Genomic DNA, 55,973 nt, shown 5'->3' on the forward strand with positions numbered 1-55,973 from the left:
CACCGATGCCATAAATGATGGAAAAGAGTTTTCTGCCATTCAACCGAGTGTCTTGTTTTTAAAAGACGGACGTTTACAAATTCTTTGTCGGAGTAAGAATGGATTTATTTTAGAGGCATTTTCTTCGGATCAAGGTAAAACCTGGACAGCTTTAAAGGCCATTTCGCTTCCAAATCCCAATTCTGGAACTGATGCAGTAACCTTAAAGGATGGCCGTCAAGTATTGGTTTATAACCATGTGACTAAAGAATCTCAAGAATGGGGAGGTAAACGTTCTCCTCTAAACGTAGCAATTTCTTCGGATAGTAAAACTTGGAAAGAATTGGCTGTATTAGAAACAGAGCCTAAGGCTGAATTCTCCTACCCAGCAGTGATCCAAACGAAAGATGGTAAGATACATATTACCTATACATGGAAGCGAGAGAAGATTAAGCACGTTGTGATCACTTTGTAATATGACACTACCTATTCTTGATCTTAGCATCATTGTAGTTTATTTGCTCTGCATGGTGGCCATAGGTATTTATTTTTCAAGGAAAAATAATAGTTCCGAGCAATTTACAACGGCTTCAGGCCAAATTCCTGGCTGGGCTTTAGGTTTAAGTTTTTACGCTACTTTTTTAAGTGCCATCACTTTTTTGGGTGACCCTGGGAAATCATTTGGGTCAAACTGGAATCCTTTTGTCTTTAGTTTATCCATTCCATTTGCGGCCTGGGTTTCCACCAAGTATTTTGTTCCTTTCTACCGTAACTCGGGAGAAGTTAGTGCCTATACGCACTTAGAAAAACGTTTTGGAGCCTGGGCAAGGACCTACGCCATGGTCTGTTTCATCATGACGCAATTGGCCAGGATGGGTACTATTTTTTATGGAATTGCCTTGACTATCAATGCCCTTACGGGTGTAGATATGCGCTTGATTATCATCGTTTCTGGTTTATGCATCATTTTTTACACCGTTCTAGGTGGCATGGAGGCAGTTATCTGGACGGAAGTAATTCAGGCCATTTTAAAAACCATGGGTGCACTGATGATCGTTGGTATTATTATTTACCAAACAGGTTTTTCCAAGGTTATCGAAGTTGGGATTCGCGATGATAAATTTAGTTTAGGAAGTTTTGATCCAGATTTTAGCACCAGTTCCGTATGGGTGGTTTTGTTGTATGGTTTCTTTATCAATTTGACCAATTTCGGAATTGATCAAAACTACATTCAGCGATACCATACAGCAAAAGATGCCAAAGAAGCGGCTAAAAGCATTTGGTTATGTGTATTTTACTTTGTTCCAGTTTCTTGTTTGTTCTTTTTTATTGGAACAGCGCTCTATACTTTTTACATGGAAAATCCAGCCTTGATTTTGGAATTAAAGCAGCAGGTTTCCGCTGAAAAAAGTATTGCCCTAGATGCCCTAAAACCGGCTGATTATGGGGATCGTGTTTTGCCATTTTTCATGAAGACACAGATTCCAAAAGGTTTGTTGGGTTTATTGATGGCGGCTCTGCTATCAGCAGCTATGAGTACCATGAGTAGCGGTATGAATAGCTCGGCTACCGTATTTTTAAAGGATATTTATTTACGGTATGTTCAAAAGGATTTACCAGCAGCTAAGCAATTGAAAGTATTGCATATCGCTACGGTGATTATGGGCTTATTGGGTATCACCTTTGGCATTAGCATGATAGGCGTCAAAAGTCTCTTAGATGTTTGGTGGAAATTATCAGGGATATTTGCAGGGGGTATGTTAGGGATTTTCTTACTAGGTTTTTTATCAAAACATGTGGAAAATTTGGCGGCCAAAATTGGGGCCATTGCCGGCGTGGCCATCATTGCTTGGATATCTTTTAAAGATAGTTTCCCAGAAGCGTATAGAAGCCCCTTTGATTCTAAAATGACCGTCGTATTGGGGACCATTTCCATCATATTAATCGGTCGCCTTGTTCAAAAATTTGTTAGTAAAAAGTAAAAATGATGCAGCAGAAATTACCGAAGGGTTTCGTACCCGTGATGATAAGTAGCTTCAAAGAAGACCATTCTTTGGATTTGGAAGGAATAGCCCGTTTAACGGAAATGTATATTCAAACAGGTTCAGTTGGCCTATTTGCTAATTGTTTGTCGAGCGAAATGTATGAATTAACTCGTGCAGAGCGCTTAAGTTTAGTCGAAACTGTTGTGAAAACGGCAGCAGGAAGAGTGCCAGTAGTGGCTACGGGAACGCTAGGAGATAGTATCGAGGAAATGGCAGATTTTTCTAAAGCTATTTATGCTTTGGGAGTGGATGCTGTGATTGTATTAAATAACTTGATGGTGAAGGAAGATGAGTCAGATGCGGAGTTTTTAAAGCATATGCACCATTTCATGGATTTGACACCAGGAATTCCCTTTGGCATATATGAGTGCCCTGTACCTTACAAGCGCTTGATTAGTCAAGAGGTATTAGAAGATTTATTACCGTCAGGACGTTTGGTATATCATAAAGACACCTCCTTGGATTTAGCTAAGGTTGCCTTACGTATTCGTACTGCTCAGGGTTATAATTTTGGTTTATACGATGCCTACATGGGTCATGCTGTCTCTGTATTAAAGGCAGGTGCCATGGGATTGTCTTGTATTCAAGGGAATTATTTTCCAGAGCTGATCGCTTGGCTATGTGCCAACTTTAATACACCTGGAAAAGAAGATCAAGTGGCCACTGTACAAAAGTTCTTTATCGACAATATGGACGTGATGCATACGGTTTATCCAACCAGTGCTAAATATGTATTACAAAAAAGAGGCTTCCCCATTCGTTTAGCTACCCGCCGTGATGTAGGTAAATTAACGCCGAAGGAAACCTCTGCTTTGGATAAACTAATCCAGGATTATTTGGCTTTGCCTATGGTAAAAAGTCTGGATTTTGGGCCATTAGTTTAGCGTGATTGAATGAATTTGGCTACCGTTCCCATGGGGGCAATCCAAATACCATTAGCTGGATTATTGGCATATTCCATGAGTTTTTTGAGCATACTGAGTCGGGTAGTTTGATTACCCGACTCATTCATTTCATGACCAGCCAATACCAACCATTTTCCTGAATTTCTAGCCTCTTCAATCAAAGGTAAGATTTGTTCAAAATCTTGTCCATCCATTTCTATACCCGTCAGTTGAGCAAAATTATGGTAAGTAGGGTCGTTGGGCGCTTCGCTTTTCCATAACCTGCCTAATAAAAAATGCTTGGCTATGAGTGGCACATAGCTTTGCGTTTGAGCGGCATTCCCAATAAAGGTTTGTCCGCATGGATAGGCAAAAACTTCGGCTTTTACCCCGAGGTTCTTTTCGATGGAAACATTGCAATCTAATATGTCCTTCTCCATTTTTTCTAGGGTATAGTTTTCTAGTGCATTGCTTCTAGACCAAGTAAATATTCCTGTGCAAGGGTGGGAAGTACTGTGGTTCCCTATTTCGTGTCCTGCAGCAACCGCTTTCTTCCAAGCTGCTAAGTTTTTTTCCATGGCACCAGGGTTAAGGAAAAAAGTAGCTTTTACGCCGTATTGGTTGAGCAGCTGTGTACCATGAATTACCTGACTAGCACGGGCATCATCAAAACTGAGGCTCAATGCCATCTTTTTACCTTGGGGCCAGGTAAAATTTTGAGCAAAAGAAGGAATAGCCACTAAGAGGGCTATTCCCAAAAGAAGGTGAGGGATTTGTTTCATGTTATGGTTTAGGTGTTTCAAGTGGAATTTCTTGTCCAAATCGTTTATGAGAACTTTTGATTTCATCGTGCGAATTGGAAGCGATAAATGCCAATACGGCGATGAATGCCAAGACGATACCTAGGTTTTTCGCATAGCTTTTCCATGAAATAGAGTAATTTTCAAAGCTAAGGTCTACGCGATTAAGTAAATATAAAATGATACCAAAATTGACAAGGTATAAATATTGCTCAATACGGTAGGTACTTAAGAATGCCCCGGTGATCATGATGCTTAATAACATGTAAAGACCAAAATGACCGATGAAGAATTTTCTGATATCCTCATAGGTTAAGGACTTGGATTTGGCATGCACATTGATCCAATATATTCCAGCAAATAGGATTAATAATAGGGAATCCCATCGAACCGATAGTTCCATGGCCTGATCGGAGGATTGGAGTAAAGGGGTAATGGTTTTCTCCAAACGGTCCATACGGAAATTTTGTTGCCACATGGTAAAGGGAATAATCAGCACTAACATCAGTATAGGAAACCATTGTTTAGTATACTTTTCCTCGCTTGTATCTTCCCAATGGGAAGTAAACGTACCATAAGCCATACCTATTCCACCAAAGAAACCGAGCGAATACTCCATCACATTCCAGAAATTGAATTTTATTTCGGAAACATGTCCTAATACTTGTAAGAAATTACCAAAAGCAAAACCAAAGCCTCCGCCTAGTCCGGCAAATAGCGCTACCCGTAGGGCGGAATATTGTTTGGTGCGAAACATAAACCAGGTAAGTGCGGCAGCCATTCCTAAAACACCTGCCCAAGATTCATCTCTTGGTGGAGTCATTAGCCATTCATATTGTTGGATGATGAAAAAGTAAAATAAGATAGCTCCAACAACCATTTCAACTAAAAGCTGAGGCCAGGCAACTGGGCTTTTACTTGAGTTGGATAGGCTAAGTCCAAATAAACCTCCACCAATAAAACCATAAAGCCCTCCGATAACAAAAAGGGAAATTAAGCCATAATAGACATTGATAAATTCTGTATCTCGGCCGTAACCTACCACCAGGCCATAGCTCATCACGCCACCAATTCCCCAACCCATAGCTCCCGAAACGATAATTTGAAAAGCCTTAGAAAACCAGTCTTGTCGTTTGGCTACTAGTAAAATTGCGATGGACCCAATGGAACCAGCCCAGGCAGCACCATGTTCATGTCCAAACTGGCCACGTATAGCCCATGCCGTTCCTAAAGACATCCCTACTGTCAGTAGAGATAATAATAATTTTTTGTTGTTCATTGTTTGATAGGTTTAGAAAATGTTAACAGAATATTCAGGTATTAATTGAATTCCTTCGCATACTGAAAAGGAGTTTTACCAGTGGTTTTTTTAAAGGCTTTATTGAAGTTGGTGAAATTATTGAAGCCCGATTCATAACATATTTGGGTTACCAGAAATTGATTTTCCTTAATCAATTTACAAGCGTATTCAACCCGTATTTCATTTAGGAAGCTGGCGTAGTTTTTCCTGGTTTTGGTCTTAAAATACCGACAAAATGACAAGGGACTTAAATGGGCAATGCTGGCAATTTCATCAATACTAATCTTTCTTTTGAAATGCTTAACGGAGTAATTATAGATTAAATTTAGGCGTTCTGTTTCTTTTTCGCTGGTAGAATTTTCTAGGATACCCATGGAAAGAATTTCCCTTTCTTTACTCATGGAAAGTAGATCTAAAATTTGATACAAGTGTAAAACTAGGTTATCATTTTCATTGTCTAGGATAGAATTCATCCGACAAATAATTTGTTTTTTGGTTTCACCTTGTATGCGGATTCCTTTTCTAGCTTCTTCTAATAATTGAAAAATAAAGCGATTTTCGTGTAGTTTAAGGAATGAATTTCCAAATAAATCAGGGTTAAAATGGATAACCAGAGCGCTAGCTTTTAGGTCTTCGTCGCCTTGGAAATACACGTTATCACTTCGTAAATAGTGTGGACAATTGGAGCCAATTAAGAGTAAATCGCCATCTTGAAATCGTTGAATACTATCACCCACAAACTGGGTTCCAGTTCCTTTTTCAATTAATAACAATTCGATTTCCGGATGGTAATGATACTTGTTAAAAAAGTAATTAACTATGTCCCGACGAACACTAAATGAACGCAGTGGTTGGTTCGAAACTTTAAGTAAATGAGCCTTCATTGAATTATTAAAGTTGTTAATTTAGAGGTATTGGAGCTATTATGCTAGAATAGTTGTGCTATTTGACAAATTTATTTAATTATTCATCCATTTTAATGCATTTTTTTGTTAAAAATTTAAACCTGTTTACCGATTAATATCTTTTGTTAACCAAATCAATTCAATTATGAGATTAAATTTTACAGTAAAAATGCTGCGGCATTTTCTATTTGTAGCGGTCATGATAGCCGGGTGCTATTCAGCTGCTGTCGCTCAGTCCAGACTGATTACTGGTAAGGTTACTTCCAGTCAGGATGGTACGGAAGTTCCAGGTGTAAATATTTCACTGAAAGGAACTACGAAAGGAACAACCACTAATTCATCTGGAGCTTACTCCATAGAAGTGAATGGAACGAATCCTGTTTTGGTATTTTCATTTGTAGGTTTTGATACGCAAGAGATTCGTATCGGAAGTCGTAGTGTATTAGACGTTTCATTATCTTCTAGCACTGCATTACTAAATGAAGTGGTAGTTACAGCCTTGGGTATCAAGCGTGAAGAAAAGTCGCTAGGCTACTCGGTAGGTAAAGTGGCAGGAAAAGATATCAGCCGCGTTGTAAACGAAAACGTTTTGAACTCTTTATCTGGTAAGGTTGCGGGTGTGAGTATCAACTCTACAGGAGGTACAGGTTCTTCTGTTAGTATGATCATTCGTGGTGCGAAATCATTGAGTAATGACAACCAGCCATTGTTTGTGATTGATGGTGTGCCAGTAATTAACTCCTTGAATAACGTAGGTCAAATTGGTAATGATAACCGAGTGGATTATGGAAATGCAATTTCTGACTTAAATCCGGAGAACGTAGAAAGTGTATCTGTATTGAAAGGACCAAGTGCGGCGGCCTTATATGGCTCACGTGCAGGAAATGGTGTGGTGTTAATCACCACTAAAAATGGAGCAAAGGCAAAGAAAATGACGGTAAATATTACTTCAAATACCGTATTTGATCAACCTTTCAAATTTTTGAAAATGCACTCGAAGTTTGCAACGGGTGTACTTCCATTTACTCCAGACAATAACCCATATCCAGGAGGAATTTTAAAGATAGAAGAAGGATCTGCTGGAGGTATTGGACCTGAGTTAGATAAAGGTTACACAGCTATTCAATGGAATAGTCCTAAGGGAGCCGATGGAAAACAAATTCCTACCGAATTGAAATCGTATGCCGACAATATTAAAAATTTCGTTCAAACAGGTATCACCACTACAAACGGTGTTTCTGTGACCAATGGAAATGATGTAGCCAACTATCGTTTGACTTACTCTAACATGTCTAGCCGTGGAATTATTCCAGGTTCTGATTTATTCAAGAACTCTTTATCGGCCGCTTCATCTTTCAAATTGTCAGACAAATTGAGATTGAGCGCTAACATTGATTTGAGCAGAAATAACTCCAATAACCGTCCAGCTAGTGAAAGAGGAGCTAACCCATTGCAATGGGCTTATGCCGTTTCTCCGCACATCAACATCATGGATTTGAAAGATTACTGGGTTCCAGGTCAAGAGGGATTACAACAGAAATCTCAGGCTATTGGAAATTATAATAATCCATGGTTCTTAGCTTATGAAGTGAAAAATGGATTTGAACGTAATCGTGCTTTTGGTAATGTTAAATTAGACTACCAGATCACGAAAGAATTAAGTTTCATGGCTCGTTATGCTTTGGATACTTATGGTGAAACACGCGAGACAAAAATTTCTAAATCCTATACTGGTGAAAAAAATGGTGCCTATGGTATCATGAATCTAGACCGCTATGAGCGTAACGTAGACTTCTTAGCTACTTGGACTAAGCCAGTGGAAGATTTCCAATTATCTTTCTCCGTGGGAGCCAATGCTAGAACATCTAAAACGATGGACGTAAACACATCTTCTAGAGGAGGTACAGGCTTGATTATTCCAGGTTTATTTACTCTACAGAACATTGCTAACACGAATATCAACTATTCTAGTTTCCAGACTAAGAAAGTGGTGTACAGTGCTTATGGTATGGCGAACATTGGCTATAAGGACATGGTTTATTTGGATTTGACTGCTCGTAACGACTGGTCAAGTACATTGCCAGTAGAAAATAGATCTTATTTCTATCCATCAGCTTCTTTGAGTGTCTTGTTGAATGAAGCATTTGCTATTCCAAATGACAAGATTGATTTATTGAAAGTAAGAGCAGGTGTGGCGCAAGTGGGTAATGATACCAATCCTTATGCCTTGATCAATACACTTCAAAATGCTGAGGCATGGGGTTCTTTAACTCGTTTAGGAAAATCAGGTTCTATCTTATTACCAGATTTGAAGCCAGAAATTTCTACTTCGTATGATTTAGGAGCTGATTTGACGATGTACAAAAATCGTTTGAGATTCTCAGGAACATATTATACCGTAGAAAATCGTAACCAAATTATCCCGACTACATTACCTTCTTCTTCAGGTTTTACTTCGAAGAACATCAACGCAGGTTTGTTAGTATCTAAGGGTATAGAAATAACAGCGGGTGGAACGCCAATCGACAAGAATGGCTGGAGATTAGATTTAACAGCTAACTTCTACAAGAACGAAACTACGATTAAAGAGCTTTCACAAGGTTTGAATTTCTATACACTTTGGACAGATGCTAAAGGTGGTGCATGGACTTACGTAGGAGATAAGATTGGAGATATTTACGATGCGGAAATTGTGACGGTAAAAGATCAATCATCTAAGTATTATGGATATCCAATCTTGGATTCAGATGGTTCTTGGCAGTCGGTGAACGCTAGTAATACACGTACTAAGATTGGAAACTTTAACCCAGATTTCATTTTAGGTTTACAGACTTCTTTATCTTATAAGAACTTTAGTTTAAATATGACTTTCGACTGGAGAAGTGGTGGGGACTTTGTTTCTCAAACTTATCGTTATGGAGAGTCTGATTTGAAATCTCAACGTTTCTTAGACAACTTGATTAATCCAAATGGATTAACGGGAGATGCATTACGTAATTTTTTAGTAGCTAACCAAGATAAATATATCCGCATCAACCAAAATGGTTATTTCCCAATCGTTGGTGGACCTACTAAGGAATATGGTGGATACCCATTTGAATATGGAGGAAAAACCTATCCTAATGGTGTGTTTAACCCAGGTGTAATTGCCATTTATGATGGTAAAGGAAACATTACAGGTTATGAGGAAAATTTAGGTGGTCCTAATACCCGTATTTTACCATACGGAGATAATTATCCATGGAGCTTTACTCGTGCAGCTACTTTCGATGCTTCTTTCGTGAAGTTGAGAGAGATCTCTTTAGGATATGAGCTACCAAGTAATTTTGTTAAGAGCTTAGGTTTGCAAAGTGCTAACTTCTCTGTTTATAGCCGTAATATCATTTTATGGACGGCTTCTAAAATTGGTATAGATCCTGAAACAGCTTTCCAGCCACAAGCAGGAGCACAAGCGGGAACCCAATTTAAGCAAGGAATTGAGCGCTATAATGTTACTCCTTGGGTTATCCCAGTAGGATTTAAACTTGGTTTGACATTTTAATCAAAGCACCTTAAAACATTAAAATCATGAAAATAAGATTAATAAAAGCTGTCGCCTTCACCCTATTAACCGGAGTATTTTTCTCTTGTGAAGACTTGACAAAAGTGAATATAAATCCAAATGGAGTTCAGCCAGAGGTTGTAAATCCTAATTTGGTTATGCCAACTGTTTTAACAGAAATGTCCAAGGCTTATGTAAACCTAGGATATCAAGATATTGCAGGTGTGGTTCAACATACGCAAAAAGATGCTTGGTCATCAGGTCATAATGATTATGACTGGGGTGGAAACCAAAGTTGGTCTGGTTACTATGATATTTTACGTAATAACGACTTATTGTATAACCGTGCCCTAGCCTTGAATTGGGAATTCCAACAAGGAGTGGCTTTAGTCAATAAAGCATTTATGTTTGGTTTGATTACAGACCTTTGGGGAGATGCTCCTTATACGAATGCTTTGAAAGGAGAAACGGGTGGAGCTGATAATATCCTACCTGCATATGATTCTCAAGAGGTTATTTACACGGGTATTTTAGCGGATTTGGAGAAAGCAAATACCTTGTTATCTAAGCAAAAAAGCGAGTATTCGAACATCGTGGATAACGTGGATGTGATTTATTCAGGTGATCCTACTAAATGGCGTAAATTAGCCAACTCTTTGGCTTTACGTTATTACATGCGTATTTCTGCAAAGAAACCTGATGTAGCTAAAGCGGGTATTGAGAAGATTGCAAAAAATCCAGCGAACTATCCTGTGATTTTGACTAACTCTGACGATGCAACCATGGGTTTTCCAGGAACATCAGATGGTACATCTTGGCCAGCTAATGCAGTATATGATGTGAGTGGTAGTAATTACCGTCGTATCAAAATGGCGAATACATTTGTGGAATATTTACAAACAGTTAAAGATCCTCGTTTAGGAATTTGGGCTGCTAAAGTGGAAATTCCATTGGTAGTTGATGCAAGTCTTCCAGCCAAAACAGATAAGATCATTGACGGAAAGCGTTATTTGTCTCCTGATGTAGTAGGTAATTCTAAAGTAGATACGGATCAAGAATATGTAGGTTTACCTACCTCTTTTTCTCAGTTACCATCTGCTTATAACATGAACCCTACACCAGGTCAAACCTCGTTTAACCCTCACGTTTCATTCTTAGCTCCTATGTACAAAAATGCCTCTGGACCTTTGTTGAGAGCTCGTTTAGTATCAGCAGCGGAAGTAAACTTTATCTTAGCGGAGGCGGCATTAAAAGGCTATTCAGTAGGTGATGCCAAAACTTTCTATGAAAATGGAGTAAAAGCTTCATTGACTACTTGGGGAGTAGGTTCTACTGCTTCAGCTTATTTGGCTAATGCTGGCGTGGCGTATGCAGGAACAGTAAAGCAAGTGATTGAGCAAAAATGGATTGCTAGCTGGACTGCCGCTACGGAGGCATGGTTCGACTTCCGTCGTACAGGTTTCCCAGAATTAAAGGCGGGTCCTGTGGCAAAGCGTCAAGCAATTCCTGTTCGTTTCTATTACATGCAGGATGAGTTACGTATCAATGCAAAAAATACATCTGCTGCTTTGGATAAATTAGAAGTGACTAATTATTCACAGGCTGATGGTAAAAACAGTGCTTGGTCTAAGCCTTGGGTAATCCAAGGAACGGGTAAGCCATATTAAGAATTTTAAGGGGCCTCTCTCGGGAGGCCCTTCAAAAAATTAGATGCTCTAATCTTCTGTTAACCAATGAAACTATATACACCTCTAAACCTTTTAATACTTTTATTTTTAAGTTTATTTACTCCAGCGACTGCTCAAACCTTACGGGTGGGGGCAGCCGTTCGAGTTATTACTCCAAACCCTTTACTTCCCGTGTCGGGGGGTATAGGCACTCCAAAACCTAGCTTAGAAAAGAAGGGTGATTTATTTGCCCGTGCTATGGTTTTTGAACAAGGAAATACCCGTTTTGCGATTGTCAATGTTGATAATTTAGGCTGGACCTCTGTTCTTGGAAATAAATCCAGAGCCCTTATCAAGGGAATTGCCCCAGAAAATATATTAATTGGAGCTACGCATACTCACTCCGCCCCAGATGCTTATGGTTTTCCAGATGCTACTGGAAAAAATTATGCCGATTTAAAATACCTAGATTTTTGCGTTCAGCAAATTGCTGATGCAGTAAATGAAGCCATATCAAAATTAGAACCTGCTGCTTTAAAAGTGAATGTGGAGGAAGCAAAAGGAAAGATTGCCTATAATTATTATGCTCCTGCTTTATATGATCCACGCTGTGGGGTTATTCAGGCCATTGCTACTTCGGGTGCCCGCCAAGGGAAGGCCATTGCTACCTTAGTTAATTATGCCGTTCACCCAGAAGTACTCGGAAGTGGTCGAGGCATTTTAAGTCCGGATTTATGCGGACCTTTATACGATAGAATTGAAGCCCAAGCAGGAGGTGTGGCTCTGTTTATGAATGGAGCCCAAGGAGGTATGGTCACAGCAGATACCCGTTTGGAATATGGGAAAGAAGGTCAAAGTAATCAAAAAGAAGCCAATACCTGGGAGGAATGCATTCGGATAGGGGAGTTGTTGGCTGCTGAGGCATTACGAATTATAAACAAAGCCCCTGTTTTAGATTCTCCTTCCATTTATTGTACATCAAAAATGATTGAACTTCCTGTGGATTCGGAAATTATGCGCTATATTTTGACAAATTCACCTTTGAAATACGAATACAAAAAACCTAATACGGTTAGTACACAATTGAATCTATTGAACATTGGGCCCGCACAGATTTTAACGGTTCCAGGTGAGGCTTTGCCCAATGTAGGTTATTATGTAAAACGTCACATGGCTACTAAAATGCCCTTTTTGTTTGGACTTACCAATGACGCTTTTGGATATATGTTGGCCAAGGTGGACTATAATAGCTTCAAACGCTATGATTATGTCACCCGTACTAGTTTAGGTGAAATGACCGCAGAAATTTATATGGACCAGGCCTTACAACTAATTCAAGCTAGTCCAAAACCTAGTACGAAGTAAAATTTAAAACGTTTTGATTTATCTTAGCCAAGTTATTTTTGGCTATTTCCCTTTTCTAAACCTTGTGTTTTATCATATGAAAAATTTAGGACTACTTTTATGGGCTTTCGTGGCATCCAGCATGGTATTTACTACTGTAGGTGCTCAGCAGTTAGAACCTACTTACGCAGAAAAATTAGGCTATCCAAAGGGTAAAAAAGTAGTCATTTTTCACGTGGATGACTGCGGGATGTCCTATTCCTCCAATCAAGGGGCTTATAAATCCATAGAACAGGGAGTCGCTACATCTTGCAGTATCATGATGCCTTGTCCATGGGCCGCTAGTTTTATTCATTACATCCAAAAAAACCACCCCAATTTAGACGCAGGTTTACACTTGACCTTAACTTCGGAGTGGAAGGATTACCGTTGGCCGGCATTATCTGGTTTTCAACAAGTACCTACCTTAAGTGATGGGGATGGTTGCCTTTGGCATAGTGTGGAACAAGTGATTAAAAATGGTAGCCCAGATGAAGTAGAAAGGGAAATTAGAGCGCAAATAGAACGTGCCACTCGCTTGGGTTGGAAACCGACCCACCTAGATTCACATATGGGTACCTTATTTGCCTATCCTCCTTTCTTGGAGCGGTATTTAAAAGTGGGAATGGAATTAGGGATTCCTGTTATGTTCCCTGGAGGTAATAATAAAATGTTGATTGAATCTGTGAATAAGCCTTATATCAAAAAAATGAAGGCAGAAGGCAAGTGGAAAGAAGGAATGCCTTTACCTATGGCCAAATTTGGTTTAACGGACTTAGTGACTGAATCCAAGAAGATTGGTGAAATGCTTTGGAAAGCAGGATTACCCGTATTGGATGATTTACACTCAGATAGTGGAGATTGGAAACCAGAAGGTAATCCTAGCCCGGCGGAGTGGGGAAAATACAAAGCAGATCAGTGGATTTACCAATTGGAACACATGAAGCCTGGCGTAGCCATGTTGATCGTACACAGTAGTGATATCACTGAAGAATTTAAATTTATCAGTGGTTCAGGAGGTTCTCGATTAGCTGATATGAACTCCATAATGCATCCAGATTTAAAGGCCTATATAGAGAAAGAAGGTATCATTTTAAGTACTTTCCGGGAGTTAATGGAGCGCCGTAAAAAAGTAAAATAATCACATGAAATTTATTAAAATACTATTGGTTTTGTTAGTGATTTCTCTTCAATCACTAGCTCAAAGTTCGGCTATTGTCAAGTCCATGCTTATTTTCCCAGGACAAGACAAGCATGTCCATGGAAGTAGCTTGGTTCGTTTGCCTAATGGCGACTACCTGTCGGTTTGGTTTTATGGAAGTGGAGAAAGAACTGCCGACGATGTTAAATTAATGGGTTCTCGACTAAAAAATGGGGATTCTAAGTGGAGTGAACCCTTTTTAATGGCCGATACACCCCATATTCCAGATTGCAATCCGGTTCTATTTTTAAACAGGGAAAATAAACTGTTCTTAGTATGGATAGCAGTTCAAGCTAACCAATGGGAACAATCAGTTTTGCGCGTGCGGACATCCACGAATTATTCCAAAGATGGCGCACCAGTCTGGGAGTGGCAAGACAATATTTTGTTAAAACCAGGCAATGATTTTGCTAGTGAAGTGAGTAAAAAATTGAAACAATTACCCGAGCATCATATTGGTTGGGCAGGCTATGCTCCGAAATATGATGAAATGATTTCCAAGGCGAGTGCAGATCCAGCGAAAAGAAGTTTTGGATGGATGACGCGTATCAAACCGCTCATATTGGACAATGGACGTATCATATTGCCTTTGTATTCCGATGGTTTCAATTTCTCTTTGATGGCTATTTCAGATGATCAAGGACTAACTTGGCGGCCAAGCTTGCCATTGGTCGGTCGTGGACCCATTCAGCCGGCTATTGTGAAAAAAAAGAATGGCAACCTTTTGGCATATTTACGTGATAGCGGGGATAATCCTCCGCGAGTACATATGAGTGAGTCCACAGATCAAGGGGAAAGTTGGTCTCCCTCGGTGAAAACAGATATCCCTAATACCGCCAGTGTAGAGCTTCTAGTGCTGAAAGACGGTCGCTTGGCATTTTTAGGAAATGATATTATTGATGGGCGGTACCGCCTAGGCTTGTTTTTATCTGATGATGAAGGGAAAACTTGGAATTGGAAGACCTACTTAGAAAATGTAGCTCCGGGAAAAGGTAGTTTTTCTTATCCTTGTATGACTCAAAGTCCTGATGGTCTTTTACATATTTCATATTCTTCTCACCTAGAGAAAGATCAAAAATCCATCAAATACGTGGTCGTGGATCCACAGAAAATCAAATCCGAGTAGTGAATTTAAACCTAAACCTATAAAATGAAAATCAGTAAATTAAATGGATTAATGTATGTGTGTCTATTATTGGCCACACATTTGACATGGGCTCAAAATAAAGCCAAGCAGCCTGTATATCAAGACACCCCTTTTTGGCAGGATTATAGTGTCAAATATTATCTCGCTAAAGATCAGTCAATTGATTTAAATGCGAGCTATTTCGATAGAAATGGTAATATTATTTTGTTTGGATCTACAGGAACTCTTTTGCCACACGATGGGCAGTTTTTGTATCCTGGGACTTTGATAAAAGATACTAAATACCGGACCAGCGCACCTAAACGAATGGCAGCATTGACATCGTATCAGAAGCAATTTGTTTTGATAGATGATAAGGCCATTTTAAGTCACGCTTTTGCAGGTAGTATTTATTCAAAACATGAATTAGCTAAGGCGAATCAAGTGGTTGGAGGTAAAGACTTTGCCTTTTTAATTTCGGATGGAACTAGTATTCATTGGGTGAAAGATTCTAAAACCTTGTTCAAAGGAGATTTATCAGGAGAACAGGTCTTGGATATGAAATATCAGGCATCTAGCCAGACGTATTTTATATTGGGAAAACAAGGCTTGTATCAATTTACTCCAGCTTCAAGAAGTATTTCTAAACTTATCGCTGGTGGACCATTCACGGCTTTTGATATAGCAGAAAATTCGACCAAGGCTTATGTTGGGACTAATTCGGGCTATCAGGTGCTTGATATTTCCTTGAAACAAGTGGGCGAAACGCAACAAAAATTACCTTGGACGGAAATTACGGCCATTAAAGTGATTGGAGATAAAGTTTGGTTTGGTTCTTCCAAAGGCGCTTTTGCTTTGAAGAAAGATGGTAAGTTTGATTATTATAATGGAGAAAGGTGGTTGCCAAGCAATGTTGTTAAGCACATAGCTGAAGGGCCTAAAAATTCCGTGTTAATCACTACTTCGGGAGGTTTAGGACAAATTTGTTTTAAGAAAATGACCTTGCATGAAAAGGCTGTTTTTTATGATGAGCAAGTGAGAAAACGACATATTAGAAATGGATTTAATGCTTCCTTAGATGGTATGCAAAAAGGAAATTTAAGTACTGGATATTTGGCTGATTCAGATAATGATGGACTTTGGACATCCATGTATTTGGGAGGAGAAATTTTCCGTTATGCGGTAACGAAAGATCCAGAAGCCTTGCAAAATTGTCGGGAGTCATTAGACGCCATGGAGCGTTTATATAAATTAACTCCAGTTCCAGGATTCCCCGCACGTTCCTTTGAGCGTCGTGGTTTTATCTCAAGTTTATCCGATCCAGAGCGCTGGCAGCCATCACCTGATCCTGAGTGGGATTTTAAATCTACCACGAGTAGTGATGAGGTGATTGGGCATATTTTTGCCTTTGGTGCTATGGCCGAATTAGTGGATGATCCCGATTTAAAGAAACGATCTATCGTCCTGATTGATACATTAATGTCGCATATCTTGAAAAATGATATGTATTTAATTGACTTCGACGGAAAGCCAACTTTATGGGGAAAATGGAATCCCAAATATGTTAATGCTTTCCCGACCAACGTAGGGGATAGGAAATTAAATTCATCTAATATTACAGCCATGCTGCAAACTGCCTATCATTTCACGAAGAAAGAAAAGTATAAACAAAAGGCGTTTGAACTATTAACAAAACATGGATATTATGAGAATTTAATGCGTCCATTTAGTGTGTTAGGCCGTGCTGGAAAGGATGCGGATGCCCATGCTCAAAACATGTCGGATGGTTGGAATCACTCCGATGATGAAATGTATTATGTAGGTTATTGGGGGCTATACCGATATGCTTTCAATGATACCTTAAAAGCTAGTTTCAAGAAATCCATCCTGGATCACTGGCAAATAGAGCGCCCAGAGAAAGAGGGAGCATGGAATATTTTCACGGCATTAACTGGGACTAAACAATTTGATTTAAATGAGGCCGCCTGGTATTTGCGGGAACACCCTTTGGATATGATTGATTGGGCAATTCAAAATAGCCACCGTAAGGATATAGTAAAAGTGGCGGATAATTTCCGTCGTCAAACAACCCAAGAAGTTTTACCACCAGACGAAAAACCCATCATGCGCCATAACGCAAATCAGTTCAATATGGATCGTAATGGGGGGAATGGTTTATCTGAGCACAGTGCAGGAGATATTTGGCTTTTGCCTTATTGGATGGGTCGTTATTTAGGGGTGATTTCAGCGCCTAAAAAGTAAAAATTTCCTAACGTTGTCAAGGTTTCAAACCTTGACAACGTTGAATTTTGCAGATTAGTTTCCCAAAAAATATCTATAAACTGATTTTACATGATCGGTTTGAATTAGATCTACTCCCAGTTCTTTCGCTTTTTGATAATTAACAGCTTGGTCTAGCGGTCCTAATACATCAGAATAAACGCGGATATTTTTTTCATGAAGTGCTTTCACCAATTGTTCATTGATCCGAAGCCAATTGACATCAAAAGCATAAGGTGCTAAACGTTTTATTTTAGCGTCCATTTCATCGAACTTATTTAAGCTGGGCATTCTTTTGCTTTTAGGGTCTTCCATTCTTAATTTTTCTAAGAAATCATCATCGCCATAATAAACAGACTCTTTATCCAGCTGATATTTTTTCATTAAATTCAATAAAGGTTTGGGTGCCACCTGCTTGCAATCCACATAAATAAACGTTTTTGTTTTTTTCTGTTTATTCCATTTCTGGACTAATTGAAGTGTTTCCTCCAGTGTAGGAATTCGCTCCTCGGGGAATTTTGCTTCCCAGCCTTTGTTTGCTTTTAATTGTTTGATTTCTTTTAAAGTCAATTGGGCAATAGGTCCTGTACCATTGGTAGTTCGGTTCAAAGTTCCATCATGTAAAATAACCAATTGATTGTCTTTGGAGGTTCTGACATCAATCTCAATGAAATCCACTCCCATATCTAAAGCTTTTTGAAAGGTAGCCAAAGTGTTTTCTGGAGCTAATCCTGAGTTTCCACGATGGGCCGAAATTCGAAGCTTTTGTTGTGACTTATAGGTCCATGCTTCAATTTGGTTAGGGCTGTTGGACCTCTGGCAAGACATGATGCTAGCCATGGATAATGCTATTATCCAAATGTTTTTTTTCATATTAAATAGGTTTCATAATTTGAAAAAGACTATCATTTTTCAAATTCAAAATTAAGCATCTATTGGCATTTATTTGGAGAAAATTGGGCTATTGAAGATTAAATTTATGAGTAATGATTTTTCTTGAAATATCGAATTTTAAAGGTAAAAAAACAGGCTTCCAAGATTATCAATATTTTGGACAATATGGGTGAAATGTAATTCGTTATCGACAACGCTGTCAAGGTTTCGAACCTTGCCAGCGTTAAGATTTTTAATTAACTTGAAAGCTATTTACAAGCCCTCAAAACCTATGAAAGTTCATTATTTATTAGTCCTTGCAGGAATGATGGCTTGTCAACCTACTAAGCCTTCCCATACCATGATTAACCCAGAAAATAGTTTTGCTTACGATTATGATTTATTGAAAAACGAGCCTACTACCGTATTATTAAGTCAAGGATATCAACAAGTGCTTATAGTAGGAAAATACCAAGCACGGGTTATGACTAGTAGCTCTCAGGGGGCGGCAGGATTTAGCTATGGTTGGATTAATCATGAACTTATTAAATCGGGGAAATTGGGTCCACATATGAATGCATTCGGAGGCGAGGAACGCTTCTGGTTGGGACCTGAGGGTGGCCAATTTTCAGTGTATTTTAAACCAGGAGATCCTTTTACTTTTGAACATTGGCAGACTCCAGCCATCATTGATACAGAGACTTATCCATTAGTGAAATCCGACGGGAAAAAGGCCCTTTTTCATAAGGATTTTGAGATAGAGAATTATTCAGGAACTCAATTTATCGTTTCTCTTGATCGAGAAATCAAATTATTAAATCAGGAAGAAGCCTCGAAACATTTACAGGTCTCCTTGGATGGGATTTCTTGGGTAGGCTATCAGACAGATAATGTATTAAAGAATACGGGGAAAGATTGGAATAAAGAAAGCGGGGTATTATCGATTTGGTTATTGGGTATGATGAAGGCTTCGGATCAAAACACCATTTTAATTCCTTATCAAAAAGGTCAAGAGGCAGCCATTAATGATGCCTATTTTGGTCAGATTCCTGCGGATAGACTCATCAAAAAAGAGGGTATGCTCTACTTTAAAGCCGATGCCAATTCAAGGGGTAAATTGGGAATTCCTCCCAAAGCCCTGGTACCTTTAGCTGCTAGTTATGATGCTGCCAATCGTATTTTGACCATTCTTCAATTTGATTATCATGGTGATCAGGAATATGTCAATTCCATGTGGGAAATTCAGGAAAAGCCCTACCAAGGAGATGCCTTAAATGCCTATAATGATGGCAAAAATGATACGGGGACTCAGATGGGTAAATTTTATGAATTGGAAAGCTCTTCTCCGGCCATAGCGCTGCATCACGGTCAGTCGCTGAGGCATGTTCAAAGAACCTTTCATTTAGAAGCCTCTGAAGAAAAATTGAATCAGGTTTGTCAAAAATTACTGGGAATCGAACTGAAGAATTTGCCTTGGAAATAATAAAAGCTCAAGATTTATCCTGAGCTTTTAACCTGTATTAGGTAAATCTATCTACTCCTCATCCATCATACTTCTACGCTGCTTAGCTGCTTGTTTGGTAGTTTTGATTCGGTAATTGAAGGTTAAATTGAACTGCGTCAAACGACCTTGAAACTCGGATTTGGTATAAAATCCAGTACCTCTGGTTTCTGAACGCATGATTCTTGAACTAAAAACATCTAAGATATTTAAGGTCAATGTTCCATTTCCTTTCATGATATCTTTACTCGCTGATAAATCCATCCAAGCTATATACCCTCTTGTTCCTTGTGCGGTATTTTGAGGGGCTTCGTAGTTTGCTCTCACTTGGGCATCTACGCCACCTCCTAATTTAATTCGGGAAGTATGACGCGCAAACCAAGAATATGTGTCACTTACATAAGTAGGGTCAATATTGCTGGCATCAGCTTTGGCACGAAAAATATTGATACTCAAATCAGCTTTCCAGGCTTTACTTAAGTTAGAAGAACCTGTAAACTCTGCTCCCATGGAAACTTCATTTTTGAAGTTTTGGGGTAATGTAACAGAAAAACCATTGGCATCAACCTGACGAATACGGTCAATTTTTCCATCTGTATTTCGATAATAAATGGACGAGCTGATGCTTCCATTTTCATAATATTTTACGTGCCCTAAATCAAAAGCATCCGTGAATTGTGGATTTAAATTAGGGTTACCGGAGAAAAAGTTTCGGTTGTCAGAAAATGTAACAAAAGGGCTTAATTCATTGTAAGTAGGTCTACGCACCCTTCTAGAATAACCTAGCTGAAAGGAATTATCTGCCGACAAAGAATAGGTAAAATGGGCACTAGGAAAGAGATTGGCGTAGTTTCTTGGATTCTTTTCTTGGGTTTGCAATAACTCCGTACGGATATCTGTCATCTCCCCACGAATACCTACTTGATAAGAAAACTTCTTGATTTTGGTACCCCAAATGGCATAGGCAGCTGTAATATTTTCGTTATAAACAAAGTTATTTTGTAAACCAGGAACCACGGTATATTCTCCGGTTTCTTGTCTTTGGGTGACAATGTAATCGTTCGTCATATCCCGGAAACTCGTACGTAAACCTGTTTCTATTTTACCATCTTTCCCAACCGGATTTACATAATCCGCTTGTAAAATCCATTGATGTTCTGCTTCATCATTCAGGGATTTTTGAATTCTTGAATTTTCTGGAAATGCACTTCCATCAGGTCTTTTTCCTACCTGAGTGAACAATTGATCTGAGCTCTCCCAATAATCCAAATAGCGCAAATCAGCGGTAAATTCTTTTCCCTTTCGGGCATAGGATTTCTTGAAGGTTAAGGCATATTCACTATTAGGCTCCGCCTCTTTCTCGTCCTGTTGACGGTCAGTAATACTATATAAATTGCTTAAGCTTTTTTGGTAATCCAAATAATGGAAATCGGAAATACGACGAACGTCGGTTCTTCGGAAAATATACGAACCGGTCAATACCGTTTTTTCATTGAAAAAGTAATCAGCCCCACCACGAATATTATTAACCATTCCCCTGACGTTATTTTGAGAGGTTTGTTGTAAATAATTGGTCTGACCTGGGGTATACACCTCCTGATAAATATTACCTCTTCCTGGGGTTCTACGGTAAAACAATCCGTAGTTTAAAAAGAAATTCAGTTTGTCTTTGCGGTAATTGACAATGGCTGTCGCACCGAAATTCTCAGGATATCCTGTAGTCGTTTCAATGGCACCGTTAAAGCCCTGATTCTGATTTTTTTTCAAAACAATGTTGATGATTCCTGCCATACCTTCTGCCTCATACCGGGCCGAAGGATTGGTGATCACTTCCACTTTTTCGATTAAATTTCCTTGCAAAGACTGTAAGCCGCCTGATCCACTAATGCCCACTAAAGTAGATGGTTTGCCATCAATTAAAATACGGACATTGTCACTTCCTCTTAGTTTGACAGCACCTTCACCATCTACTTGAATAGAAGGTAGATTTCCTAAAATTTCAGAGGCTGTCGCACCACGATTGGCTAAATCGGTGCCAACATTAAAAATTCGCTTATCTAAGGCCAATTCCATGGATGCCTTTTGACCTTTCACAGTCACCTCTTCCAAGGTTTTGGATGAGGCCTTTGCTTCCAATACGCCCAATTGAATGGTTTGATTGTCTTTATTGATATTGATTCCTTTTTGAGTAATGGTTTCATAGCCAACGCTTTCAATGACTACATCATAAGTCCCATAAACCACATCCGTTGAAAAATGACCTTTATCATCACCTATTCCCCCTGTAATAAGTTTTTGGGCACCTGCTTGAAATATTCGAATGCTAGAAAATGGTACAGGAGCTTTAGAATCTTTTTCAATAATTTGACCTTTGATCTTGCCTTTGGGGCCTATTTGAGCTACAATTTGAAAACTTAGGACAAAAAGAAGGTACGTAATGCTTACTAGGGATTTAACTTTCATAGTTTTTTTGATAACAGCCCGAATATGGGACTTAGAGGTAATTTTTTTCGTAAAAATCGACAAAATGGGGATTAATTACAACGTAAATACAGATAGCCGTCTAATAATCAGGGCAGAGCCGCGTTTATAAAAAGGAATTATTTTTGCTTTGGGTAGACACAAAAGAGGACTTTATCTATATTTTGAAGAGCTAACAAATGAATAAAATTAAATTTCGACATCAAAAAACCCTAATGAAATAGCTTATGTTAAAATCCCTTGGCCTTGCGGCCCTTTCTGTTGCTACGCCTCAACTTACATCTACCCAATCTTCTGGTATCTATGTTTCTCAAATGGATCATTTATTGGGAACATCTTTAGACCTTAAAATAGCTGCTTCACATTATGGAGCTGCTAAAAAAGCAGAAGCCAGCCTGCTTGCTGAAGTACAGCGCCTGAGTCAAATTTTGGGTACTTATCATTCCAACACCGAGTTTAATCAGTGGATGGCAAGTCAAGGAGAATTTAAACCTGTATCAATCGATTTACTACAAGTACTAAAACAATTTGATGCCTGGAATGAAAAAACAGGAGGCATCATCAATGCTTCCTCGGAAGAAATTACTCAGGTGTGGAAAGCAGCCAGTGCAGCAAATCAATTACCCTCTCAAGAGAATATTCAAGCGGCTGTCCGCTTAGCCCAACAGAAACATTGGGAAATCAATGAATTGGAACAAAGCATTGCTAAAACTAGCCAAGCTACCTTGCGCTTGCATTCGTTTGCAAAATCTTATGTCATGCAAAAAGCAGCAGAGAAGGCTTTAGCGACAGAAGGAATCCATGGAATTGTTTTAAATGTAGGAGGAGATATCCTCATTAAAGGAAATGGAGTAGATCAAATTTCAATAAAAGATCCCCGTAATTTTGCTGAAAATGCGGCTCCACATTCCCAAATTATTGTGGAAAATAAAGCGGTAGCTACTTCAGGAGATTATCAAAGAGGATTTGAAATCAATAAACAATGGTTTTCACATGTGATCAATCCCTTGACTGGTCAACCGGCCTCAGATATTATCAGTGCCACAGTCGTACATCCTGATGCAGTAACAGCAGGTGCTTTGTCTACTGCTTTTCAAGTGATGACTCCCCAACAAAGTGAGCGCCTAGCCGCTGCCATTCCTGATACAGATTATTTAATTCTTACGAAATCAGGAGAGGAATATAGTAGCCCCAACTGGAAAAATTTACTTGCTTCTAGCGCTCCGAGTGTTAGTCCATCTAGTTTTAGTACCAACATCCTAATGGTCAATCAAAAGGAGAAAATGTGGACGGAAAAACAAGAATTACAAATCAAATTTGAGTTAGCCAGTTTTGAAGGTAGATTTCGTCGGCCATTTGTAGCCGTTTGGGTAGAAGATGAAAATCATAAGCCAATTAGACGTATCGCATTATGGTTCAATAAGCCAAGATGGTTGCCTGATTTACGTTCTTGGTATGCCGCCCAGAGAGAAAGTGCAATTGATATCGCCTCTTTAGCCAGTGCTACTCGTTCACCTGGGGAATATACCTTAGTTTGGGATGGAAAGAATGACGCAGGTCAGTATGTCAAACAAGGAAAATATACGGTGTATATTGAAGCCGCTCGTGAGCATGGGACTTACCAATTGATGAAACAAGAAATGAATTTCAATGGTAAAGATCAAAAACAAACACTTTCGGGAAATGAAGAAGTAACCGGTGCTTCTTTAAATTACGTAGCCAAATAAGTAGATTAAAATTTTTCTTTGGAGCTCATGTGCCATCATGGGCTCCTTTATACCAAACGTATGAGTACTCCTAATTCTAAATTAAAGCCTAAATCAAATAAACTTCGTCGTTCTACCGCTGAAATCTCTCGATGGTTGCACATTTATTTATCCATGTTCAGCTTTGCTATCGTTTTGTTTTTTTCAGTGACAGGTTTAACCTTGAACCATCAAGAGTGGTTACCTGAAAAGTCAGATGTTCAGGAACAAAAAGCAAAACTAAATGTCACCTGGGTACATCAGGCAGATACCGCAAAAATAGCCAAATTGGAGGTAGTTGAACACCTAAGAAACACCCATGGAATTAAAGGTCAGTTAAATGATTTTAGAATTGATGATTCTGAAATTTCGGTTTCATTTCAAGGTCCTGGATATACTGCGGATGTATTTATTGACCGTGAAACAGGTACTTATGATCTCACAGAAACGCGCATGGGTTGGATGGCTGTAATCAATGATTTACACAAAGGAAGAGATACCGGAAAATCATGGGCTTGGGTGATTGATATTTCAGCGATTTTCATGATTTTCATTTCTGCCACGGGTTTAATCTTGTTGTTATTTTTGAAGAAAAGAAAAATTACGGGTTTGCTTTGGGCATTCATAGGCCTAATTCTTTCCTATGGGATATATTACTTTTTAACCTAAACAATTCTTATTCTACGGATGTTTATCTTTTGGAATTGAAGTAGGTTTTGACCTACTTTGTTAAGATTTAGGCAAAACCATATCCCTATGTTAGAGCAACTTATCTCTTATTTTGATCATATCCCTAGTAGCCACCGCGCACTTATTTTAGCTGGTGGAATTACCTTTTTTTGGTTGGTAGAAAATGCCATTCCATTGGTGTCTTTCCGTTATAATAAGTGGAAACATGCGGGGATTAATTTCCTATTTACCATCACCACTATCCTAGTCAATTTTGGTTTCGCGGTTTGGATTGTTCAATTAAGCGACTGGGCGGTAGCCAATCAAATAGGTTTTTTACAATGGTTTCCAATTGGAAATTGGGGGCAATTAATTCTAGGATTGTTGTTGTTGGATTTGGTGGGGGCCTATTTTGTCCACTGGGTAGAACATAAAGTTAAAGTGATGTGGAAATTTCACATGGTTCATCATGCAGATACCAAGGTAGATACCACTACCGCCAATCGTCATCATCCAGGGGAGAGTGTTTTTAGGGCATTATTTACTTTGCTAGGAGTATTAGTTTGTGGAGCCCCTATGTGGTTAGTCATGATATATCAAAGTATTTCAGTAGTACTTTCTCAATTCAACCATGCCAATATTCGTTTACCCCAATGGCTTGATACCACAATAAGCTATGTGATTGTTTCACCTAACATGCATAAGGTGCATCATCATGTAAGTCGCCCGCAGACGGATTCCAATTACGGAAATATATTTTCTATTTGGGATAGAATATTAGGTACTTACAATAGCACGGCAGTCCATGAAGTTGTATACGGTTTGGACGTCTTGGATAATCAACGAGATGGCGAACTGGGCTACCAGTTAAAAGCTCCTTTTGATTCAAGCATCAAAACAGATTATTAGTAAAGCTCTACCACCATTTCTACTTCTACGGCAGCATTATTGGGTAAGACATTTACCCCTACTGCTGAACGCGCATGCTTTCCTTTATCGCCAAAAACAGCCACCATTAAATCAGAAAAGCCATTCATGACCATGGGTTGTTGGGTAAAGCTAGGATCAGAGTTAACAAATCCTGTCACTTTCAAAATGCGTTTAACTCTGCGCAAATCGCCCAATTGAGCTTTTAAGGTAGAGATCAATGCTATCCCAGCCAATTTGGCTGCCGCTTGGCCTTCTTCCACACTGAGCTTGTTTCCTAGTTTTCCCAGTACAAATCCTCCTTCAGCCTTCTCGGGTAAATGCCCAGACAAATAGGCAATATTTCCAGCACGAGTAAATTTGACATAATTCGCCAATGGGGTACTAGGTTTAAGTAAATTGATTCCTAATGCTTGTAAACGCTCCTCAGGACTATCAGGTTTTTTGGTAAATAAAAGGCAAACGGGAGCTACGACTTGAATATCCTGCTTGCTATCCGTTAAAAGACCTGTCTGCTGGTTGACAGAAAAGACTTGAATTTTATTTTCAGTTTGACTAGCCACAAATAACCATTTCCCACTTGGATCGTAACTGAAATTTCTAGGCATTTTTGCCACTGCCTGATAAGCTAGTGTTTTCAATGTCCCATCAGCCTGAATAGCAAATATGGCCAGGTTATCGCTCGTAATACGGTTCGAACTGATGAGCCATTTTCCATTGGGAGAAATATGGATATCGGCGCTGGCTTTGACGGCCACTTTGGTACTGGTATCAGAAACGATGTTTTGAATTTTGTCCAAACCTTGAGCACTGATTTTAAAGACATCAACGCTGCCATTTAATTCATTAATAACGTATGCCAAATTCCCATTGGGGTGAAAAATCATATGGCGAGGACCGCTACCAGGATTGACCGAAATGGACTGATAATTTTCGGCCAAAGTCCCATCAGGTAAAATCGGATGCCAATGTATTTTGTCAGAACCCAAATCGGGAACATATAAGCTTTTCTGATCAGGAGCAATGGCCACCATGTGGGCATGCGGGGCATCTTGTCGGCCCGTAATGACACTAGCACCTTTGTAAAAAAAGGATTGAGAAGCCGGGAGTAGTCGACCGTTTTCTTCAGTTTTAAAAACATTCAGGGAACCACTGCCATAGTTAGCAACATATACGGTTTTGCTCGCTTCATGGTATTTCACAAAGCAGGGGCCGTCACCCAGGGTTGGGCTAGTGTTTAATTTGGTAAAAGTTCCGTTGGCATTTCGGGCGTAGGCACTTATGGCAGATTTACCACCCCCTTCTTCAGAAACAGAATACAATAAATTCCCATCAGCAGAGATGGCTTGGTAGGAGGCATTGGGGTTTTCTCTTACATAGTTGGCCTTTGTTTTGGCAGTTGCTATATCCAGATCAAATACCTCTATACCGGGGTTTTTAGCTTTGGTATACGAACCTACAATCAATTGATATTGTGTCGAATCCGAAGGGAATATCGAGAAGAGGGAACTGACAAATAAGAAAATGGAGCTTAACATGGAAAATAGGTTTTTGTGCAACAAGATACGAATGTCCGTAAAATTTGGGTATTTTTCCCAGAACAATTTTCCTTATCCTCATTTAAACAAGATGAAAAAGATTTTACTATTGCTTTTTTGTGCGTTTCAGGCTTGGGCTCAAAACTCCCCAGCTCCTCGCCTCGTGGTTCGAGGGGATGATATGGGTTATAGCCATTCAGGAAATTTGGCATTGATCCAATCTTCTGTAAAAGGAATCCAGTCGTCCATCGAGGTTATTGTCCCTTCACCTTGGTTTCCTGAGGCCGTTCAGATGCTTCAACAGCACCCTACTATCGATGTGGGGATACACTTGGCATTAACGAGTGAGTGGGATAAACTTAAGTGGAGACCTTTAACTGAGGCGAAAAGTTTACGAGATCCAGACGGGTATTTTTTTCCCATGGTTTATGCCAATAAGAATTATCCAGGCTTAGCTATCGTGGATAATAAATTTACCTTGGCTGATATTGAAGCAGAATTCAGGGCTCAAATAGAATTGGCCATCAAAAAAATCCCATGGATAAGTCATATTTCTTCTCACATGGGTTGTTCCAGAATCACCAATGAGGTACATGAATTAACTAAGAACTTAGCCAAGGAGTATCACTTGATTTATGAAAACACCCAATACCCTTTTGATCGGGCTACTTATGAAGGCCCCCATCAGACATCTGAGCAGAAAATAGATAGTTTTATCAACATGCTTGGCTCTTTACAAGCAGGGAAAACCTATGTGTTTGTGGACCATCCTGGACTTGATAATGCGGAACTGAAGGCCATTTCACATATTGGTTATGAGGCAGTGGCAGTAGACAGACAAGGCGTAACAGATTTATTTACAAGTCAAAAAGTAATGAATGCCATTAAAACTTTGGGAATTAAAATCATTGCTTACCGAGATTTAGGACCTAAGCCCTGAATGAGCTTAAGCATTGACCGATTAATAATTTATTCATACAAGCAAGAAAAGTCAGTTCACAAATTTTTGTACCTTTGAAATTGGAATAATTGAATTGTTCTGATTGTAGCAAATTTGAAATATCTACGTATGAAATTCTTTAAGAAAATTAATTTTACGACCGAACAAGAAACCATTGCTGAGTTGACAGAGGCGGTCAAACAATACAAGGTAATCCATTTGGCTGGGTATAATTTACCAATTCCTTTGGAGCAGTTTTACATCAATTTTGCGGATTCAATCGGGACCCCTTTCAATGAGGATGAAGATTTAATTACGGGAGAAAGAAAGGACAATCGTTGGATAGATATCAGCTATGACCCTGCTATTCCAGATCGTTATAGAAGTAGTAATACCCGTCAGCCCTTACATACTGATGATTCCTATGTGGAATTAGGGGATGAGAAATCATTGCAGTTTTTTTATTGTACATCGCGTGCCGCTCGCGGAGGCGCTACCACTTTTTTTGATTTGCCAGATTTGGTTGATTGCTTGAAAATTGACGGTCAAGATGGACTATTGGAGCGTTTGATGACCATTACGGTGAATTTTGAAAAGGCGGGCCATAAGAAAGTACGTAAGATTTTAGACCAGGATGAATTGGGTTGGCTGGCCAACTGGAACTATTTCTGTGTGGATAAAGACAATACACCTGAAGCTTTGCAATTGGTAGAAGATTTTCACCAATTTTTAGAAACTCGAGTGATAAATGCTGGTTTGGTTTTACCTGTTCAATTAGAACGTGGAGAGGCGGCATTTTTTCATGATGATCGTATTTTACATGGCAGAAATGCCTATTTCGCTACTCAAAAAGGCGAACGGTGCTTGATTAAAGGGAAGATTATTTTAGAGCCAGATTTTCAATTGTCTTAGGACATGAAGAAAGCTGGTATTCCTCGTTTTTCGACTCGCTTACAACAGAAATTAGGCCTTGGTACTTGGCAATTGGGAGGACCCAATATGGTTCAGGGAAAGGCCATGGGCTGGGGTGAAATCAGCGAACAAGAATCTTTATCTATCTTGGCTACGGCTTTAGAATCGGGTATTCAATTCATTGATACAGCGGATTCTTATGGCAAAGGCCTTTCTGAAATTATCGTAGGAAAAGCGCTTCAAGCGGCTACTTACCCGCAGGATATTATTGTTTGTACCAAGTTTGGGAATGTGTATTTACCCGATGGAAGTACAGGTCAGGATTTTTCTGCTGAACACCTTCATGCCAGTGTTAACGCTAGTTTACAACGCTTAGGCAGAGGCCATATTGACGTATTGTTGATGCATAGCCCGCCAGATAATTTTGATTGGGAACAATATGATCCTGAGCCGTTTGAGGAATTGGTTCGAAGGGGACTTGTTCGACAATATGGTGTAAGTTCTAAAAGTGTTTATGGCGCCAAGCGGGTGATGGATGCCGGTTTTGGATCAGTGATTGAAGTGATATATAATGCTTTGGATCGTCGGGCTGAGGAGATTTTATTCAATCATCCTGATTATCTAGATTACGATATGATTGGAAGGGTTCCTTTAGGTTCGGGATTCTTAAGTGACCGCTTATTGTTGGAAGATCCACAATTTGGAGAGGATGATTACCGATCTCATATGGCGGATCGGGATAAAAATTGGATGCTTGAAAATGCCAGAAAACTTGCCTTTTTAGCCGAATTACCAGGAGGACTCTCGTCGAATGCCTTACGTTTTACGCTACAAAATTCTCAAATCGCGGTGGTGATTCCGGGGGCTAGATCAGTGGCTCAGGTTCAATCCAATGTACAAGCTGCGAATTTACCGGCACTTAGCCAGGGGTATATTCAACGTATACAACAAACGGTTCCATCAGTTCCCGATTGGTGGAAGCCGACAAGCTAGTTCTGATTACATCTAGGTATTGAACCTACTTTCGCCGCTTGATTTGCCCCTGAATTTGATTCTGCATTCCCCCCCCCAAGGTTTGTCCCAAGGTTTACCCCAAGGTTTGCCCATAGATTTGTCAACTTTTCAAAAGTTGACAAATCTAAGTTGACAAATCTAAGCGGGGGGGCTATTCAATTCCAAGCCTTTTCTAATCAGCATCCTGATATTTTTTTAATTAGAAATTACTATTTCGCTTATTTTGATTTATTTCATGGTAACTAATGACTACCCCATGGCGAAATATATACTTTGGATCCATTTCTGTTTTCTTGTTACCTCGGGCTTGGCTCAGTCCTCTAAAATTCAAAAGAAAGATGTAGAAGGGGCAGCCAAGATTTTTGACCTCAATTTTACTAGCAAGGAAATAGATACCCTATTGTCGGATGTGCAAGATAATTTAGCTATTTACCAAGAACAACATCGTGTTCATCTACCCAATTCCGTTCCCTTAAGTCTTTGGCAAACCGTACTTCTTCCCGGTGTAACTGTCAATAAAACCCAACAGCCCATCCTTTGGTCCAAAGCTCCAGGTACCGATTTACCTAATAGAAAATCATCGCTGGCTTTTTATAGCATTCCCCATTTGGCCGAATTAATCAAAACCAAAAAGATTAGCTCAGTTCAGCTGACCCAATTTTATATTGATCGAATAAAGAAATATGGGGATACGCTACAGTGCCTTATTTCTTTGACAGAATCCATTGCCATGGAACAGGCTAAGCAAGCTGATGAAGAGATAGCCCAAGGGAAATATCGTGGGCTTTTACATGGAATACCCTATGGCCTAAAAGACCTTTTTGCAGTCAAAGGAACAAAAACTACTTGGGGGGCAGCGCCTTACAAAGAGCAAGTGATTGAAGAAGATGCATTTGTCTATCAGCAATTGCGTCAGGCAGGAGCCGTTTTAGTCGCCAAATTTACTTTAGGAGCCCTAGCCATGGGTGATTATTGGTATGGAGGTAGAACAAAAAACCCGTGGAATCTGGCTTTAGGTTCCTCAGGTTCGTCAGCAGGTTCTGCTTCAGCCACAGTGGCAGGACTAGTCCCATTTGCCATTGGTACCGAAACCTGGGGAAGTATCGTTTCTCCATCTACCGTATGCGGTGCTTTGGGACTTCGACCTACTTTTGGAAGGGTGAGCCGCACTGGGGCTATGGCTTTGAGTTATAGCTTGGATAAAATAGGACCGATCTGCAGGAATGCGGAAGATGCCGCAATTGTTTTTAATGCGATTAGGGGTACAGATGGACTAGATTTATCGGCTACGGAAGCGGCGTTTAATTATACCAATCAATTGGATATCAAAAAGTTAAGAATCGCTTATGCCAAAAACTATTTTGAAAAATTAAAAGATAGTAGTGCTAATGAATGGAAAGTGCTCCAAATTCTCAAACAGGCAGGAGCAAACATTGTTCCGGTAGAATTTCCAGATAATCAGTTTTATCCTTTCCAAATGATGGATATCATCATCGGGGCTGAATGCGCTGCCCAATTTGATGAATTGACTCGTTTTAACGTGGATGATGAATTAACCATGCAAAGAAAAGGAGATTGGCCAAATCAGTTTAGAACCGCCAGATTTATCCCGGCTGTGGAGTATATTAATGCCCAACGTCATCGTTACCTATTGATGCAGCAAGTCAATTACCTTTTCAAAGATTATGATGTGATTATCAGCCCTAGCCTTTTTTCAGGAAATCAATTGGCCATTACCAATCTGACTGGCCACCCAGTAGTTTGTATTCCCAATGGTTTTGACAAAAAAACGAATAAACCTACTAGCATTAGTTTTTTGGGGAACTTGTTCGACGAGGCTACGCTTTTGGCATTGGCCAAAATATATCAGGATGCGACACCTTGGGACGAAATGCATCCCGAGCTTTTTAAATAAAGAAATCCACTCTTTTTTGTTTGAAGCCGTCAAATAAATTTCCTTTTGTTTCTAGTAATCAGGGTAGATAAAATAAGATTTTTTTAAGAAATACTTATATTAGCTTTATCTAATCTAAACTATGATAAATCAAACACAAAAGGAGGCATACCATCGAGACGGTTACTTGATTATGCCAAATCTCTTCTCCAAAGAAGAAATTGACTTATTATACGCTGTGGCCACCGACCAATCTGTGGTTAATCAAGCTTTTGATTTAAATGATCAATCTGGGAAAAAAACGAAACTGACACTTTGGTTTACAGCGGGGGACGATTCCTTTGGGCTTATGTCGCGGAGTAAGCGCTTAGTAGAAGGCGTTCAAACCTTATTAGGAGAAGGCGAGGTTTGTCATTTTCATTCTAAAGTAATGCAAAAAGAACCTCGCGTAGGTGGTTCTTGGGAATGGCATCAAGACTATGGTTATTGGTATAAAAATGGCTTTCTTTTTCCTGAAGCCATGATATCTGTCATGGTGGCCTTAACTGATGCCACTATAGCCAATGGCTGTTTACAAGTGTTGAAAGGAACCCATAAAATGCAGCGATTTGAGCATTTATTTGCAGGAGAACAACAAGGGGCCGACATGGATTTTGTGACAGAAGCGGAAAAGATTTCAGAGCTCGTTTATTGTGAATTGAAAGCGGGAGACGTGCTATTTTTCCACAGTAATATTTTACATCGTTCCGAAGCTAATTTATCTGATCAGGCTCGCTGGTCTGTGATTTCGGCTTATAATCTTTCTTATAACAAACCCTTTAGAGAGAAGCATACCTCTTGTATTGAGCCCGTTCAAGTAGTGGATGATGAGGCTCTTTTGGCCAGAGGACAAAGGGTCGTGGACCACGCAGATTTTTTAAGTAAAGACAAAGAAATAACCTTACAAGATTTAAAATAAGATGGCACAAGTTTGTATTCTAGGTGGAGGATTTATTGGTAGATTTTATGCGGATTCATTGACGGGTCGACGAGGAAAAGACCAGGTGAGTGTTGTTTATGCTCGAAAAGAAGAAACAGCAATTCGTTTTGCCAAAGATTACCAAGTAGCTCATTACACAACGAATATGGAGGAGGCCATCGCCCATCCAGCTACGGAGTTTGTGGTAATTGCTCTCCCGAATTACCTGCATGAAGAAGCCGTTAATTTATGTGTGCAACACAAAAAGGCGGTGCTTTGTACGAAACCGCTAGGCAGAACAGCCGAGGAGGCGCTGCGCATGACCCAAGCCTGTGAAAAGGCGGGGATATTCGCTGGTTATTTGGAAGACCTTTGTTATACGCCTAAATTTTTGAAGTCCTTAAAATCAGTTCAATCAGGCGCACTAGGTCGAATTTTATGGGCAAAATCCAGAGAAACCCATCCTGGTCCACATTCAGATTGGTTTTGGGATATTCAAAAAGCTGGAGGAGGTGCCGTGTTGGATTTAGGTTGCCATTGCATAGAAATTGCCCGCAATTTCATTGGCAAAGATGTAAAGCCTGTGGAAGTGATGTGCTGGGCAGATACTCAAGTAAAACCCATTGATGCCGAAGATCATGCAATTGGATTAGTAAAATATGAAAACGGAGCCATAGGGCAGTTTGAAGTGTCTTGGACTTTTCGTGGAGGAATGGACCTACGAGATGAAGTAATGGGAACCGAAGGGACTATTTGGATCAATTCATTTTTGAGAACAGGTTTTGAAATGTTTACTTCGGGCGCTGGTAAATCCTATGTGGCCGAAAAGGCAGAGAGCGATTCAGGCTGGCAGTTTCCTGTTGGAGACGAAGCCCATGAACTGGGTTATACCAATATGTTTACCGATATGTTTGATGCTTATGAGAAAGGGGGAAGTCCCATGGAAACTTTCTATGATGGTTATGTAGTGAACGCCATAATAGATGCGGCCTATCGATCAGCGAAAACAAAATTGTGGGAACCGGTGCAATTACCCGAATGGCGTGGTCAAGTTGGCCTATCAAAACCATCCGTTTACCAAGAATTTGATGGGGATCACTGGTTTATCAAGGAAGAGATTTTGCCTAATGGCGACAAGAAAGTTATCCTGAAAGTCAAAGCCACAGGGGAAATTATTGAAAAAGAAACTTGGGTATAATGGCAAAAATCATCGTTATAGGCAGTTCAAATACCGACATGGTTATCCAGTCGGACAGGCTTCCAGCCCCAGGGGAAACGGTCTTGGGGGGAACTTTTTTTATGAATCCAGGGGGAAAAGGGGCCAACCAGGCTGTTGCTGCCGCCCGACTAGGGGGAACGACCTATTTTATTGCCAAAGTAGGAAAAGATGTGTTTGGAGAAAGTGCCCTCAAACAATTTGCCCTAGAAGGAATTCATAGCGAATTTATTTGCCAAGACGATAAACAACCTTCGGGTGTTGCTTTAATCAATGTAGATGCCCATGGAGAAAACTGCATTACGGTGGCCTCAGGAGCCAATGCTCGCCTTTTACCTCAAGATATTGAAGCGGCGAATTCCCTCTTTCAAGCAGGGAATTGGCTTTTAATTCAACTCGAAATACCTTTAGAAACTGTCGTTTATTCGCTAGAAAAAGCCCATCATGCGGGTATTTCAGTTGTTTTAAATCCCGCACCTGCCTGTTCCTTACCTGAATCTATTTATGCTTACATTGATATTATTTCTCCCAATGAAACTGAAACAGAGTTTTTAACAGGAATCCGGCCTATGGATGAAGCTAGTTTATCTCAGGCTTGCGACTATTTTTTAACCCGTGGAGTGAGAAGGGTAGTCATAACCCGAGGGTCCAAAGGGGCCTATTGGAAAACATCCAAGGGTTTTGGTCATGTGCCAGCCCAGCAGGTTAAAGCGGTAGATAGCACCGCCGCTGGAGATTGTTTCAATGGAGCATTGGTAGTTGCCCTGTCTGAAGGAATGACCTTTGAATCAGCGATTGCTTTTGCTTGTAAAGCCGCTGCATTATCTGTTACTCAATTAGGAGCACAAGCCTCCATGCCCAATCGAAAGCAATTATGAAAAAACTTATCTTACTTCTTTTATTAGTTCCTTTTTTTCTGAACGCCCAAAGCAAAAAACAAAAAGTCATTTTTGATTGCGATTTGGGAGATGATATTGACGATGCCTATGCATTGGCCTATTTATTGACCCAACAGGACAAGTTGGAAATTTTAGGAATTACCACTTGTTATGGTAGAACAGACGACCGCGCTCGTTTGGCATTAAAGATGTTGTATGATACGGGACAAAGTCATATTCCGGTGTTTATGGGAAGAAATACGTCGCATATTGACAAAAGAGCCAACTGGTATGCGGATCAATTTTCTTGGGCTAAAGGATTTGAGGAAATTAAACCACAGGCCAAACCTGCTGCTGATTTCATCATCGAGCAAATCAAAAAATACCCCAACGAAGTCGTGGTTTTTTCGGTAGGGCCCGTCACTAACTTTGCTGACATCATCCAGAAAGACCCCCAAATTTTAAAGAAAGCAAAACATATTTATGCCATGTTTGGCTCATTTGATGTGGGCTATAACCAAAAGAAGCCGATTGATGCCGAGTGGAATGTTAAAGTAGATGTGCCCGCTTCCCAGCAATTTGTAAATTCTGGAGCTAAGATTACTTATGCTGGTACTGATGTAACTTCTCAAGTGAAACTTTCCGCGAAGAACCGTCGGCTTTTAAAGGAGAAAAATAGCCCCTTGACCAATGCGCTGACAGATTTATATCGACTGTGGGGTCAGGAGACACCTACTTTATTCGATCCAGTGGCCATCGCCATGTTGTTACATCCAGATTTATTTCAAACAGAAAAGCGGCACATTGCTGTAGATGATCAAGGATTTACTCGCAGCTCAGTTGGCAAGTCAAATGCCATCGTTGGTATAAAAATCAAGGAGGCTAAAGTTCTTGAAATTTTAATGGACCAATATTTGAATCAAAAATTTGCTTTAAAACCCTAAAACATGAAAAAATTTGGCTTGTTATTAATGTTTTTACCCTTTTTAGCCTGGTCTCAGTCTAAGTCGATTGTCCTTTCTAAACAGACGCTTCAAGATAAAATCAAGGGCGGATGGGCCGGACAAACCATAGGAGTGACCTTTGGTGGACCCATGGAGTTTCGTTACAATGGCACCATGATTGATGCCTACCAACCCGTTCCTTGGTACGATGGCTATTTGAAAAAGACCATGTTAGAAAATGCTGGTCTTTACGATGATTTATATATGGATTTGACTTTTGTTGAGGTCTTTGAAAGGGAAGGATTAGATGCCCCCATCGCCTCTCATGCCAAAGCTTATGCGGAGGCAGGATATGCACTTTGGCATGCTAATCAGGCAGGCAGGTATAATATTTTGCATGGAATAGGTGCACCAGCTTCTGGGCATTGGAAAAATAATCCACATGCAGATTGTATTGACTACCAAATTGAGTGCGACTTTGCTGGCTTGATGTCGCCAGGTATGCCCAATGCTGCCTCTAAAATCTCCGATAAAATTGGCCATATCATGAACTATGGTGATGGGTATTATGGTGGAGTATTTTTGGGAGCTTGCTATACTTTGGCCTTTGTATCCAATAACATTCCTCACATCATCCAGGAAGCATTGAAAACAATTCCTAAGCAAAGCGCCTATTACCAATGCATCTCAGATGTAGTGCGTTGGCATAAACAATATCCGAATGATTGGACTAAAACTTGGTTGGAAGTGCAGAAGAAATGGGCCCAAGATATTGGTTGCCCAGATGGCGTTTTTGCACCTTTTAATATAGATGCTACCGTAAATTCCGCCTATGTCGTGATTGGTTTATTGTATGGACAAGGAGATTTTACGAAAACCATGGAAATCACCACCCGTTGCGGACAAGATGCTGACTGCAATCCTTCTTCTGCGGGAGGAATATTGGGAACGATGTTGGGTTATGACAAAATTCCTACCTACTGGAAACAAGGTTTAAAGGAAGCAGAAGGGATAGATTTTAAATACACAAGTACCTCTTTGACCGATGTGTATAGCATTGGCTTCAAACATGCATTACTAAATATTGAAAGAAATGGGGGTAAAATTGTGGGAGAAAAGGTTTTTATTCCTGTGGAGGCGCCTAAAGCGGTGGCATTTGAAAAGAGTTTTGATGGGGTGTATCCGATTCAGAAAATTGGTGTGGGAAAGGCCCTGAAAGATGAATACCAATTTGAATTTAGCGGAAAAGGTTTTGTGCTTCGCGGCGAAACAGCCAAATGGGCCTCTACTTCCAACCATAATTTTGAAATGGAGGTATATGTCGATGGCAAATTGATGGAAAAGGCTCAATTACCCACTGCCTTTACCACTCGACGCCATGAATTGACCTGGAACTACGATTTGGCACCGGGTAAGCACCAAGTTCGTTTGAAACTATTGAACCCCGTAGAAGGACAGGAAGTGCGGATGATGGATGTGATAGTATATGATGCTCCCGGCAAAAAATCCACCGATTCGCAGTTTTACCGATTGGGAAATTTGAAATAAACCTCTAAATAGTACGCCATGTTTATCATTGAAAATTATTTGACCGCGGTTTTATTGTGCATCGTGACCATGCTATGCTGGGGGTCTTGGGCCAATACCCAAAAATTGACTAGCAGTCATTGGCGATTTGAATTATTCTATTGGGATTATGCGCTAGGGATATTGATTTCGGCAATATTGTTTGCCTTGACCTTAGGAAGTGTCGGAGAAGAGGGTCGAAGTTTTATCCCGGATTTAAACCAAGCTAGCCAAGAAAACCTCTTTTCTGCTTTTTTGGGTGGTGTAATATTTAATGGAGCCAATATTTTATTGGTCGCCGCTATTTCCATTGCGGGTATGTCCGTGGCATTCCCCGTGGGCATCGGCATTGCCTTGGTATTAGGTGTTTTGGTCAATTATTTGGCCTCTCCACAAGGTAGTCCCTTGTTGATTTTTGGCGGGGTAGCTTTGATTTCTTTGGCCATTATTTTAAATGCCCGAGCCTATAAACAACTGAATGAGGGAGTTTCCGAAAAGCTATCTAGCAAAGGTTTATTCTTGTCCGTTATTAGTGGCTGTTTGATGGGTTTATTCTATAAATACGTAGCAGCCTCTATGGCCACGAATTTTGTAGAACCTGAATTAGGGAAGTTAAGTCCTTATTCCGCACTAGTTTTATTTTCAGTGGGAGTTTTAAGCAGTTCTTTTTTGTTCAATACCTGGCAAATGAAAAAGCCGTTTTCGGGTAAATCCGTTTCTTTTGGGGATTATTTCCAAGGGTCTTTTCAAGACCATGTGATGGGGATCTTAGGCGGAGGGATTTGGTTTGTGGGGATGGCATTAAGCATCTTGGCTTCCGAAAAAGCCGGTCCGGCGGTGTCTTATGGTTTAGGCCAAGGGGCTACGGTAGTGGCGGCTATTTGGGGTATTTTCATTTGGAAGGAATTTGCCAAAGCCAAGAGTTCTACCAAAAGCATGCTCAATTGGATGTTGCTGTTGTATATTGTCGGTTTGGCATTATTGATTGGGGCAAAGTAATCTCAATGGCTATGAATTAAAGAAAACGGATACAATTTTACCTATTCTTTCATCGTATTACATCCATCAAGTATTGAATTATTATGAAGAATGTAGGTTTAGTGTTCTTATTAGGTGTATGGATGATGTCTTGTAAAAATTCCACTCCTGACCCTTTGAATGAATCAAATTTTAAAATCAAAGCAGGCTATATATGTGGCTGGGGCGCAGGCATAGATACCTTAGAAATTGCTAATCAAACGGTACGTTATGTCTATTATGTTCCTCGTAAATCGGCTAAGGCACAGATTTTAAAAACCAGAAAATTGACTGACCAAGAATGGACGGAATTAAAGAACTCTGTCAATTGGTCTCAGTTTATTCGATTAAATTATAAAACTTGCAATGTCTGTTTCGATGGTTGCGATGAATGGATTGCCTTACAAAATGGTGACTTGTCGCATCAAATTACCTTTAGCAAAGGCCTGAAAATTGATACGATTAATACATTACAAGCCAAAATTGCCCAGTTGAAAAGCGAATTATCTCAATAAGGAAACTTCTTATTGCCTTGATAAAAACCTAAACCTAAAAGATCCATTGCATGAAAAATTCTGTACTCCTTTTACTTTCCATGCTTGGATATTTTTCCTTACAGGCACAGCCTAAAAAACCGAATATTCTTTACATTCTGGTCGATCAATGGCGAGCACAATCCATCGGGTATGCGGGAGACAAACAAGTAAAAACGCCTCATTTGGATCAATTAGAAAAAGAAAGCCTCAATTTGCGTAAAACGGTTTCTGGAATGCCTGTTTGTTCCCCCCACCGAGCCTCCTTAATTACGGGTCAATACCCGCTTAGCCATGGCGTTTTTATGAATGATGTCTTACTCGATACCAATCGAACGACCATCGCTAAAATATACAAACAAGCAGGATATCAGACAGGATATATTGGTAAATGGCATATGGATGGACATGGGCGAAGTTCCTATATTCCCGAAACGCGCCGACAAGGTTTCGACTATTGGAAAGCTTTGGAATGCACCCATGATTACAACCATTCGGAATATTATTCGGGGGATTCACCTGTTAAAAAAACTTGGGAGACTTATGATGCCATCGCTCAGTCGGAAGATGTGGTGAAATACCTAAAGGCTCAATCTACTACTTCCCAACCATTCATGCTTTTTATTTCCATAGGTTCTCCGCATGATCCTTATCAAACGGCCCCAGAAAAGTATCGTAAAATGTACGAAAACCTGGAGCTTAAGTTGCGGGATAATGTACCTCCAGAAAATAGAGAAAAGGCCATTAAGGATACCCGTGGTTATTATGCGCACATGACGGCCATCGATGATTGCGTAGGGCAAATGTGGCAAGCACTCAAGGATCAGGGTTTAGACGAAAATACCATCATCGTTTTTTCATCGGATCATGGAGATTTATTAGGGTCACATGGAGCTTGGAATAAGCAGCAACCCTATGAAGAGAGTATTCGAGTGCCATTTTTACTGCATTATCCCAAAGCATTTGGGAGGAAAGGCAAGAAGTTAGATATTCTATTAAATACTCCCGATATTATGCCAACGCTCTTAGGGCTGAGCCAAATTAAAATCCCTAAATCGGTGGAAGGGCACGATTTTTCAGCTGTTTTGCAAGGAAAGAGAAAGGATGATGTGGCCTTTACACTGATATCTTGCGTGCAGCCTTTTGGCCAATGGCCTCGGGCTAAAGGAGGCCGAGAATACCGTGGTTTAGTTTCTAATCGGTATACTTATGTCAAAGATTTAAAGGGACCTTGGCTATTGTTTGACAATCAAAATGATCCATTTCAATTACGAAATTTGGTTAATCAGGATTCGGTGAAAGAAGTTCAAAACCAAATGGAAATGGCATTACAAACGGAATTGAAGAAAAGAAAGGACGAGTTTAAGTCGGGCCTTTTTTATGTCAAACAATGGAATTATTTAATTGATGAAACGGAAACTGTTCCTTATCAGAAAGTTAATTACCAAGGAATACCCATTAGCGATTTATCCACCGGTTATCCCCAAAATCCTAAATAAGCATGAAAAAATGGCTCGTTTTAACCTTAATAATGTTGCCTTGGATGGGGATTGCCCAATCCAATAAGCCTAATATCATTTTCATCTTGACCGATGATCATCGCTGGGATGCTTTGGGATATGCAGGTAATAAAATCATTCAAACGCCCGTGATGGATGATTTGGCAAAGAAGGGAATTTATTTCAAAAATGCCTTCGTTACCACGCCCATTTGCGCGGCTAGTCGGGCAAGTATTATCACGGGCATGTATGAAAGAACACATCAATATACCTTTGGACAAGGGGACATCAAGCCAGGCTATGTTGCCCAGTCTTACCCCGTCATGTTAAAGCTAGCCGGGTATTATACCGGATTTTATGGCAAATTTGGGATAAATTATGCGGGCTTTTCAAGTCTATTTGATCAAGGAGAAAGTTATGATCGTGATGATAAGCTAAAAGATTATCGAGGGTATTTTTATAAGAAATTGGGCAAAGATTCGGTGCATTTAAGTCGATATACCGGCCAAAAAGCCATGGATTTTATATCCCAAGCCCCCAAGGATAAACCATTTTGTTTATCTCTCAGTTTTTCAGCTCCCCATGCACATGACCCTTCTGAGCAGCAATACTTTTGGCAGCCAGAGGTAGATCATTTGTACCGAGATGTGACGATTGCACCACCTATTATGGCCACCGAGGCGGATTTTTTGGCACAGCCAGAATATGTTAGAACAGGCGAAAATAGAACACGCTGGTATTGGCGATTTGATACACCTGAAAAATACCAAAGAAGTGTGAAAGGTTATTATCGCATGATCTCTGGAGTGGATGTGGAGATTGGGAAAATCCGAAAGGTGCTGGAGGAAAAGGGTTTAGATAAAAACACCGTCATCATTGTCATGGGCGATAATGGGTATTTTTTGGGAGAACGGCAGTTGGCCGGAAAGTGGCTAATGTATGATAATTCCCTTCGTGTACCCATGATCGTATATGATCCTAGGAATTCCAAACACCAAGACATATCGGATGAAGTATTGAATATTGATATTGCACCTACCATTTTTGGCTTCGCAGGTCTGCCGATTCCCAATTCCTGGCAAGGGCAAAATTTATCATCCTATGTGCAGGGGAAAAGGCCAGCCAAATCACGAAAAGACTTTATAGTAGAGCACCTTTGGAAGGTTAAAATCATTGCTTCCAGCGAAGGAATTAGATCCAAACAATGGAAGTATTTCAGATACCGCGATCATTTAGATCGGGAAGAATTGTATGATTTACAAGCTGACCCATTGGAAAAAAATAATTTAGCCAATGAGCCAAAGTTTAAAAAGGTGTTAAATCAAATGCGCCAAAAATTAGCCAATAAAGTAGCTTCCTTGGAGGGACAACGGCTACCCTAATGGCTTTAATTTTTTCTTAAATACAGTTGATGTGAAAAAGGAGTGAAGCCTGTGATATAAACAGATGGAGCCTGCGCAAATGGCAAACCTCCCCTTAAGTGGATGGCTTTATGCTCTGCTCTGCCGGGGCCAAATCGGATGCTATCTTCAGCTAAAGTGTATTTCCCTTCGGCTTCTTTTAATAGGTAGGCATTACTTTCTTTTCCACTTGGAATAACTCCTTCAAATTGGCCATCTCCTCGAAAGATTAGTTCTAGACTCACAGGAACTCCGTCAGTTCCTTTCATGTCAATGTCAATATTCAAACCGCCCTCGATTTCCTTTACTTGAATTTTTGTTTCTAGGTATTGAATTTCACTTTGTTTACGATTGCTTCGAGGCATTTTTTCCCAATCGCCGCTCGGGTCAATTTGCTCTTTAGCATGTGGTTGAAAATATGGTCCATCCAACGATTGCTGAAGCAACCAAGTGTTCCCTACTTGCTTAATTTCCGGAGATTGAAACTGACCTTTCCCGAAAAATGAAGCCGCTAGACGTAGTCCTTGAAGAATGGCATTTCCATGATGAAAAGTCAAGAAATTGGGATTATTAACCAAGATGGTGGAATCCCATTTATCCCTCCTAATTCTGACTAATCCCGAATAAGGAAATGATTTTACATATTGAGTAGGGATACTTTCTCCAGCGGGAAGTTCTTGCCATAAAAAGGGTTCATCCAAAAAGTTTTCGATGTGCGTGCCAATCCTTGGAAAATAAGCTTTTTCAATCAATCGACACATGGCTGCAAAGCGAGGATTTTTATCTAAAATGGCTAAATAACGATAAGCATAATAGTAATTTTCAAACATATTAATGCCGCCTTTGTCTTGTCGGTTTGAGGCATCTGTCACCACTTCCATATTGGGGTGCACATAATACAAAGTCATTTCCAAGTTTTTCCGAACTACCTCCAGCAGTGCTGGTTTTTTAAATCCATGGTGGATGGCTATAAGTGCTTTGTTGATAATAGCGGAATAAATACCTGCACTTTTCTCGGTGTATTGTCCATCTGGATCTAGGTCAATATGCTCTTGGAGCCACTCTTCCGCCCTTGCCTTATATCGAGGGTCAGGCCAAATTTGATATAGTTTGGCCAAAGCCCCTGAGACCACCCAACGATGGTTTGGGGTATGAATTCCACCTACTACCAATGATTCTCCGCAACGCTTTAAAAACGTTTCTAACGGTTTCATCAGGTTTGTATAGCGATTATCGGCATTGTTTTTTTGAAGTAGGGCATAGGCCACACACAACTTTTCTACACTAAATGCTGTATCTGGAGGCGAGTGAAAATTGGTACTTAATAGGTCGATGGTGCCATCAGGATGTTGCATTTTCAGCAAACACTGTGTAGCCTGAATGGCTTTATCTAAGAGTATTTGAGATTGGTAAAAACTAGATTCCGGACTAATGACGGCACAGGCCACTTTCAGTACATAATAACCCGTAGTTTGTGGATTTGGAATATCATCCCCATCTCTAAAACCACCATAATAGACCTGCTTTGGATCGCTAATTCGAAGTGCTTCATAGCGAGGAAAATCTTGGTCATTTTGTCGAATGATTTGGATAAGCCAGGCTGGTTTTTCTTCCTTTGCCTTAGCCGAATAAGCCCAATGGGCATGACTTAACGAACCTAAACCCATTGCTCCGATTTGTACAAACTTTCTTCTTTTCATGGTATTAGTGGCGTGCGATTTTTTGGTATTCTAGAGCGAACATGATAAATGAACCAATGCCAAAGCCTTGGCCTTCCACGATTGGTCTTCCATAATAATAGTCTTTCATACCTACACAAGTTCCTCCGGAAACTCGACTAGGGCATAGGTAAGGGCCTTTAGGCTGCACCAAGCTATGTTTTTTTAAGCCTTGGTAAGCGGCATGGATAGAAGGTAAATATTCGGAAGGATTCAATAGGCCTAATTCTATTCCTTTAGCCATGGAATAAGCAAACATGGCTGTAGAAGAGCTTTCTTCCCAGTTTTTGGCGTCCTGTGGGTACAAAAGGAGTTGATACCAATGCCCAGTTTGTTTGTTTTGCAAAGATGGCAAGGTCCGAATGATGGAAAGAAATTCTTTTTTTAATGGTTCGTAGTAATTGGACTTGGGGCTAATGTTGCTTATCACATCAACCAAGGTCATGGTTACCCAACCATTTGCCCTACCCCAGTATTCGCTACTTTTTCGGGTCTTTTTATCTGGCCAACCCACTATACTGCATCCATCATCATAATCTTGATCATCATCGTCCCAAGCATGCACCCAAAGCCCTGTATTGGGGTTAGCTAAGGATTGACTATGTGCCTTTATTTGGGAGTAGATATGCGCCAGGTATTTTTCATCTCCAGTGCCTCGGTACATTTCCATGAGAAACATTTGGAGCATATATACCGTATCATCCCATAATTCAACGGTCTCTGTTCGGTGAGAAATGCCCCCATTTTTAGATCTTGGAGCATTTAGGTAATCTTGATATATCGCTTGGGCTTTGGTTTTGTATTTTTCCTCTTTGCTCACTCGGGCTAAAAACGCCATGCCTATTCCTGAAGCTATGGCATTGGGATGCTTGCCATTGGCTACATCGTATGTTTTATCCATGGCTGTTCGAATGTATTGAAGGTATTGTGCTTTTTCTGTATCCGGTTTACTTTGATATACATGAATTAAAGAATTAAGAAAAGTGGCTTGCCCCCAATCCCAAACATATTTTTCGGCAGGCATATACACTTCTCTACCGTATCGGTCTAATGAATCTATCCAAGTTTGAGCTTGACTTATACTCAGAGAAAAACACAAGAGGAGGCTGAGGAAAAATCTATTTTTCATCGCTTAATCATCATTTAAAAGGTCTAGAGCAAAAAAAGGGAAAAAGTGGCTTTTGTAGCCATACATTTTCCCTTCAATATAGATATTTTAATCCTTTATTCTGTACAAAAAATCATATAAATAGTTATATGATGATTTTTGTTTTAGGATTGTTTTCTTTTTTTCATCACTAAGCTATCAGCTGGATAATGAGCCTTCAGGCTGTCCATTTGAGCTTTTGCCCAGGAGATTAGCACCTCACGTTGTTCTTGACTCAGGTTCGCTTCTGGGTGTAGGCCAAAATACGTATAAGATTCCATGGGCATTTCTTTTTCTTCAACGGTTTCTACAATTTCTTCCAATTTATGGTTTTGTACCGCAATAGGTAATTGGGTGAAACTAGATAAGTTTAAATGTTTCTTCCCATCATTGATATGGTGCGTTAAGAAAAACCCAACAGGTTGAATGTTGTGGTACCATGGATAAGTACTTTTATTCGAATGGCAGTCGTTACATGCCACTTGAAGAATATGATTCACATTTTCAGGTACTAGGTATTTCTTGGAGATAGCAAAAGTTTGATCATCAGATTCATTTTTTTCTTGGCGGATAAATTGTATCCCCACAAGAACAACGATAAGGGTAATTAGAATTTTCTTTTTCATGCGATGTATTCGATTGGTCTTTTGGTTCTTATTTCCCTAATTTAGTAAAAATTAGGAATATTTTAATCTAATTTATGGGAGAAAAATCCAATTTTAAGTCAAGTGAATTTTATTGATTACGATATTTGACATAGTTGAAATCCACCCAGGTTAAGGTTTGAGTTATTTCATGATTTAGTTAATTATCTAATTATTCTGTTCGATCCTTTTTGAATTAGGTTTCAATCTAGTTAGCCTAGTGCTTTTGAAAAAAGTGTTTAATTATAGAATGGAACAGCGAATGGTTTTATGCTGTTAATAAAGAAGTTTAATGCCTATTCCGATTGTAAATATAATTTTAGCCTATGCCAAATAAACATTCTTCAAATAAAAGCCGCAATCAGTCTTTGCTCAAGGATATCGTTTTAATCATTTTGGGGATTTTTTCGGCCTCATTTGGTTTCAAAGGGTTTTTATTGACCAATCATTTTATTGATGGAGGTGCCACCGGTATATCTTTATTACTCACGAATGTGACTAAATTACCCTTGGCCATATTATTGATCATCATCAATATTCCTTTTGTTTTATTAGGCTTACGCGTGATGGGCCGAACCTTTGCTATCAAAACAGCATTTGCCATTTCTGGATTAGCGGCTGTAGTGGCCTTTGTTCCTTTTCCTGATGTAACCAGTGATAATTTATTGGTGGCCTTGTTTGGTGGTTTTTTTCTGGGTGCAGGTATAGGTTTGACTATACGTGGGGGAGCGGTGATTGACGGAACAGAAGTATTGGCTATTTATTTGAGTAAACGATTGGGAACGACCATAGGAGACATCATCATTGGTTTAAATGCGTGTATTTTTTTAGCGGCTACCTATTTTCTTTCGGTAGAAATTGCCCTTTATTCTATGGTAACCTATTTATCTGCTTCCAAGACCTTGGATTTTTTCTTAGAAGGTTTTGAAGAATATATGGGAGTGACTATTATTTCAAGCGAACATAATGCCATCAAGGAAATGATTCAAAAGGAAATGGGAAGGGGTTTTACGGTCTATTCAGGAAAAAAGGGATTTGGGAAAAAGGGGGAATCAGAACATGTGGACATCGTTTATACCATTGTGACTCGATTGGAACTTAATCGACTGAACAATGCCATTGAACAAATTGATAAAGATGCTTTTGTGGTTATGTCTAGTGTAAAAGATACCAAAGGAGGCATGATTAAACAGCGACCACTGAAACATTAAAATAAACCAAGGACAGTTTTTTGGGATGAATTGGCCAAACAAATCAAGCAGCTTAAGAAGCTATTGATAAGGCCTGATTAGTTGCTTTTTGGCATAAAAAAAGGAATAAACTCACTGGCTAGACATTACTGTCAGATAGAAAGAAATTCCTTTTTCGTTTATTTATTAAGAACACGGAGCAACTAGCTAACTAATAGTAGTTGTGATTTGGTTTCACAAAAGTAAGTCAAAGGATGGCAATCTCATCGAATTATTTTCAAATTTGATATGTCCTCTTGATAATTGTCAATAATTTAATCCCCTTTGAATTACGATATATCGGGATGATCATGACCTAATCTACTTAATGTTTCGGGTCTAATTCCCAGAAATTCGGCAATGTATTTATTCGGAATTCGTGATATACTTTCGGAGTATCCAGAGGCCAAAAATGCGTCATATCGGTCTTTGGCATTAGGAATCCGTGAAATATAGACTCTTTCTTCCGCTGAAACTAAGTAGAATTCAAACAAGGTTCGATAGATAGTTGCCATATCTGGAAAGTGCTTTAAGCAATATTGCAAATCGTCATAATGCAATGATTCCGTTTGTGTGGCTTCTATAGCTTGAATATTTTCTTTGCAAGGCGTCCGCATGAAAAATCCGCCCACCGAGGTGAAAACATGGTTCTCCCAATCTACCCATTGGGTAATTTCTTTTGACCCATGCTGGTAATAACCACGAACTAATCCTTTTTTAATTAAATGTAAGTGGCTGACTGTGTCCCCAGCTTGGCATATTAATTCGCCTTTCTTAAAGCTATGACTTGTCATATGGGCTGAAAGGTATTGTTTTAAATCCTTGGAAATAGGAGTAATTGAATTAAAAAAGATTAGGCTATATAAATTCTTGGGTGTCGGGTTACTCATAGTTGAATAGAAACATGAATGGGATTTGCTCATTTCTAATGAGTCGAAACTGCATATTCCCTCAAAAGTTATGTTTAATTCTATGAAATAAAAAAGAAAAGGAGGGCAATTTTTTAGGGGCAAAAAAAACGAGGACTTGAAGCCCTCGTTTTTACATGCATTAAAGTAGTTATGTTAACGATCCAACGCAGTGCGATTTATGAATACGTAAGTTGAAATATTTGGTTTAACACCAAAGAAATCGACAACATAATAATATACCCCATCTGGTAATTTTTTATCTATGTTTAATACATTGTTAGGAGAACTTTCTCCACCCCAATCATTTTTATAGTTTTCAGTTTCGAAAACTAAATCTCCCCAACGATTGTAAATACTGATTCTATTACGGTAGTTCAAAATTCCTGGAATGATCAATTTATCATTGAATCCATCATTGTTTGGCGATATTCCTTGCGGAACAAAGGTGTCACAATTATCTGGATCAAGTCGGTTTGGAATACCATCCTTATCACAATCAGGCATAGCACCATAATTCAAATCATCTTCTAATAAATCAGGAATTCTATCATTATCGTCATCTGGATCTATGTAATCGTAAATACCGTCTTTATCAGTATCCAATGGGGTATTTAGATTATTTCCAGCTCCAATACTATCCGGAGTTCCGTCGTTGTCAGAATCCGTATCACGGTAATCTGGCGTTCCGTCACCATCTGTGTCAACAGGTTTATTAGGATCTTTTCCTACCTCAATTCTGTCAGGGATACCATCATTGTCACTATCCACATCACGGTAATCTGGTAGTCCGTCTTTGTCAGAATCCACAGGTCTGTTTGGATCAGATCCAGCTTCAATCTTGTCGGATAAGCCGTCGTTGTCAGAATCCGTATCACGGTAATCTGAAACGCCATCTTTATCTGTATCTAATGGAGCGGCAGGATTAGGTCCTACTTCTACCTTGTCTGGAATGCTATCATTATCAGAATCGCTATCGATATAATCAGCTACACCATCTTTATCAAAATCAGCTGGAATTAAGGCATCCGGGCCAACTTCAAAGCTATCTAAAATGGTATCATTATCAGAATCGGTATCACGGTAGTTTGGTAAGCCATCGCCATCGGTATCCAATGCTTTGTTGGCATCAGAACCAATTTCTAAACGATCTAAAATGCTATCATTGTCAGAGTCGGTGTCAACATAATCTGCTTTACCATCTTTATCAGTGTCTAAAGGATTATTTGGATCTGATCCTGCTTCCATTTTATCTGATAAACCATCTGCGTCAGAATCCACATCTCTAAAGTCATAGCTACCATCTTGATCTGAATCCAAAGGATTGCTTGGGCTAGGGCCCGCTTCAATCGCATCTGGAATCGTATCATTGTCTGAATCTAAATCCCTAAAGTCTTCGATACCGTCTGAGTCACTATCTAATGGTTTGAATCCATTTCCACCACCTTCAATTTGGTCTGGAATTTTATCTCCATCAGAATCTAGGTCTAGGTAATCTGGAGTACCATCTTTATCCGTGTCTACTGGAGATTTTGGATTGCTTCCTGCCTCATAGATATCCATAATGCCATCGCCATCCGAATCGGTATCTCGGTAATTGGCTAAGCCATCTTTATCAGAGTCAATAGGCGCACTTGGATTAGCTCCTGCTTCCATAGCATCTGGCATTCCATCTGCATCGGAGTCAAGATCTTCAAAGTCTTTTGTGCCATCCTTATCTGTATCCACAGGACTTTCACAAACCACGCTTTCAATTTTATCTGGAATACCATCTCCGTCAGAATCTTCATCACGGAAATTAGGGATTTCATCACCATCCACATCACCACCTAATTCAATACGATCAGGGATACAATCATTATCCGAATCTAGGTCAAAGAAGTCAGGCGAGCCGTCCTTATCTGTATCAATAACGGCTTTGTATTGACCACGATCATCCCATCCGTCATCATTGTCGTCATTTTTATTGTCACAGGTAGCGCATTTGCTCTTGCCTTCCCATGCGTCTGGAATACCATCACCATCAGAGTCTAAGTCTAAGTAATTTGGAGTGCCATCACCATCATTATCACGGTCACGCTCATCGGTATCACCTAACCAGTCTCCATCCGAATCTTTATCACGGTAATTTGGTTTACCATCTTTATCCGCATCTCCTGTAGATTCAACTTTATCGCTGATGGCATCACCATCGGAATCAAGATCTAAATAATCTGGAGTACCGTCCTTATCTGTATCTGGAATTGGAGCTGGATTAGATTCTAAGAAGTCAACCAATCCGTTACCGTTTACATCTGGAGCTGATCCATTGATGTCAACACGTCCATCATAGTTGGTATCTATAACCCCACGAGTGCTATTCGTAGCCTCCCAAGCATCCATAATACCATCATTATCTGAATCAGTATCTAAGTAGTTTGGAATTCCGTCACCATCACTATCAACAGTTCTTTCCATGGAATCCAAAATACCATCATTATCAGAATCAAGATCTAGGTAATTGGCATCACCATCACCATCACTATCAATATTCTTTTCAATGATATCTAAAATGCCATCACCATCTGAATCAGGATCTTGAGAGTTCGGGATACCATCACTGTCAAAGTCTTGACAAACAATACCACCCGTATATCCACCGTAACATTCCATGTCATTGGTTATGCCATCACCATCACAGTCTCCTAAGAAATATCGTTGATATCCTAAAGAACCTTTCACTGGAATATATCCTGGGATACCTCCAATACATGAGTTCAATGGAGCTGCATCGGTACCATTGGTTGTTCCATCGCCGTCGCAGTCTAAGCCTTTCCAAGTAAGGGTTGTTTTGGAGAAATCTTGACTCGCCACCAAGTACGAACATGGATCATTTTTATCGGTACCATCGGTTACTTCTTTTTCATCAGATACACCATCTCCATCCACGTCATCGGCAACAACCACAATATTTTCTGCTTGTACGCCTGCTCCCGTAGTTGGGGTAAAGGTAAATCCACCATTACCTGATCCACCTTGGTATTTAATTCCAAGTAAAGAGAAGTCTGCCACCCCATTAACAAAGTCACTTGGGCTGGTTAATTTAATCGTTCCAGAAAGTCCTGTTACATTACCTGTTAAATTCGTAACAACAACTGTGATGTTGTTTTGGGATGCATCAAAGTTTTTCACTACGTTGCCATATTGGTCAAGGGCCTTTAATGAACCTACTAAAGGTTGACCTACCACTTGCTGCGGAGCGAGTGTTACTTCCAATTTAACAAAGGTTGAGTTAACTACTTCTACCTGTAATTCTCCTTCTTTTGGCGTATTTACCACCCCATCAGTAGCCGAAATGGTAGCAACTTCTGCTTTGTAAAGAATAATCACTGCACTTGCAATACCATTGGTAAATGTTAGGTTGACTGTACTTCCAAATTCAGATAAAGATGTACTAAGTGTAGCATTTAGATTGACATTAGTCGAACTTGGATTTTGAACAACAATATTACCTGCAGAAGTTGCATTTATATTTACGGTAGTTGCTGTGGTAGTTGAATTTGTCTTTTTAACCGTTTGATTCAATGTGCCATTACCACCACCAATGGACGTAGGAGTGTTATTTGGGGCACCTGCACTAGGCTTATATTGGTCAGAGGCTGCCGAAGCTCCGGTAAAGGTGATCGGTTTCATACCAGCATAAGATGGAATGATGTTATCATATTGATCCAATGCACGTATGGTAATAGTCTGAGCAGTACCTGCCTCTTGCTTGGTTAAACCACTAATGAAATAGCGATAAAGTGGACCCGGGCTTACCGTAAAGGCATTACTATCTCCCACTTTTCCGTTTACATTAGATCCAGCTCCGGTACCAGTGGCGCGTAACACTATGCCGGTTTCTGCTTTGTTATAAACTACACCGGTGATGGTGACAGAACTTGTTCCTGCCAAAATAATTCCAGTATAAGTACCTGAAATGGTACCTGTTCCAGTTTTAACACTTAAGGTAATTGTTCCATTAGCCGTAGCTAAAACCGTATTGTCATTTTCGTCAGTTAAGGTGGCCGTTATCGTTTGCGTAGTACCCGCAACATAATTGCTAAGTGTACTCAATTTGATTTTTGAGCCAACTCCCGCACTAACTGCAAATGCGTTGGAGTTACCAATTTTACCATTGGCACTACCTGCACTTGTACCCGTTGCTTTCAATTCAACGCCAGTTTCAACTTTATCATAAGTAACACCTGTAATGGTTACACTTGAATTGCCACTAATGATTGTGCCACTAATTGTGCCACCTAAAGTACCTGTTCCCGTTTTAACACTTAATGTTACCGTAGTATTGACGTCGGCATTGACAAGGTTATTATTGGCATCTACTAAGGTAACTGTAACAGGGAAGGCATTTAAGGCAATTTTATCCGTAATGTTTGAAACAATGAATTTATTTGCACTACCAGCCGTTACATTGAATGCATTTGAGTCTCCTGATTTTCCACTGGTATTTCCAGCACCTGAACCCGTAGCTGTGATAACAACTCCTGACTCTAATTTGGTGTAAGTAACACCAGAAATAGTAAGTGTGCTCGAACCAGCGGTCATGGTTCCAGTTAAAGTTCCACCTAAAGTACCTGTACCTGTTTTCAAACTTAAGCTTAGGGTTCCATTGGCGGTTGCATTGACTGCATTTCCATTGGCATCAGTCAATGTAACTGTTACAGAGAATGCCGTTCCTGCTGCTTGGTTTCCAATGTTACTTACCACTAATTTAGACGCTGCAGAGGCAGTTGAACTGAACCCTGCTGACGTTCCAGTTAAGTTAGTATTGTCTGTAGCTGTGATGGTCGTAGATGTACCTGCAACTGTATGCGTAGTAAATGTTACTGTTGCTATACCATTGGCATCTGTTGTGCTTGTCGCAGATGAGAATGAACCATTTAGGTCGCTCTTCGACCAAGTTATCGTTTTACCAGCAGTTGTCACTGGATTATTATTGGCATCAACCAATTGAGCCGTAATTGTTACAACGCCTCCTGCAGTTGGAGATGTATTGCTGCTAGTCACGATGTATTTAGCACCAGCCCCAGCTACTACACTGAACGCATTGGAATCTCCCACTTTACCTACGACATTACCTGATCCTGAACCAGTTGCAGTAAGGGACACACCTGCTTCTGCTTTGGTATAAGTAACGCCAGAGATGGTTACTGCACTAGAACCAGAAGTAATGGTTCCTGTAAGTGTTCCCCCTAAAGTACCTGTACCTGTTTTACGAGTCAAGGTAACCGTTCCATTGGTAGAAGCATTGACTGGATTTCCATTGTCATCTGTTAGTGTTACTGTTACAGCAAATGCCGTTCCTGCTGTTTGACCAGCAATATTGGAAACAACTAATTTTGTAGCTCCTCCAGAACCAGTAGTAATGGCCGGACTTGTTCCTGTTAAGTTCGAATTGTCAGTTGCAGTAATCGTTGTAGTTGTACCAGCAACGGAGTGCGAAGTGAAGACCACTGTGGCTGTTCCATTAGCATCTGTAGTACTAGTTGCCGAAGCGAAAGTACCATTGATATCACTTTTAGTCCAAGTAATGGTTTTACCAGCAGTTGTAACAGGATTATCATTAGCATCTAATAACTGAGCTGTTATGGTTACTGTTGCACCTGCAGCAGGTGAACTAGAACTGCTAGTTACTAGGTATTTAGCACCTGCTCCAGCCACTACAGTAAAGGCATTAGAATCACCAACTTTAGCTGCCACATTACTTCCAGCACCTGATCCTGTAGCAGTTAAAACTACGCCAGTTTCGGCTTTGGTATAAGTAACACCTGAGATGGTAACTGCACTAGATCCTGAAGTAATGGTACCTGTAAGTGTACCACCTAAAGTACCTGTACCAGTTTTACGAGTAAGAGTAACGGTTCCATCAGTAGTTGCATTGACCGCATTGCCGTTTACGTCGGTTAATGTAACTGTAACGGCAAACCCTGTACCAGCGGTTTGTTGCGAGATAGAAGAAACAACTAATTTAGTTGCTGCACCAGCCGCGTAGGTAATGGTAGATTGAGTTTGAGAACCTGTGCCACTCTTTACCGGGTTGGAATTTAATGTTGCTACAAAGATACCACTACCAGAGCTTGTTGGAGCAGTAACAGTAGCTGTATAGGTACCATTTGAGTTATCTGAAACAGTACCAATTGTACCAGAACCCGAAGATTTAGTGATGGTAACGGTAGCTCCACCTGCTCCTACATTATTTCCATTGGCATCTTTAGCAGTCACGGTTAATACTTGAGTCGTAGAACCGTCGGCTGTAATAGTTGCTGAAGTCGGAGTTAATGTAGATGCAGTAGCATCTGCAGCACCAGCAACCACGGTGAATGCATTGGAATCACCCGTTTTTCCGTTCACATTTCCAGCCACAGAACCCGTAGCAGTTAAAACTACGCCGGTTTCGGCTTTGGTATAAGTTATACCCGAGATGGTTACTGCACTAGATCCCGAAGTAATGGTACCTGTAAGTGTACCACCCAAAGTACCAGTACCTGTTTTGCGTGTCAGCGTTACTGTTCCATCAGCAGTAGCATTGACTGCATTTCCGTTTGCGTCTGTTAAGGTAACCGTCACAGCAAAAGCAGTTCCTGCAGTTTGACCTGAGATGGTAGAAACAACTAATTTACTTGCTCCACCTGAACCAACAGTAATGGTGGATGTTGTTCCAGTCAAGCTTGTGTTATCTGTCGCTGTAATGGTTGTCGTGGTTCCAGCTAAGGTATGGGCTGTGAAGGTTACAGTAGCTGTTCCATTGATATCCGTATTACTTGAAGTAGGAGAGAAAGAACCATTATTATCACTCTTAGTCCAAGTAATGGTTTTACCTGAAGTTGCAACAGGATTATTATTAGCATCTACCAATTGGGCGGTGATAGTAATAGTACCGCCAGCCGCTGGGGAGTTTGAACTACTTGTTACGATGTATTTGGATGCAGCGCCCGCTACTACCGTAAAGGCATTAGAATCACCTGATTTACCAGAAACATTACCTGATCCAGAACCAGTAGCTGTTAACTCTACCCCTGTCTCTGCTTTAGTATAAGTAACACCTGAGATGGTTACTGCACTAGATCCTGAAGTAATGGTACCTGTAAGTGTACCACCTAAAGTACCTGTACCTGTTTTACGAGTAAGAGTAACGGTTCCATCCGCAGTTGCATTGACTGCATTGCCGTTTACGTCGGTTAGTGTAACGGTAACGGCAAAACCAGTTCCAGCGGTTTGTTGCGAGATAGAAGAAACAACTAATTTAGTCGCTGCACCAGCCGCATAGGTAATGGTAGATTGAGTTTGAGAACCTGTGCCACTCTTTACCGGGTTGGAATTTAATGTTGCTACAAAGATACCACTACCAGAGCTTGTTGGAGCAGTAACAGTAGCCGTATAGGTACCATTTGAGTTATCTGAAACACTACCAATTGTACCAGATCCCGAAGATTTAGTGATGGTAACGGTAGCTCCACCTGCTCCTACATTATTTCCATTGGCATCTTTAGCAGTCACGGTTAATACTTGAGTCGTAGAACCGTCGGCTGTAATAGTTGCTGAAGTCGGAGTTAATGTAGATGCAGTAGCATCTGCAGCACCAGCAAGCACAGTGAATGCATTGGAATCACCCGTTTTTCCGTTCACATTTCCAGCCACAGAACCCGTAGCAGTTAAAACTACGCCGGTTTCGGCTTTGGTATAAGTAACGCCAGAAATGGTTACGGAATTGGTGCCAGAAGTAATGGTACCTGTTAAATTTCCACCTAAAGTACCAGTACCAGTTTTGCGTGTCAGCGTTACTGTTCCATTAGCACTTGCATTTACCGCATTGCCATTTTCATCAGTTAAAGTAACGGTAACGGCGAAACTAGTGCCAGCTGTTTGCTGAGCGATATTACTTACCACTAATTTAGAAGCTCCACTAGCATCTGTTGTAATATTTGTAGTAGTACCCGTAAGGCTTGTGTTATCCGTTGCCGTGATGGTTGTTGTTGTATTAGCAACAGTATGTGTTGTAAATGTCACGGTAGCTGTACCACTGGCATCCGTTGTACTTTGTGCTGATGAGAAAGAGCCATTGGCAGCATCACTCTTAGACCAATTAATGGTTTTACCAGCGGTACTGACAGGGTTGTTATATGCATCTACTAATTGTGCTGTAATCGTTACATTAGCTCCAACTACAGGAGAGTAATTGCTACTGGTAACAAGGTATTTAGATGCTGTTCCGGCTACGACAGTGAATGCATTAGAATCACCAACTTTGGCTGCTACATTACTACCAGCACCTGTTCCTGTTGCAGTTAAAACTACACCCGTTTCAGCTTTGGTATAAGTAACACCTGAGATGGTAACTGCACTAGATCCAGAAGTAATGGTACCTGTAAGCGTACCACCTAAAGTACCAGTACCTGTCTTACGAGTAAGAGTAACTGTACCATCAGCGGTAGCATTGACTGCATTGCCGTTTACGTCGGTTAATGTAACTGTAACAGCAAACCCTGTACCAGCTGTTTGTTGCGAGATAGAAGAAACGACTAATTTATTCGCTGTACCAGCAGTATAAGTAATGGTAGATTGAGTTTGGGAACCAGTACCACTTTTCACAGGAGCTGCGCCTAATGTGGCCACGAAAACGCCTGAACCAGCCGTAGTCGGAGAAGTGACAGTAGCGGTATATGTACCATTGC

Annotated in this window: 38 protein-coding genes (1 of these 38 only partly in view); 27 read left to right on the plus strand and 11 right to left on the minus strand. The window is 40.1% G+C overall.

The features are described 5' to 3' along the window. The 3 genes in view from ACST15_RS10410 to ACST15_RS10420 are tightly spaced (at most 2 nt apart) and all read left to right on the plus strand, a layout consistent with a single transcriptional unit that may run on beyond the window. Positions 1–454, plus strand: the 3' end of a protein-coding gene (locus tag ACST15_RS10410) for a sialidase family protein (protein ID WP_459454589.1). The gene continues 566 nt to the left of window position 1, outside the view; 454 of the gene's 1,020 nt are visible here — the last part of the coding sequence; its start codon lies off the left edge, out of view; the stop codon is at positions 452–454. Between the two features lies 1 nt (position 455). Next, positions 456–1,961, plus strand: a complete 1,506-nt coding sequence (locus tag ACST15_RS10415; RefSeq protein ID WP_459454590.1) for a sodium:solute symporter family protein — start codon at positions 456–458, stop codon at positions 1,959–1,961. Between the two features lie 2 nt (positions 1,962–1,963). Beyond that, positions 1,964–2,908, plus strand: coding sequence for a dihydrodipicolinate synthase family protein (locus ACST15_RS10420; protein WP_459454591.1), 945 nt, complete (start codon positions 1,964–1,966; stop codon positions 2,906–2,908). Here ACST15_RS10420 and ACST15_RS10425 read toward each other — a convergent pair. Genes ACST15_RS10425 through ACST15_RS10435 form a run of 3 tightly spaced genes read right to left on the minus strand, consistent with a single transcriptional unit; the run spans position 2,905 to position 5,892 of the window. Beyond that, entirely contained in the window at positions 2,905–3,690 is a 786-nt protein-coding gene (locus tag ACST15_RS10425; protein ID WP_459454592.1) for a polysaccharide deacetylase family protein, read from the minus strand. The genes ACST15_RS10420 and ACST15_RS10425 overlap by 4 nt on opposite strands. 1 nt (position 3,691) lies before the next feature. After that, entirely contained in the window at positions 3,692–4,987 is a 1,296-nt protein-coding gene (locus ACST15_RS10430; protein ID WP_459454593.1) for a hypothetical protein, read from the minus strand. A 41-nt stretch (positions 4,988–5,028) separates the two neighbouring features. Beyond that, positions 5,029–5,892, minus strand: a complete 864-nt coding sequence (locus tag ACST15_RS10435) for an AraC family transcriptional regulator (protein ID WP_459454594.1) — start codon at positions 5,890–5,892, stop codon at positions 5,029–5,031. A gap of 166 nt (positions 5,893–6,058) precedes the next feature. Between ACST15_RS10435 and ACST15_RS10440 the strand changes: the two genes are divergently transcribed. The 6 genes from ACST15_RS10440 to ACST15_RS10465 all read left to right on the plus strand — a co-directional run bounded on the left by ACST15_RS10440 (position 6,059) and on the right by ACST15_RS10465 (position 17,093). Beyond that, entirely contained in the window at positions 6,059–9,454 is a 3,396-nt protein-coding gene (locus ACST15_RS10440; protein WP_459454595.1) for a SusC/RagA family TonB-linked outer membrane protein, read from the plus strand. Positions 9,455–9,480: 26 nt separating this feature from the next. Then, entirely contained in the window at positions 9,481–11,121 is a 1,641-nt protein-coding gene (locus tag ACST15_RS10445) for a SusD/RagB family nutrient-binding outer membrane lipoprotein (protein WP_459454596.1), read from the plus strand. Between the two features lie 66 nt (positions 11,122–11,187). Beyond that, entirely contained in the window at positions 11,188–12,486 is a 1,299-nt protein-coding gene (locus tag ACST15_RS10450) for a hypothetical protein (RefSeq protein ID WP_459454597.1), read from the plus strand. A 76-nt stretch (positions 12,487–12,562) separates the two neighbouring features. Continuing rightward, positions 12,563–13,645: a polysaccharide deacetylase family protein gene (locus ACST15_RS10455; protein ID WP_459454598.1), complete on the plus strand. Its 1,083-nt coding sequence runs from the start codon at positions 12,563–12,565 to the stop codon at positions 13,643–13,645. A gap of 4 nt (positions 13,646–13,649) precedes the next feature. Beyond that, positions 13,650–14,831: a sialidase family protein gene (locus tag ACST15_RS10460; protein WP_459454599.1), complete on the plus strand. Its 1,182-nt coding sequence runs from the start codon at positions 13,650–13,652 to the stop codon at positions 14,829–14,831. Positions 14,832–14,855: 24 nt separating this feature from the next. Beyond that, positions 14,856–17,093 carry a hypothetical protein gene (locus ACST15_RS10465; protein ID WP_459454600.1) on the plus strand — a complete coding sequence of 746 codons (2,238 nt, stop codon included), beginning with the start codon at positions 14,856–14,858 and terminating at the stop codon, positions 17,091–17,093. A gap of 54 nt (positions 17,094–17,147) precedes the next feature. Here the strand turns inward: ACST15_RS10465 and ACST15_RS10470 are convergent, their stop codons facing one another. Continuing rightward, positions 17,148–17,984, minus strand: coding sequence for a glycerophosphodiester phosphodiesterase family protein (locus ACST15_RS10470; protein WP_459454601.1), 837 nt, complete (start codon positions 17,982–17,984; stop codon positions 17,148–17,150). A gap of 292 nt (positions 17,985–18,276) precedes the next feature. Between ACST15_RS10470 and ACST15_RS10475 the strand changes: the two genes are divergently transcribed. Next, positions 18,277–19,467 (plus strand): DUF6786 family protein, encoded by a 1,191-nt coding sequence (locus tag ACST15_RS10475; RefSeq protein ID WP_459454602.1) that lies wholly within the window; start codon positions 18,277–18,279, stop codon positions 19,465–19,467. Between the two features lie 51 nt (positions 19,468–19,518). Here ACST15_RS10475 and ACST15_RS10480 read toward each other — a convergent pair whose 3' ends face one another. Next, positions 19,519–21,948, minus strand: a complete 2,430-nt coding sequence (locus tag ACST15_RS10480; RefSeq protein ID WP_459454603.1) for a TonB-dependent receptor — start codon at positions 21,946–21,948, stop codon at positions 19,519–19,521. A gap of 245 nt (positions 21,949–22,193) precedes the next feature. Here ACST15_RS10480 and ACST15_RS10485 point away from each other — a divergent pair, with 245 nt between their 5' ends. The 3 genes from ACST15_RS10485 to ACST15_RS10495 all read left to right on the plus strand — a co-directional run bounded on the left by ACST15_RS10485 (position 22,194) and on the right by ACST15_RS10495 (position 25,289). Further along, complete coding sequence (locus ACST15_RS10485) at positions 22,194–23,693, plus strand: DUF2271 domain-containing protein (RefSeq protein WP_459454604.1); 1,500 nt, start codon at positions 22,194–22,196, stop codon at positions 23,691–23,693. 60 nt (positions 23,694–23,753) lie between these two features. Further along, on the plus strand, positions 23,754–24,380 hold the full coding sequence (locus ACST15_RS10490) for a PepSY-associated TM helix domain-containing protein (protein ID WP_459454605.1): 627 nt from the start codon (positions 23,754–23,756) through the stop codon (positions 24,378–24,380). 87 nt (positions 24,381–24,467) lie between these two features. Beyond that, entirely contained in the window at positions 24,468–25,289 is an 822-nt protein-coding gene (locus tag ACST15_RS10495) for a sterol desaturase family protein (RefSeq protein WP_459454606.1), read from the plus strand. On the opposite strand, the gene ACST15_RS10500 is transcribed toward ACST15_RS10495, so the two are convergent. Continuing rightward, the gene (locus ACST15_RS10500) at positions 25,286–26,845 is read right to left on the minus strand and encodes an Atu1372/SO_1960 family protein (RefSeq protein WP_459454607.1); all 1,560 of its coding nucleotides are present in this window, start codon (positions 26,843–26,845) and stop codon (positions 25,286–25,288) included. The two genes, ACST15_RS10495 and ACST15_RS10500, sit on opposite strands and share 4 nt — an antisense overlap. Before the next feature lie 91 nt (positions 26,846–26,936). Between ACST15_RS10500 and ACST15_RS10505 the strand changes: the two genes are divergently transcribed. The 13 genes from ACST15_RS10505 (at position 26,937) to ACST15_RS10565 (ending at position 41,598) form a co-directional block, all read left to right on the plus strand. Next, positions 26,937–27,785 (plus strand): polysaccharide deacetylase family protein, encoded by an 849-nt coding sequence (locus tag ACST15_RS10505; RefSeq protein WP_459454608.1) that lies wholly within the window; start codon positions 26,937–26,939, stop codon positions 27,783–27,785. A 129-nt stretch (positions 27,786–27,914) separates the two neighbouring features. Beyond that, positions 27,915–28,697 carry a TauD/TfdA family dioxygenase gene (locus ACST15_RS10510; RefSeq protein WP_459454609.1) on the plus strand — a complete coding sequence of 261 codons (783 nt, stop codon included), beginning with the start codon at positions 27,915–27,917 and terminating at the stop codon, positions 28,695–28,697. 3 nt (positions 28,698–28,700) lie between these two features. Further along, the gene (locus tag ACST15_RS10515) at positions 28,701–29,690 is read left to right on the plus strand and encodes an aldo/keto reductase (protein WP_459454610.1); all 990 of its coding nucleotides are present in this window, start codon (positions 28,701–28,703) and stop codon (positions 29,688–29,690) included. A gap of 277 nt (positions 29,691–29,967) precedes the next feature. Continuing rightward, positions 29,968–31,626 (plus strand): amidase, encoded by a 1,659-nt coding sequence (locus ACST15_RS10520; RefSeq protein WP_459454611.1) that lies wholly within the window; start codon positions 29,968–29,970, stop codon positions 31,624–31,626. A 121-nt stretch (positions 31,627–31,747) separates the two neighbouring features. Beyond that, positions 31,748–32,563 (plus strand): phytanoyl-CoA dioxygenase family protein, encoded by an 816-nt coding sequence (locus ACST15_RS10525; RefSeq protein ID WP_459454612.1) that lies wholly within the window; start codon positions 31,748–31,750, stop codon positions 32,561–32,563. 1 nt (position 32,564) lies between these two features. Then, a complete protein-coding gene (locus ACST15_RS10530; protein ID WP_459454613.1) occupies positions 32,565–33,761 on the plus strand; it encodes a Gfo/Idh/MocA family protein in 1,197 nt (398 codons plus the stop codon). Next, positions 33,761–34,657: a ribokinase gene (rbsK, locus tag ACST15_RS10535; RefSeq protein ID WP_459454614.1), complete on the plus strand. Its 897-nt coding sequence runs from the start codon at positions 33,761–33,763 to the stop codon at positions 34,655–34,657. Before ACST15_RS10530 ends, rbsK begins: the two co-directional genes overlap by 1 nt. After that, on the plus strand, positions 34,654–35,601 hold the full coding sequence (locus ACST15_RS10540) for a nucleoside hydrolase (protein WP_459454615.1): 948 nt from the start codon (positions 34,654–34,656) through the stop codon (positions 35,599–35,601). Before rbsK ends, ACST15_RS10540 begins: the two co-directional genes overlap by 4 nt. 3 nt (positions 35,602–35,604) lie before the next feature. Further along, entirely contained in the window at positions 35,605–37,149 is a 1,545-nt protein-coding gene (locus ACST15_RS10545; protein WP_459454616.1) for an ADP-ribosylglycohydrolase family protein, read from the plus strand. An 18-nt stretch (positions 37,150–37,167) separates the two neighbouring features. Further along, on the plus strand, positions 37,168–38,166 hold the full coding sequence (locus ACST15_RS10550; RefSeq protein ID WP_459454617.1) for a GRP family sugar transporter: 999 nt from the start codon (positions 37,168–37,170) through the stop codon (positions 38,164–38,166). A gap of 83 nt (positions 38,167–38,249) precedes the next feature. Next, complete coding sequence (locus ACST15_RS10555; protein ID WP_459454618.1) at positions 38,250–38,699, plus strand: hypothetical protein; 450 nt, start codon at positions 38,250–38,252, stop codon at positions 38,697–38,699. A 50-nt stretch (positions 38,700–38,749) separates the two neighbouring features. Then, on the plus strand, positions 38,750–40,216 hold the full coding sequence (locus tag ACST15_RS10560; protein WP_459454620.1) for a sulfatase family protein: 1,467 nt from the start codon (positions 38,750–38,752) through the stop codon (positions 40,214–40,216). A 2-nt stretch (positions 40,217–40,218) separates the two neighbouring features. After that, on the plus strand, positions 40,219–41,598 hold the full coding sequence (locus tag ACST15_RS10565; RefSeq protein ID WP_459454621.1) for a sulfatase family protein: 1,380 nt from the start codon (positions 40,219–40,221) through the stop codon (positions 41,596–41,598). A 5-nt stretch (positions 41,599–41,603) separates the two neighbouring features. Here the strand turns inward: ACST15_RS10565 and ACST15_RS10570 are convergent, their stop codons facing one another. The 3 genes from ACST15_RS10570 to ACST15_RS10580 all read right to left on the minus strand — a co-directional run bounded on the left by ACST15_RS10570 (position 41,604) and on the right by ACST15_RS10580 (position 45,107). Next, positions 41,604–43,316, minus strand: coding sequence for a prenyltransferase/squalene oxidase repeat-containing protein (locus ACST15_RS10570; protein WP_459454622.1), 1,713 nt, complete (start codon positions 43,314–43,316; stop codon positions 41,604–41,606). Positions 43,317–43,320: 4 nt separating this feature from the next. Continuing rightward, the gene (locus ACST15_RS10575) at positions 43,321–44,463 is read right to left on the minus strand and encodes a glycoside hydrolase family 88/105 protein (RefSeq protein ID WP_459454623.1); all 1,143 of its coding nucleotides are present in this window, start codon (positions 44,461–44,463) and stop codon (positions 43,321–43,323) included. Positions 44,464–44,606: 143 nt separating this feature from the next. Continuing rightward, on the minus strand, positions 44,607–45,107 hold the full coding sequence (locus tag ACST15_RS10580; RefSeq protein WP_459454624.1) for a heme-binding domain-containing protein: 501 nt from the start codon (positions 45,105–45,107) through the stop codon (positions 44,607–44,609). Between the two features lie 344 nt (positions 45,108–45,451). On the opposite strand from ACST15_RS10580, the gene ACST15_RS10585 reads away from it, so the two are divergent. Beyond that, positions 45,452–46,336: a YitT family protein gene (locus ACST15_RS10585; RefSeq protein WP_459454625.1), complete on the plus strand. Its 885-nt coding sequence runs from the start codon at positions 45,452–45,454 to the stop codon at positions 46,334–46,336. Between the two features lie 308 nt (positions 46,337–46,644). Here the strand turns inward: ACST15_RS10585 and ACST15_RS10590 are convergent, their stop codons facing one another. Beyond that, on the minus strand, positions 46,645–47,244 hold the full coding sequence (locus tag ACST15_RS10590; protein ID WP_459454626.1) for a Crp/Fnr family transcriptional regulator: 600 nt from the start codon (positions 47,242–47,244) through the stop codon (positions 46,645–46,647). A 174-nt stretch (positions 47,245–47,418) separates the two neighbouring features. Next, on the minus strand, positions 47,419–55,914 hold the full coding sequence (locus ACST15_RS10595; protein ID WP_459454627.1) for an invasin domain 3-containing protein: 8,496 nt from the start codon (positions 55,912–55,914) through the stop codon (positions 47,419–47,421). Between the last annotated feature and the right edge of the window lie 59 nt (positions 55,915–55,973).

Source organism: Aquirufa sp. Wall-65K1 (assembly GCF_054558475.1).

Excerpts from the sequence above, each read along its gene's own strand:
- ACST15_RS10515 (WP_459454610.1), top strand. The coding sequence starts at position 28,701 with ATGAAGAAAGCTGGTATTCCTCGTTTTTCGACTCGCTTACAACAGAAA.
- ACST15_RS10480 (WP_459454603.1), bottom strand. The coding sequence starts at position 21,948 with ATGAAAGTTAAATCCCTAGTAAGCATTACGTACCTTCTTTTTGTCCTA.
- ACST15_RS10530 (WP_459454613.1), top strand. The coding sequence starts at position 32,565 with ATGGCACAAGTTTGTATTCTAGGTGGAGGATTTATTGGTAGATTTTAT.
- ACST15_RS10580 (WP_459454624.1), bottom strand. The coding sequence starts at position 45,107 with ATGAAAAAGAAAATTCTAATTACCCTTATCGTTGTTCTTGTGGGGATA.
- ACST15_RS10555 (WP_459454618.1), top strand. The coding sequence starts at position 38,250 with ATGAAGAATGTAGGTTTAGTGTTCTTATTAGGTGTATGGATGATGTCT.
- ACST15_RS10585 (WP_459454625.1), top strand. The coding sequence starts at position 45,452 with ATGCCAAATAAACATTCTTCAAATAAAAGCCGCAATCAGTCTTTGCTC.
- ACST15_RS10505 (WP_459454608.1), top strand. The coding sequence starts at position 26,937 with ATGAAAAAGATTTTACTATTGCTTTTTTGTGCGTTTCAGGCTTGGGCT.
- ACST15_RS10495 (WP_459454606.1), top strand. The coding sequence starts at position 24,468 with ATGTTAGAGCAACTTATCTCTTATTTTGATCATATCCCTAGTAGCCAC.
- ACST15_RS10500 (WP_459454607.1), bottom strand. The coding sequence starts at position 26,845 with ATGTTAAGCTCCATTTTCTTATTTGTCAGTTCCCTCTTCTCGATATTC.
- rbsK (WP_459454614.1), top strand. The coding sequence starts at position 33,761 with ATGGCAAAAATCATCGTTATAGGCAGTTCAAATACCGACATGGTTATC.
- ACST15_RS10590 (WP_459454626.1), bottom strand. The coding sequence starts at position 47,244 with ATGAGTAACCCGACACCCAAGAATTTATATAGCCTAATCTTTTTTAAT.
- ACST15_RS10475 (WP_459454602.1), top strand. The coding sequence starts at position 18,277 with ATGAAAGTTCATTATTTATTAGTCCTTGCAGGAATGATGGCTTGTCAA.
- ACST15_RS10510 (WP_459454609.1), top strand. The coding sequence starts at position 27,915 with ATGAAATTCTTTAAGAAAATTAATTTTACGACCGAACAAGAAACCATT.
- ACST15_RS10425 (WP_459454592.1), bottom strand. The coding sequence starts at position 3,690 with ATGAAACAAATCCCTCACCTTCTTTTGGGAATAGCCCTCTTAGTGGCT.
- ACST15_RS10525 (WP_459454612.1), top strand. The coding sequence starts at position 31,748 with ATGATAAATCAAACACAAAAGGAGGCATACCATCGAGACGGTTACTTG.
- ACST15_RS10570 (WP_459454622.1), bottom strand. The coding sequence starts at position 43,316 with ATGAAAAGAAGAAAGTTTGTACAAATCGGAGCAATGGGTTTAGGTTCG.
- ACST15_RS10490 (WP_459454605.1), top strand. The coding sequence starts at position 23,754 with ATGAGTACTCCTAATTCTAAATTAAAGCCTAAATCAAATAAACTTCGT.
- ACST15_RS10465 (WP_459454600.1), top strand. The coding sequence starts at position 14,856 with ATGAAAATCAGTAAATTAAATGGATTAATGTATGTGTGTCTATTATTG.
- ACST15_RS10435 (WP_459454594.1), bottom strand. The coding sequence starts at position 5,892 with ATGAAGGCTCATTTACTTAAAGTTTCGAACCAACCACTGCGTTCATTT.
- ACST15_RS10430 (WP_459454593.1), bottom strand. The coding sequence starts at position 4,987 with ATGAACAACAAAAAATTATTATTATCTCTACTGACAGTAGGGATGTCT.
- ACST15_RS10565 (WP_459454621.1), top strand. The coding sequence starts at position 40,219 with ATGAAAAAATGGCTCGTTTTAACCTTAATAATGTTGCCTTGGATGGGG.
- ACST15_RS10550 (WP_459454617.1), top strand. The coding sequence starts at position 37,168 with ATGTTTATCATTGAAAATTATTTGACCGCGGTTTTATTGTGCATCGTG.
- ACST15_RS10420 (WP_459454591.1), top strand. The coding sequence starts at position 1,964 with ATGATGCAGCAGAAATTACCGAAGGGTTTCGTACCCGTGATGATAAGT.
- ACST15_RS10520 (WP_459454611.1), top strand. The coding sequence starts at position 29,968 with ATGGCGAAATATATACTTTGGATCCATTTCTGTTTTCTTGTTACCTCG.
- ACST15_RS10455 (WP_459454598.1), top strand. The coding sequence starts at position 12,563 with ATGAAAAATTTAGGACTACTTTTATGGGCTTTCGTGGCATCCAGCATG.
- ACST15_RS10560 (WP_459454620.1), top strand. The coding sequence starts at position 38,750 with ATGAAAAATTCTGTACTCCTTTTACTTTCCATGCTTGGATATTTTTCC.
- ACST15_RS10460 (WP_459454599.1), top strand. The coding sequence starts at position 13,650 with ATGAAATTTATTAAAATACTATTGGTTTTGTTAGTGATTTCTCTTCAA.
- ACST15_RS10415 (WP_459454590.1), top strand. The coding sequence starts at position 456 with ATGACACTACCTATTCTTGATCTTAGCATCATTGTAGTTTATTTGCTC.
- ACST15_RS10540 (WP_459454615.1), top strand. The coding sequence starts at position 34,654 with ATGAAAAAACTTATCTTACTTCTTTTATTAGTTCCTTTTTTTCTGAAC.
- ACST15_RS10575 (WP_459454623.1), bottom strand. The coding sequence starts at position 44,463 with ATGAAAAATAGATTTTTCCTCAGCCTCCTCTTGTGTTTTTCTCTGAGT.
- ACST15_RS10545 (WP_459454616.1), top strand. The coding sequence starts at position 35,605 with ATGAAAAAATTTGGCTTGTTATTAATGTTTTTACCCTTTTTAGCCTGG.
- ACST15_RS10450 (WP_459454597.1), top strand. The coding sequence starts at position 11,188 with ATGAAACTATATACACCTCTAAACCTTTTAATACTTTTATTTTTAAGT.
- ACST15_RS10470 (WP_459454601.1), bottom strand. The coding sequence starts at position 17,984 with ATGAAAAAAAACATTTGGATAATAGCATTATCCATGGCTAGCATCATG.
- ACST15_RS10440 (WP_459454595.1), top strand. The coding sequence starts at position 6,059 with ATGAGATTAAATTTTACAGTAAAAATGCTGCGGCATTTTCTATTTGTA.
- ACST15_RS10445 (WP_459454596.1), top strand. The coding sequence starts at position 9,481 with ATGAAAATAAGATTAATAAAAGCTGTCGCCTTCACCCTATTAACCGGA.
- ACST15_RS10485 (WP_459454604.1), top strand. The coding sequence starts at position 22,194 with ATGTTAAAATCCCTTGGCCTTGCGGCCCTTTCTGTTGCTACGCCTCAA.